The organism is Allobosea minatitlanensis, from assembly GCF_964020775.1.
This window is the reverse complement of sequence record NZ_OZ224509.1, coordinates 516,001-572,149: the sequence shown is the minus strand read 5'-3', so window position 1 is coordinate 572,149 and position 56,149 is coordinate 516,001. Positions and strand designations below refer to the sequence as shown.

Annotated in this window: 48 protein-coding genes, 1 pseudogene and 1 riboswitch (1 of these 50 cut by a window edge); of the genes and pseudogenes, 18 read left to right on the top strand and 31 right to left on the bottom strand. The window is 70.0% G+C overall.

The window, feature by feature from the left end:
• The first annotated feature begins 39 nt into the window (after positions 1-39).
• Both ACWH43_RS02640 and ACWH43_RS02635 read left to right on the top strand, forming a co-directional pair.
• Positions 40-507: a DUF1178 family protein gene (locus tag ACWH43_RS02640; RefSeq protein WP_158445846.1), complete on the top strand. Its 468-nt coding sequence runs from the start codon at positions 40-42 to the stop codon at positions 505-507.
• A gap of 480 nt (positions 508-987) precedes the next feature.
• Complete coding sequence (locus tag ACWH43_RS02635; protein WP_158448367.1) at positions 988-1,839, top strand: cell wall hydrolase; 852 nt, start codon at positions 988-990, stop codon at positions 1,837-1,839.
• 37 nt (positions 1,840-1,876) lie between these two features.
• Here ACWH43_RS02635 and ACWH43_RS02630 read toward each other — a convergent pair whose 3' ends face one another.
• Both ACWH43_RS02630 and ACWH43_RS02625 read right to left on the bottom strand, forming a co-directional pair.
• A complete protein-coding gene (locus tag ACWH43_RS02630; protein WP_158448364.1) occupies positions 1,877-2,731 on the bottom strand; it encodes an urea carboxylase-associated family protein in 855 nt (284 codons plus the stop codon).
• 49 nt (positions 2,732-2,780) lie between these two features.
• Entirely contained in the window at positions 2,781-3,398 is a 618-nt protein-coding gene (locus tag ACWH43_RS02625; RefSeq protein ID WP_158446993.1) for a J domain-containing protein, read from the bottom strand.
• A gap of 94 nt (positions 3,399-3,492) precedes the next feature.
• Here ACWH43_RS02625 and ACWH43_RS02620 point away from each other — a divergent pair, with 94 nt between their 5' ends.
• Positions 3,493-3,765 carry a BolA family protein gene (locus ACWH43_RS02620; RefSeq protein WP_158446992.1) on the top strand — a complete coding sequence of 91 codons (273 nt, stop codon included), beginning with the start codon at positions 3,493-3,495 and terminating at the stop codon, positions 3,763-3,765.
• 37 nt (positions 3,766-3,802) lie between these two features.
• On the opposite strand, the gene ACWH43_RS02615 is transcribed toward ACWH43_RS02620, so the two are convergent.
• The 3 genes from ACWH43_RS02615 to ACWH43_RS02605 all read right to left on the bottom strand — a co-directional run bounded on the left by ACWH43_RS02615 (position 3,803) and on the right by ACWH43_RS02605 (position 7,333).
• The gene (locus ACWH43_RS02615) at positions 3,803-5,011 is read right to left on the bottom strand and encodes an MFS transporter (protein ID WP_158446991.1); all 1,209 of its coding nucleotides are present in this window, start codon (positions 5,009-5,011) and stop codon (positions 3,803-3,805) included.
• A 91-nt stretch (positions 5,012-5,102) separates the two neighbouring features.
• Complete coding sequence (locus ACWH43_RS02610) at positions 5,103-6,272, bottom strand: acetyl-CoA acetyltransferase (RefSeq protein ID WP_158446990.1); 1,170 nt, start codon at positions 6,270-6,272, stop codon at positions 5,103-5,105.
• A gap of 155 nt (positions 6,273-6,427) precedes the next feature.
• The gene (locus ACWH43_RS02605; protein WP_448153398.1) at positions 6,428-7,333 is read right to left on the bottom strand and encodes an EamA family transporter; all 906 of its coding nucleotides are present in this window, start codon (positions 7,331-7,333) and stop codon (positions 6,428-6,430) included.
• Positions 7,334-7,560: 227 nt separating this feature from the next.
• Here ACWH43_RS02605 and ACWH43_RS02600 point away from each other — a divergent pair, with 227 nt between their 5' ends.
• The 3 genes from ACWH43_RS02600 to ACWH43_RS02590 are packed head-to-tail and all read left to right on the top strand — an operon-like array spanning position 7,561 to position 11,150.
• Positions 7,561-9,084, top strand: a complete 1,524-nt coding sequence (locus tag ACWH43_RS02600; RefSeq protein WP_260349367.1) for a serine hydrolase — start codon at positions 7,561-7,563, stop codon at positions 9,082-9,084.
• 19 nt (positions 9,085-9,103) lie between these two features.
• Complete coding sequence (locus ACWH43_RS02595; RefSeq protein ID WP_158447082.1) at positions 9,104-10,000, top strand: DMT family transporter; 897 nt, start codon at positions 9,104-9,106, stop codon at positions 9,998-10,000.
• Positions 10,001-10,016: 16 nt separating this feature from the next.
• Entirely contained in the window at positions 10,017-11,150 is a 1,134-nt protein-coding gene (locus ACWH43_RS02590; protein WP_158448366.1) for a CobW family GTP-binding protein, read from the top strand.
• Between the two features lie 77 nt (positions 11,151-11,227).
• Here the strand turns inward: ACWH43_RS02590 and ACWH43_RS02585 are convergent, their stop codons facing one another.
• From ACWH43_RS02585 to ACWH43_RS02575, 3 genes are all read right to left on the bottom strand, one after another.
• Entirely contained in the window at positions 11,228-12,847 is a 1,620-nt protein-coding gene (locus ACWH43_RS02585) for an AMP-binding protein (protein WP_260349368.1), read from the bottom strand.
• Positions 12,848-12,946: 99 nt separating this feature from the next.
• Positions 12,947-13,996 carry an ABC transporter substrate-binding protein gene (locus ACWH43_RS02580; RefSeq protein WP_158443875.1) on the bottom strand — a complete coding sequence of 350 codons (1,050 nt, stop codon included), beginning with the start codon at positions 13,994-13,996 and terminating at the stop codon, positions 12,947-12,949.
• A gap of 130 nt (positions 13,997-14,126) precedes the next feature.
• Positions 14,127-14,585: an Lrp/AsnC ligand binding domain-containing protein gene (locus tag ACWH43_RS02575; RefSeq protein ID WP_158443878.1), complete on the bottom strand. Its 459-nt coding sequence runs from the start codon at positions 14,583-14,585 to the stop codon at positions 14,127-14,129.
• A 126-nt stretch (positions 14,586-14,711) separates the two neighbouring features.
• Between ACWH43_RS02575 and putA the strand changes: the two genes are divergently transcribed.
• Positions 14,712-17,801, top strand: coding sequence for a bifunctional proline dehydrogenase/L-glutamate gamma-semialdehyde dehydrogenase PutA (gene putA / locus ACWH43_RS02570; RefSeq protein WP_158443874.1), 3,090 nt, complete (start codon positions 14,712-14,714; stop codon positions 17,799-17,801).
• A 27-nt stretch (positions 17,802-17,828) separates the two neighbouring features.
• Here the strand turns inward: putA and ACWH43_RS02565 are convergent, their stop codons facing one another.
• A complete protein-coding gene (locus ACWH43_RS02565) occupies positions 17,829-18,929 on the bottom strand; it encodes an NADH:flavin oxidoreductase/NADH oxidase (protein ID WP_158443873.1) in 1,101 nt (366 codons plus the stop codon).
• 89 nt (positions 18,930-19,018) lie between these two features.
• On the opposite strand from ACWH43_RS02565, the gene ACWH43_RS02560 reads away from it, so the two are divergent.
• Positions 19,019-19,324: an ArsR/SmtB family transcription factor gene (locus tag ACWH43_RS02560; protein WP_158443872.1), complete on the top strand. Its 306-nt coding sequence runs from the start codon at positions 19,019-19,021 to the stop codon at positions 19,322-19,324.
• 70 nt (positions 19,325-19,394) lie between these two features.
• Positions 19,395-19,892 carry an RNA pyrophosphohydrolase gene (locus ACWH43_RS02555; RefSeq protein ID WP_158443877.1) on the top strand — a complete coding sequence of 166 codons (498 nt, stop codon included), beginning with the start codon at positions 19,395-19,397 and terminating at the stop codon, positions 19,890-19,892.
• A gap of 211 nt (positions 19,893-20,103) precedes the next feature.
• Here the strand turns inward: ACWH43_RS02555 and ACWH43_RS02550 are convergent, their stop codons facing one another.
• From ACWH43_RS02550 to ACWH43_RS02525, 6 genes are all read right to left on the bottom strand, one after another.
• Positions 20,104-20,517, bottom strand: coding sequence for a F0F1 ATP synthase subunit epsilon (locus ACWH43_RS02550; protein WP_158443871.1), 414 nt, complete (start codon positions 20,515-20,517; stop codon positions 20,104-20,106).
• A 141-nt stretch (positions 20,518-20,658) separates the two neighbouring features.
• Positions 20,659-22,146 carry a F0F1 ATP synthase subunit beta gene (gene atpD, locus ACWH43_RS02545; RefSeq protein WP_158443870.1) on the bottom strand — a complete coding sequence of 496 codons (1,488 nt, stop codon included), beginning with the start codon at positions 22,144-22,146 and terminating at the stop codon, positions 20,659-20,661.
• Between the two features lie 79 nt (positions 22,147-22,225).
• On the bottom strand, positions 22,226-23,095 hold the full coding sequence (locus ACWH43_RS02540; protein ID WP_158443869.1) for a F0F1 ATP synthase subunit gamma: 870 nt from the start codon (positions 23,093-23,095) through the stop codon (positions 22,226-22,228).
• A gap of 104 nt (positions 23,096-23,199) precedes the next feature.
• A complete protein-coding gene (gene atpA / locus ACWH43_RS02535; protein WP_158443868.1) occupies positions 23,200-24,732 on the bottom strand; it encodes a F0F1 ATP synthase subunit alpha in 1,533 nt (510 codons plus the stop codon).
• Positions 24,732-25,301 (bottom strand): F0F1 ATP synthase subunit delta, encoded by a 570-nt coding sequence (locus ACWH43_RS02530; protein WP_158443867.1) that lies wholly within the window; start codon positions 25,299-25,301, stop codon positions 24,732-24,734. The genes atpA and ACWH43_RS02530 overlap by 1 nt, the downstream gene beginning before the upstream one ends.
• 218 nt (positions 25,302-25,519) lie before the next feature.
• A complete protein-coding gene (locus ACWH43_RS02525) occupies positions 25,520-27,721 on the bottom strand; it encodes a primosomal protein N' (protein ID WP_158443866.1) in 2,202 nt (733 codons plus the stop codon).
• A 175-nt stretch (positions 27,722-27,896) separates the two neighbouring features.
• Between ACWH43_RS02525 and ACWH43_RS02520 the strand changes: the two genes are divergently transcribed.
• Entirely contained in the window at positions 27,897-28,826 is a 930-nt protein-coding gene (locus tag ACWH43_RS02520) for a tyrosine recombinase XerC (protein ID WP_158443865.1), read from the top strand.
• Between the two features lie 105 nt (positions 28,827-28,931).
• Here the strand turns inward: ACWH43_RS02520 and ACWH43_RS02515 are convergent.
• From ACWH43_RS02515 to ACWH43_RS02495, 5 genes and pseudogenes are all read right to left on the bottom strand, one after another.
• Positions 28,932-29,084: pseudogene (locus ACWH43_RS02515) on the bottom strand (SDR family NAD(P)-dependent oxidoreductase); the annotation flags it as partial.
• Between the two features lie 26 nt (positions 29,085-29,110).
• The gene (locus ACWH43_RS02510) at positions 29,111-30,493 is read right to left on the bottom strand and encodes an amidase (RefSeq protein WP_158443863.1); all 1,383 of its coding nucleotides are present in this window, start codon (positions 30,491-30,493) and stop codon (positions 29,111-29,113) included.
• Between the two features lie 170 nt (positions 30,494-30,663).
• Complete coding sequence (locus ACWH43_RS02505) at positions 30,664-31,524, bottom strand: ABC transporter permease (protein WP_158443862.1); 861 nt, start codon at positions 31,522-31,524, stop codon at positions 30,664-30,666.
• Positions 31,521-32,465, bottom strand: coding sequence for an ABC transporter permease (locus ACWH43_RS02500; RefSeq protein ID WP_158443861.1), 945 nt, complete (start codon positions 32,463-32,465; stop codon positions 31,521-31,523). Before ACWH43_RS02500 ends, ACWH43_RS02505 begins: the two co-directional genes overlap by 4 nt.
• 154 nt (positions 32,466-32,619) lie before the next feature.
• Positions 32,620-34,110, bottom strand: coding sequence for an ABC transporter substrate-binding protein (locus ACWH43_RS02495; RefSeq protein ID WP_158443860.1), 1,491 nt, complete (start codon positions 34,108-34,110; stop codon positions 32,620-32,622).
• Between the two features lie 179 nt (positions 34,111-34,289).
• Here ACWH43_RS02495 and uxaC point away from each other — a divergent pair, with 179 nt between their 5' ends.
• From uxaC to ACWH43_RS02480, 3 genes are all read left to right on the top strand, one after another.
• Positions 34,290-35,693: a glucuronate isomerase gene (uxaC, locus tag ACWH43_RS02490; RefSeq protein ID WP_158443859.1), complete on the top strand. Its 1,404-nt coding sequence runs from the start codon at positions 34,290-34,292 to the stop codon at positions 35,691-35,693.
• On the top strand, positions 35,690-37,159 hold the full coding sequence (locus tag ACWH43_RS02485) for a mannitol dehydrogenase family protein (RefSeq protein ID WP_158443858.1): 1,470 nt from the start codon (positions 35,690-35,692) through the stop codon (positions 37,157-37,159). Before uxaC ends, ACWH43_RS02485 begins: the two co-directional genes overlap by 4 nt.
• Positions 37,160-37,251: 92 nt before the next feature.
• Complete coding sequence (locus ACWH43_RS02480) at positions 37,252-38,082, top strand: transporter substrate-binding domain-containing protein (RefSeq protein ID WP_158443857.1); 831 nt, start codon at positions 37,252-37,254, stop codon at positions 38,080-38,082.
• Positions 38,083-38,217: 135 nt separating this feature from the next.
• Here ACWH43_RS02480 and ACWH43_RS02475 read toward each other — a convergent pair whose 3' ends face one another.
• A complete protein-coding gene (locus tag ACWH43_RS02475; protein ID WP_158443856.1) occupies positions 38,218-39,369 on the bottom strand; it encodes an amidohydrolase in 1,152 nt (383 codons plus the stop codon).
• Positions 39,370-39,636: 267 nt separating this feature from the next.
• On the opposite strand from ACWH43_RS02475, the gene ACWH43_RS02470 reads away from it, so the two are divergent.
• The 4 genes from ACWH43_RS02470 (at position 39,637) to ACWH43_RS02455 (ending at position 45,114) form a co-directional block, all read left to right on the top strand.
• Positions 39,637-41,343 carry a lysine--tRNA ligase gene (locus ACWH43_RS02470; RefSeq protein ID WP_158443855.1) on the top strand — a complete coding sequence of 569 codons (1,707 nt, stop codon included), beginning with the start codon at positions 39,637-39,639 and terminating at the stop codon, positions 41,341-41,343.
• 312 nt (positions 41,344-41,655) lie between these two features.
• Positions 41,656-43,212 (top strand): ABC transporter substrate-binding protein, encoded by a 1,557-nt coding sequence (locus ACWH43_RS02465; RefSeq protein ID WP_158443854.1) that lies wholly within the window; start codon positions 41,656-41,658, stop codon positions 43,210-43,212.
• A gap of 112 nt (positions 43,213-43,324) precedes the next feature.
• Positions 43,325-44,266, top strand: a complete 942-nt coding sequence (locus ACWH43_RS02460) for an ABC transporter permease (protein WP_158443853.1) — start codon at positions 43,325-43,327, stop codon at positions 44,264-44,266.
• Positions 44,267-44,268: 2 nt separating this feature from the next.
• Positions 44,269-45,114 carry an ABC transporter permease gene (locus tag ACWH43_RS02455; protein WP_158443852.1) on the top strand — a complete coding sequence of 282 codons (846 nt, stop codon included), beginning with the start codon at positions 44,269-44,271 and terminating at the stop codon, positions 45,112-45,114.
• A 33-nt stretch (positions 45,115-45,147) separates the two neighbouring features.
• On the opposite strand, the gene ACWH43_RS02450 is transcribed toward ACWH43_RS02455, so the two are convergent.
• From ACWH43_RS02450 to ACWH43_RS02425, 6 genes are all read right to left on the bottom strand, one after another.
• Positions 45,148-45,915, bottom strand: coding sequence for an SDR family oxidoreductase (locus ACWH43_RS02450; protein ID WP_158443851.1), 768 nt, complete (start codon positions 45,913-45,915; stop codon positions 45,148-45,150).
• On the bottom strand, positions 45,912-46,901 hold the full coding sequence (locus ACWH43_RS02445; protein WP_158443850.1) for an ABC transporter substrate-binding protein: 990 nt from the start codon (positions 46,899-46,901) through the stop codon (positions 45,912-45,914). Before ACWH43_RS02445 ends, ACWH43_RS02450 begins: the two co-directional genes overlap by 4 nt.
• Before the next feature lie 70 nt (positions 46,902-46,971).
• Complete coding sequence (locus ACWH43_RS02440) at positions 46,972-47,721, bottom strand: ABC transporter permease (RefSeq protein WP_158443849.1); 750 nt, start codon at positions 47,719-47,721, stop codon at positions 46,972-46,974.
• Positions 47,718-48,527: an ABC transporter ATP-binding protein gene (locus ACWH43_RS02435; RefSeq protein WP_158443848.1), complete on the bottom strand. Its 810-nt coding sequence runs from the start codon at positions 48,525-48,527 to the stop codon at positions 47,718-47,720. The genes ACWH43_RS02440 and ACWH43_RS02435 overlap by 4 nt, the downstream gene beginning before the upstream one ends.
• The gene (locus ACWH43_RS02430; protein WP_260349370.1) at positions 48,517-49,965 is read right to left on the bottom strand and encodes an acyl-CoA reductase; all 1,449 of its coding nucleotides are present in this window, start codon (positions 49,963-49,965) and stop codon (positions 48,517-48,519) included. Before ACWH43_RS02430 ends, ACWH43_RS02435 begins: the two co-directional genes overlap by 11 nt.
• 4 nt (positions 49,966-49,969) lie before the next feature.
• On the bottom strand, positions 49,970-51,046 hold the full coding sequence (locus ACWH43_RS02425; RefSeq protein ID WP_158443846.1) for a LuxE/PaaK family acyltransferase: 1,077 nt from the start codon (positions 51,044-51,046) through the stop codon (positions 49,970-49,972).
• Positions 51,047-51,132: 86 nt separating this feature from the next.
• Positions 51,133-51,260, bottom strand: a riboswitch (TPP riboswitch).
• 204 nt (positions 51,261-51,464) lie between these two features.
• Here ACWH43_RS02425 and ACWH43_RS02420 point away from each other — a divergent pair.
• On the top strand, positions 51,465-52,214 hold the full coding sequence (locus ACWH43_RS02420) for an enoyl-CoA hydratase-related protein (protein ID WP_158443845.1): 750 nt from the start codon (positions 51,465-51,467) through the stop codon (positions 52,212-52,214).
• A 14-nt stretch (positions 52,215-52,228) separates the two neighbouring features.
• Here ACWH43_RS02420 and ACWH43_RS02415 read toward each other — a convergent pair whose 3' ends face one another.
• From ACWH43_RS02415 to ACWH43_RS02400, 4 genes are all read right to left on the bottom strand, one after another.
• A complete protein-coding gene (locus tag ACWH43_RS02415) occupies positions 52,229-53,746 on the bottom strand; it encodes a tripartite tricarboxylate transporter permease (RefSeq protein WP_158443844.1) in 1,518 nt (505 codons plus the stop codon).
• 10 nt (positions 53,747-53,756) lie between these two features.
• Entirely contained in the window at positions 53,757-54,227 is a 471-nt protein-coding gene (locus ACWH43_RS02410) for a tripartite tricarboxylate transporter TctB family protein (RefSeq protein WP_260349371.1), read from the bottom strand.
• A gap of 103 nt (positions 54,228-54,330) precedes the next feature.
• On the bottom strand, positions 54,331-55,332 hold the full coding sequence (locus ACWH43_RS02405) for a tripartite tricarboxylate transporter substrate binding protein (RefSeq protein WP_260349372.1): 1,002 nt from the start codon (positions 55,330-55,332) through the stop codon (positions 54,331-54,333).
• Between the two features lie 127 nt (positions 55,333-55,459).
• Positions 55,460-56,149: the end of a serine protease gene (locus ACWH43_RS02400; RefSeq protein WP_260349373.1), read on the bottom strand. Its footprint extends 738 nt past the window's final position; only the last 690 of its 1,428 coding nucleotides appear in the window; its start codon lies beyond the right edge, outside the window — the gene reads right to left on this strand; it ends in the stop codon at positions 55,460-55,462.

The following is a 56,149-nucleotide window of genomic DNA, read 5'->3' as shown; positions in this document are numbered from 1 at the left end:
TTTGCGGCAGGCGGCAGCCCGCCGCCCGACAGAAGCGACATGATCCGTTACGCCCTGATCTGCGACAACGCGCATGAATTCGAAAGCTGGTTCCCGACCTCCGCGGGGTTCGAGGAGCAGGCCCGGCGCGGGCTCGTCTCCTGCCCCGTCTGCGGCAGCGGCAAGGTCGAGCGCGCCATCATGGCGCCGAACGTCGCCCGCACCGATCTCGGCCCGAAGGCGCCGGTTCGCGCGGAAGAGCCTTCCCCGGCGGCGCCGGCCCCCCTCGCCCTGATGGGCGAGAAGGAGAAGGCGCTGCGCGAGATGGTCGCGGCGCTGCACCGGCATGTCCGGGAGAATGCCGAGCATGTCGGCGAGCGCTTCGCCGAGGAGGCGCTGAAGATCCATCATGGCGAGACGCGGGAGCGGGCCATCTACGGCCAGGCGACTCCGGAGGACGCCCGCATGCTGCATGAGGAAGGCGTCGATTTCCTGCCGCTGCCGGGTCTGCCGGATTCGCGGAACTGACGCCCGGGGGCCTGCGCCGGCGTCCCCGCCGAGCGTGAAGCGGCGGATGAGGCGACGGGTCCGGAACGCGCCCGCGGCTGAATCGCAAGCCCGCCATGCCGCTGCGTCAGGCCTCCCGCGCGCCCTCCTTCCGGCGACGGAGGATATTGCCGGGGCGCCCGTTCCGGGCGGGAATCAGCGAAACGCGCGCTTTAAATTTATTGAATTAATTCAACTCCTTATGCAGGGAAAAGGCACCGCCGCGGCGCTCCGGAACCGGTCTTTTGCGCCTGCCCTCTTCCGTCCCGGATTAACTTTCTGTTAAGGAATTCGCGGTTCCTTGCCGGAGATCCCGGTGCGCCTGACCGGCTGCCCACGATCCCGAACTCAGGAGGTTGCCGCATGAAGCGGACCGCGATCGCTGCACATGGTCCTCGTTCCGGCGGCATCCGCCGGCATGGCGGCAAGGCGGTCCCGCTCCTGATTGCGCTGGCGGCGCCGATGCTCGGCGCCTGCAGCCTCTCGCCGGTCGAGACGGCCGCGACCAGCGCGGCGCCCGCTCCCGCCAGCAAGGACCCGGTCCAGGCGCGCAAGCGTGCCGTCGCCCTCGCCAAGGCGGATCCCCGCGAGAAGGACTGCCTCGTCCGGGCGATGTATTTCGAATCGAACCGCTCGAGCGAGGCCGGTCTGCTCGGCGTCGGAACGGTGGTGATGAACCGGGTCGAATCGGCGAAATATCCCGAGACGATCTGCGGCGTGGTCGGCGCGCCCCGCCAGTTCGCCTCCGGCGTGCTGACCCGCCCGATGACCGAAAAGGTCCTGCCGAAGATCGAGGCGATCGCCGAGGACATCCTCAACGGCCGCCGCAACGAGGCCGTCGGCAACGCCAAGCATTTCCACACCGCCGGGCTGCGCTTCTCCTACACCAACATGCACTATGTGACGGTGGCCGGCGGCAACGCCTTCTACGTGAAGGGGGAGCGCCCGCAGCGCCGCCGCATCGAGGAGGAGCCGCGCTACCAGCTCGCCTCGGCCGCGGAGCCCGCCGCCCCGGCACCCCTGGCGACGGCCTCTTCCGCGGCCTCCGTCGCCCCCTCCGCCTTCGCCTCGGCCCCGCTCGCCTTCGCGCCCGAGGCGGCGGCTCCCGCCGCGCCGCAATTCGATTCCGCCGCGGTCAGGCTCGTCCGGAACGCGCCGCTGCCCCCGGGCCGGCCGCTCGATCTCGACACTCCCAAGGGCGCGGCACGCGCCTTCCTCGCCCCGTCCAAGGCCGATCAGCGCCTGGCCGACCAGCGCCTGGCGGCGCTGCTGCCGCCCGCATCGCCGATGCGGGGCACCATCTCCGCGCAATAGGCGTCCCGGCGCCGGGCGGGGCGGCGGAGGCGCCGCCTCAGGCGCCATGCCCCCGGCCATAGGGATTCCGCTGCTGCGGAGCCCAGCCCGCCAGCAGCCCCGCTTCCGTCGCGAAGATCTCGACCTTCAGCGGATGGCACGCCGCCGCGTCGCTCGAATGCGTCGCGCCGCAATCGCCGCCGGGACAGGCCGAGAGCGCCCCGAGCAGGTCGATCTCGGCGAAGAACTCGATGAAGTCGCCGGGCCTGACCGGGCTCGCCTTCATGAAGTACTGATGCGTGTCGCGGGTGAAGCCCGTGCACATGAAGACGTTGAGCACGTCATGGACATGGCTCTCGACTTCGCGCGCCGGCTTGCCGACGGCCGCTCCCAGCGCCCGCGACAGGTTGGAGTGGCAGCAATGATGGTAGTCGCCGCCGCCGAGCAGCCGGTGCGTATAGGGGTCGCAGCGCGTGCCGATGACGTCGTGGATGCCGGCGCCGTCCCGGTCCCAGCCATACCAGCCGAGCGTGTCATGGGTGATCGTCGCCATCGGCCGCAGATGAGGCAGCGTGCTCCACAGCCTGTCGCCGGTCGTGACATGCGTCGCGTGCAGCGCCCGCGTCTTGCCGCTGAAGAAGCGCTCCGAGAGGTCGTCTGCGTTCCAGAGGTTGAGGTCGCCGACCTGCGGCCCCTCGATGCTGACGATCCGGAAGAAATGCCCCCGCTGCACGCGGAAGCTGCCGCCTTCGCGCGGTGGCACGACGATCTCGCCGATCTTCGTCAGCCTCTCCCGCGCCGCGGCCAGCATGGCCATGTCGGGCGGCGGCAAGGTGCCGTTCGGATAGACCACGACGGGCGGCCTCGTCCGCCGCTCGGCCGCGTCCGGCGGCGCCTGCACCTTCTCCGACATGGACCCGCCTCCGCCCCCGATCGATGCCGGGCGAGAGCGGCCCGGCCGCTCAGACCATACCCACGCTCTTGAGCTGCTGATAGGCCTTCAGGATCTCCTGGAGCGTGCCTTCGCGCGAGCGGTCCCCGCCATTGGCATCCGGATGGAAGCGCTTCACCAGCTCCTTGTAGCGCGCCTTGATCGCGGCGGAATCGGCGCTGTCGTCGAGGCCGAGCGTCTCGAGCGCCTTCATCGCCAGCACGCCGACGCGCGGCTCGGCCTTCGCCGCCTGCTGCGCCCGGCGGGCGCCGAACAGGTTGAAGGCGTCGCTGATATCCGGTCCCGCCTCGCCATTGGCGACGCGCCCGCGCTGCGCCATCCGCGCCGCGGAGGCGTTGACGCCGAGCTTCCAGGTCGGGCGGTGGCCGATCTCCTCCTGCTTCTGGTAGGCGGCGAGCGCATCGTCGTCCATGCCGGCGAAGTAATTGTAGGAGGCGTTGTATTCCTTCACATGGTCCATGCAGAAGCGGAAGAACTGCCCCTCCCGGCCACGCCCCTTGGGCGCGCGGAATTCGCCGGCCCGCATGCAGCCGGGACGGTCGCAGCGGGGCGCGTCGCTGTCGACGACCGCTTCCGCATCGGAAGAGCCGATCCTGATGCGGTCGAAAAGGCGCGAGTTGATGTTCATCGTCGAATGGTTATGAGACGCGGAAGACGGGCCGGCAAGTGCAACGCAACATGCACAGGCCGGCCGCAGGGATCATCGCAACGGTGGCACGATCATGACCACGATGGCTGACAGGATCACGCTGAAGCTGAATGCGGCCTTCGCGCCACAGAGGCTGCAGGTGATCGACGAATCGCACCAGCATCACGGCCATGGCGGCTGGCGCGAGGGCGGGGAGACTCACTTCCGGGTCAATATCGTGTCGGAGGCCTTCCGAGGCAAGACTCGCCTCGAGCGCCACCGCCTGGTCAACGCGGCGCTGGCGGACGAGCTGGCGGAGCGGGTCCATGCGCTCGCCATCGCCGCCAGGGCGCCGGAGGAGGGCTGAGCGCCGTTCCGGCGGCAGGCCGGCGCGATCGCAGGAACTATGGTGCCGGGGCGGCGGCGGGCTTCGGCTCCGGCGAGGAGGCGGCGTAGACGGCCAGCGTCGCGGCGAGCGCCAGGCCCATGAAGACGAACAGCCAGCCATAGGTCGCCGGCGCGTCGAATCCCTGCCGGTCGAGGGCGTTCACCAAGCGCCCCGACAGCCATTGCATCACCCCCGCCCCGCCCATGAAGACGAAATTCATGAAGGTCACGCCCCGGCCGATCTCGCGCGGCGACATGAAGGCGCGCGCATGCGCCATCACGACCGCATAGGTGACGCCGAACAGGCCGATGACCAGGAACAGGCCGATGGCGAGGCGGGACGATGCCGCTCCCCACAGGGCCAGCGCGAAGAAGGCCGCGGCGACCGCCACCGCGAAGGCGACGACGGTCGGCTTCGCGCCGAGCCGCCCATGCAGCGGCAGCACCAGCAGCGCACCCAGCGCCATGGCGCTGCCCATGGCCATCGCGGCATAGCTCGTCGCGGCGAGGCCGAAGCCGTGCACCGTCTGGAGATAGGGGGCGATCCACAGGCCGCGCATCGAGATCGCGACGCCGTAGCTCACGAAGGTGAAGGGGAAGATCAACCAGAGCGGCCGCTTCGTCACCATCTGCCAGATCCCACCCAGCAGGGAGGTCGGCCGCTGCGGCGCTCCGGGCAGCGGCGGCGGGTCCTTCAGCAGCAGCACCACCAGCAGGGCGGTCAGCGCCACGATCCCGGCGAGCCCGAAGACGGTAGCGCGCCAGCCATAGGCGGCGAGGAAATAGGCCAGCGGCGCGCCGCTCAGCGGATCGCCGATCGAGCCGAATCCGATCAGGAAGGACGACATCGTCGCGAAATGCCGGGGCGAATAGAGCCGCGCGGCGAGATAGAAGCCCGCCATCAGGATCGGCGCGCAGCCGACCCCGATCAGCGCCAGGGCCGCCAGCGCGGCGGCATAGTTGCGCGACAGGCCGAAGACGACCGTCCCCGTGACGGCCACGAGCAGGAAGCCGGCCAGCGTCCGCCGCGGCCCGATCCGGTCGAGCGCGTAGCCGACCGGGAATTGCGAGAGAGCGAAGGCGACCAGCCAGGCGGCCTGGAGGCTGCCGAGCTGCCCCTGATCGAGCCCGAGATCCCGCGTGAGATCGCCCGAGATCACGGCGAGGAAAGCCCGGAAGAACTGGCTCAGCGTATAGGCGAGCAGGAGGATGGCGAAGCTCGTCACGGCCGGGCGCCCCCGCCTGGCGGCCGGCCTTCCGGCGAAGTCCCGCTCGGCAGGCGCGCTTCCCGCGCGCCGCCGGCCGGGGAGACGCGCCTCACTTGATGCGTTCGAGCACGGAGACGTAGTTCGCGACCGCCGCCCCGCCCATGTTGAAGATGCCGCCGAGCCGCGGCTCCGCGAGCTGCATGCCCTCCGGCGCCTCGCCGGTGAGCTGCATGGCGGAGAGCACATGCATCGAGACGCCGGTGGCGCCGATCGGATGGCCCTTGGCCTTGAGGCCGCCCGAGACGTTGACCGGCAGCTTGCCGTCCTTCTGCGTCCAGCCCTCCTTGATGGCGCGGGCGCCCTCGCCTTCCTTGGTCAGCCCCATCGCCTCGTATTCGATCAGCTCGGCGATGGTGAAGCAGTCATGCGTCTCGACGAAGGAGAGGTCGTCGAGCGTCACGCCGGCCTCCGCCAGCGCCTTCTGCCAGGCCAGCGCGCCGCCCTCGAACTTCAGGATGTCGCGCTTCGACATCGGCAGGAAGTCCTGGACATGGGCCATGCCGCGGAAACCGACGGCGCGGCGCATCTCCAGCGCCGTCGCCTCGTCGGCCAGCACGATGGCGGCGGCGCCGTCGGAGACCAGCGAGCAGTCGGTGCGCTTCAGCGGTCCGGCGACATAGGGGTTCTTCTCGCTCTCCTCGCGGCAGAAGGCGTAGCCGAGATCCTTGCGCATCTGGGCATAGGGGTTCTCGACGCCGTTCTTGTGGTTCTTCGCCGCGATCATCGCGAGCGCGTCGGACTGGTCGCCATGGCGCTGGAAATAGGCCGCCGCGATCTTGCCGAAGACGCCGGCGAAGCCGCCCTGGGTCTCGCCGTCCTCCGGCAGATAGGAAGCCTTCAGCAGATATTTGCCGATCTCCGGCCCCGGCGTCTTGGTCATCTGCTCGACGCCGACCACGAGCACGATCTTTGCGCCGCCGGCCTTGATCGCCTTGACGCCCTGATGCACCGCGGCCGAGCCGGTGGCGCAGGCGTTCTCGACGCGGGTTGTCGGCTTGAAGCGCAGCGCCGGGTCCGCCTGCAGCACCAGCGAGGCGGTGAAGTCCTGCGCCGAGAAGCCGGCATTGTAGTGGCCGAGCACGATCTCGTCGACCTGGTCGGCGGTGATCCCGGCATCGACCAGCGCGTCGGTCGCGACGCGGACGATGAGGCTCTCGACGGTTTCGGCGTCCTGCTTGCCGAACGGCGTGTGGGCCCAGCCGACGATGGCAGCGCTCATGGCGAATTCTCCCTTACTGTGCAGCTACACGTCATCTTGGCAGCGCTGCGCGATCCCGCAAGCCGGTATCCGTGCATGCTCGGCGTGCGCGGATCGGCTGACGGTCTCCTCTTCCCAGCACTAACCGTCCGCAGGCCGGCCCGCAACGCGCCCGCTCACGCCAGCGAGATCGAGAGCAGCAGGCCGACGCCGCCGACGATCATCGCCATGCCGAAGAGCTCGCGCCGGCTGGTGCCCTCGGCGAACAGCTTGCGCGAGGCGATCTGCGCCAGCGGCACCTCGATCAGGCCGAGCGTGCGGACATTGGCGGCGCTGGTGAGTGAGAAGCCGATGAACCAGAACTGCGAGGCCGCCGCCCCGAGGAAGCCGGCCGAGAGCGAGCGGCGCCAGCTCTTCAGGCTGAGGACCAGCGCCGGCCGGTCGGCGATGAGCATGTACGCCACCAGCAGCACCGTCTGGAGCCCGAGGCCGAGCACCAGGATGGTCGAGGCGCGGATCAGGAAGCCGCCTTCCGGCAGCGCCTGGATGCCACCGCGGAAACCGATTGCGGACAGGGCGAAGAAGGCGCCCGAGACGATGCCGAGCACCGCCGGGCGCAGGCCGGCGCGGGTCAGCTTCTCCCCCGGCTTCCAGGAGACGACGATGACGCCGGCGGTGGCGATCGCGATCGCGACGAATTTCCATGGCGTCAGCGCGTCGCCGAGCAGCGCCGCGCCGAACAGCGCCACCTGCACCGGCTCGGTCTTGGTATAGGCGGTGGTGACGGCGAAGGAGCGCTCGCGCATCGTCGCCAGCATCAGCGCCGTCGCGGCGATCTGCGCCAGCGCGCCCCAAGCCGTGTAGCCGAGCGAGGCCGGGCCGATCGCCGGCGGCAGCCGCTGCAGGCCGAGGCAGGCGGCGGCGAGGAAGAGGATCGCGAAGGGCAGCCCGAACAGGAAGCGCACCTGCGTCGCCCCGACGACGCCGATGACGTTGGTCAGCGAGCGCTGCGCCAGGTTGCGCGCCGTCTGCAGCAGCGAGGCGAGGATCGTCGCCGGTATCCAGAGAAAGCCGATAGCCACGCCGGTGAGCCCCGAAAGAGGAATGCGTCACCGCTTCTGGACCGACACGGGCGGCTAGGCAAATCGCTGCGCTGGGGGTAGGTATGCATGCAGGTATCCATTGCAGCTATGAGTTCTTGGGCGGGATTTGCGCCCGTCGTCTCGAAAATGCCGCATGCGTCGCGTTGAACCCAGCGCCGCCGCCCTGCCAAGCTCCGTTCAAGACCAGACAGGTTCAAGACCCGCCGATGATCGCATCCCGCCTCGCCGCCACCCTCGCCCTCGGCCTCGCCTTCACGGCGCCGGCTTTCGCGGGAGCGAGCCTCGTCGTCGACGCCTCCAGCGGCGAGGTGCTGTCCGCCGAGAACGCCACCCAGGCCTGGCGGCCGGCCTCCACCGCCAAGATGATGACGATCTACCTGGCGCTGAAGGCGGTGCGCGAGGGCCGCATCGGCCTCGAGACCGCCATCCCCGCCTCGAAGCTCGCCGCCAGCCAGCCGCGCGTGAAGGTCTATATCAAGCCCGGCCAGGAGATCACGCTCGACAACGCGCTGCGCATCATGATGGTCAAGTCGGCCAACGACATCGCCTATGTCGTGGCCGAGGGCGTCGGCGGCGACGTGCCGAGCTTCGTCGGCATGATGAATGCCGAAGCCCAGCGGCTCGGCATGCGCGACACCCGCTTCATGAACCCGAATGGCTGGGACAATCCCGACCAGCAGGTCTCGGCCCGCGACCTCGCCGTGCTCGCCATGGCGCTGATGCACGACTTCCCGGAATATTCCGATTACTGGAACACCTCGGCCGTGCAACTCGGCAAGCAGGTCATCCACAACACCAACGGCCTCGTCGGTCGCTATTCCGGCATCGGCGGCATGAAGACCGGCTTCACCTGCGCCTCCGGCTTCAACGTCGTGGCGACGGCCACCCGCGGCGGGCGCACGCTGATCGCCGTCGTTCTCGGCTCGCTCTCGGGCACGGAACGCACGGTCAAGGCGGCGCAGCTTCTCGACGAAGGCTTCAGCCGCTGGGGCGGCATGGGCACCAACCTGGCCTCGCTGCCGGCGAGCGGCACCCGCGCCCCGAATATCTGCGACGACGTCCGCCATCGCGGCGGCGGCGTGGCGCTGGCCGACGACGCCGATTCCAACGGCCCGATCTCCGGCAATCTCGCCGCCAGCGCCAACGACTCCGACGGCGGCCGCTTCGCCACCTTCGCGACCCAGTCGGCCGGCCCCGTCGCCACGCGCTCGCCACGCGGCCGGGTCGTGCTCGGCCCGCGCGCCCAGACGGTCCCCGTCCCGGTCGCCTTCGGCCGCACCGCCGGCTCGGCCACCGCCCCGCTCGCCGCCAACGTCACGGCGCAGCCCGCCTCCCGGGTCGCCCGCGGAACCCCTCCGGCGATCGAGCCGGGAGCGCCCGTCGCCGCCGGGCTCGGCGGCGGCGCGGTGCCGCGCACGGCTTCTGCGAATGGGGCGATTCCGCGCGGAACCAATGCCTTCGCCCCGGCCAATGCGCCGGTTCAGCCATCGAGTGACGCCTTCGAATCCGGGCCGCTGCGCCTGCAGGGCGCGGTCCAGGCCGGCAGCAAGGCGACGGCGGCGAGCCTCCGCCCCGGCTCGGCCGCCGGGATCAGGCCGCAAAGGCCCGCCGCGAAGGCCCAGCCGGCGAAGGCGATCAAGATGCCGCCGGCGCGGCCGAAGCCCGCCGAGGCGGGCGTGAAGCCCCGGCCGGCGGCGAAAGCCAAGGCCAGGCTCGGCGGCGACGCCTGAAGACGGTCGGGGGGCCGGATTGAGCGGGGGAGCATCGAAGGAAGGCCAGGGCCTGCTTCTCGCCTTCGCCTCGGCCGCGGCCCTCGGCACCAACATCGTCAGCGCGCAGATCGCCGGCGCGGCCGGCCTCGGCGGCGCCCTGCTGGTGTTCTACCGCGTCTTGATCATGCTCGTGCTCGTCGGCGCGGCGGCGCTGGCCGCGGCGGCGCCTCTCGGCCTGTTGAGGAGCGAGCGCCGGCCGGTCGCGCTCTTCGGCCTCGCCACGGCCCTGGTCGGCACGGCCTATCTCTCCTCGGTCTCCTTCGTGCCGGTCTCGGTCGCGGCGGTGATCTTCTACACCTATCCCGTCCTCATCGTCCTGGCGGAGCCGCTGCTGACGCCCGCCCCGTTCCGCGCCGACAGGCTCGCCGTCGCGCTCGTCGCCTTCCTCGGGATCGCGCTGGTGGTGGGGCCGGACCTGCACGGGCTCGACCCGCGCGGGCTATGCCTCGCCGCCCTTGCCAGCCTCGCCGCGACGGCCCAGTTCTTCGCCGCAGCCGCCTGCGCCCCGATCGCGACCATGCCGAAGCTGTTCTGGTCGCATGTCGTGATCCTGCCGGTGGCGCTCGCCATCGTGGCGCTGACCGGCGGCTTCCTGCCGCCCCAGGCCTTCCTGCTGGCGCCGATCGCGGTCGCCGTCACCTATGGCGGCTACCTGGTCGGCTTCGTTCTGCAGATCCTGGCGCTGGCGCGGATCGCGCCCGGCCCGGCCGGCCTCGCCTTCTGCGCCGAGCCGATCGTCGCCGTCGCGATCGCGGCCGTCCTCCTCGGCGAGCGGCTGGGCGCGCTGCAATATGCCGGCGGCGCCCTTGTCATCGCGGCGCTGGTCGCTAATGTAATACTAGAACAAACGAGGCGGCGTCCCGTGCCGGCCTGAAGCCTGGTGAAACGCGATGACCGGCGATCCCGCCCGCCCCGCCCCCGTTCCGCTGACCCTGCTCACCGGCTTTCTCGGCGCCGGCAAGACGACGCTGCTCAACCGCCTGCTGAAGGACCCTGCGCTCGCCGACACGGTGGTTCTGGTCAACGAGTTCGGCGAGGTCGGGCTCGACCATCTGATGGTCGAGGGCGTCGAGGAGAACATGATCCTCCTCGAATCCGGCTGCCTCTGCTGCACCATCCGCGACGACCTCATCGTCACGCTCGAAGACCTGCTGCGCCGGCGCGACAATGGCCGCATCGGCGCCTTCTCCCGCCTCGTCATCGAGACCACCGGCCTCGCCGATCCGGCGCCGATCCTCAACGTCCTGATCAACCACCCCTATCTCGCCCTGCGCTTCCGGCTCGACGGCGTCGTCACCCTGGTCGACGCGGTCAACGGCATGGCGACGCTGGATGCCCATGAGGAGGCGCGCCGGCAGGTCGTCGCCGCCGACCGGCTCGTCCTGACCAAGACCGACATCGCGGCGCCGGTCGAGGTCGCCGCACTGCGCGCGCGCCTGCAGACCCTGAATCCCGGCATCGCCCTGCTCCCGGCCGACGCGCCCGCCGCGGCCCTGCTCGGCGCCGGCCTCTACGATCTGGCCAAGCGGCCGGAGGCCTTGCGGCACTGGCTGGCCGAGGACGCCCTTCCCGACCGTCATCATCATGGCCACGACCATCACCATGGCCATCATCACGGCCACGGGCACGACCACGGGCATCGTCACGACCAGGATCCGCACGACGTCAACCGCCACGACGCCTCGATCCGCGCCTTCGTCCTAACGGCCGAGCAGCCGGTGGGGCAGCAGACCTTCGACCTGTTCTGGACGCTGCTGCGCTCGATCCACGGCCCGCGCCTGCTGCGGCTCAAGGGGCTGGTCCGGCTCGCCGACCAGCCGGAGCGGCCGCTCCTGGTCCATGCCGTGCAGCAGATCCTGCATCCGCCGATCCGGCTCGAGGCCTGGCCGAGCGACGATCGGCGCTCGCGCCTCGTGCTGATCGTCAAGGACGTCGCCGAGGAGACGGTGCAGCGCCTCTGGGCGGCCTTCCTCGGCCAGCAGGATGGCGAAGGCGCAGGCGAGAAGCGCCACGCCCGGGCCTGAGCCCGCGAGCCGGCCTGGATCTTTGATCTTGCATCGGCTTTGTCCGAAAACGGCGCGCCGCTTTCCGGGCCGAGGCTCTAGGCCTGCGCGCGCAGCAGCCGGCGGACGACCTTGCCGGTGGTGGTCATCGGCAGCTCCGCGCAGAAGGCGATCTCACGTGGATATTCATGCGCCGAGAGGCGCGCGCGGACATAGCTCTGCAGCTCCGAGGCCAGCGCCGGCGAGCCGGCATGGCCGGGCTTCAGCACGACGAAGGCCTTGACGATCTCGGTGCGCAGCCTGTCGGGCTTGCCGACCGCCGCCGCCAGCGCCACCGCCGGGTGCCCGAGCAGGCAGTCCTCGATCTCGCCCGGCCCGATACGGTAGCCGGAGGAGGTGATGACGTCGTCGTCGCGGCCGACGAAGCGGACATAGCCGTCCTCGTCCTGCACGCCCTCGTCGCCGGTGGTCATCCAGTCGCCGACGAACTTCGCCGCGGTGGCGGCGGGATTGTTCCAGTAGCCGAGAAACATCACCGGGTCGGGGCGGCGCACCGCGATCTGACCCTGCTCACCGCACGCGCAGACCGAGCCGTCGGGCCGGATGATCGCGACATCGTGGCCCGGCACCGCCTTGCCGATCGTGCCCGGCCGGACGACGCCGAGCGCCGCGCTCGACGCCAGCACCAGGTTGCACTCGGTCTGGCCATAGGCCTCGTTGATGGTGAGGCCGAGCGCCTCGCGCCCCCATTCCAGCGTCTCGGCGCCGAGCGTCTCGCCGGCGGCCGCCACGGTCCGGATGTTCAGCCGGAACCGCCCTTGCGGGCTGCCGGCGCCGCGCAGCATCCTGAGCGCCGTCGGCGGCACGAAGGCGTTGCGGATCGAGAGGTCCTGCATCAGCCTGTAGGCCTCGTCCGGCACGAAGCGGGTCGCCGGCCGCGCCACCACCGCCACGCCGAAATGCAGCGCCGGCAGCAGCATGTTGAGCAGGCCGCCGGCCCAGGCCCAGTCGGCCGGCGTCCAGGCGCGGTCGCCCGGCTGCGGCATGAATTCATGCGGCATCTGCACGCCCGGCAGATGGCCGGGCAGCACGCGGTGGCCGTGCAGCGCCCCCTTCGGATTGCCGGTGGTGCCGGAGGTATAGATCATCAGCGCCGGATCGTCGGGCGCGGTATCGACCGGCGTGAAATCCGGGCCGGCCCCGGCGAGGAGATCGTCCCAGCCTTCCGCGCCGTCCTCCGGCCCGTCGGTGGAGATCCGCAGAACGAGATCCGGCAGATCCTGCGCGATCTGGCGCAGCTTGGCGAGGCCGGCCGCGTCGGTCACCACGGCCCTGGCGCCCGAATCCGCCAGCCGGTAGGCCAGCGCGTCGACGCCGAACAGCGCCGCCAGCGGCACCGCGACCGCGCCGAGCTTGTAGGCGGCGAGATGGGCGGTGAGCACCGCCCGGCCCTGCGGCAGCAGGATGGCGAGCCGGTCGCCGCGCTGGAGGCCCCGCGCCCGCAAGGCGTTGGCGAGCCGGTTGGAATGCTCCCTCAGCCAGCCGAAGCTGACCGGCGAGACCTGCCAGCCCGGCGACACCTCGATGATCGCCGGCCGCTCCGGGTCGATCGCGGCCCAGCGGTCGCAGACATCGACGGCGATGTTGTAGCGTTCGGGCAGCCGCCACCGGAAGGCATCGCGGAGGCGGGCATAGTCTGGCAGGTCAGGCAGATGCAACGAACCGGAATCCGGTGAAAAGGCGCCGCACGATAGGCAGCCGGCCTCCTCCTGTCATCACCGGAAGGGAAAGGCCGGCCTGCGCCGGGCGCACCCCCCTCAGAACAGCCTGTCCGCCCGCGCCGGCAGATAGGCGTCGCTGAAGCTGTCCGCGGCGCGGCCCCGGTCCTTGAAGGGCTGCGCCAGGGCGATCTGGTCGAGCGCCTGCGCCCAGCGCGCCGGATCGACACCGCCGAGGCCATGCTGCCGGACATAGGGCGTCAGCATGTTCTGCTCCAGCGTCAGCGCCAAGCGCTCGCGCTCGACCTCCGGCTGGACGTTCTCGGCGCGCTGCGCCACGAGCTGCGTGCCGAAACCGGGATTGGCGGCGACGTCGCGGATGCCGCGCAGGATCGCCCGCAGCAGCCCGCGCACCGCGCCCGGCTCCTGCGCCGCGAGCCTGGCCGAGGCGATCACGGCGTTGCCGTAGAGCAGGAGGCCGTGCTCGGCCATGGTCATCACCACGATGTCGTCCGCCGGCACGCCGCGCGCCTTCAGGCTCGGGAGCGAGGACGGACCGAAGCCGAAGAAGGCGTCGACCTCGCCCGAGGCCAGCATAGGCTCCCGCACCGGAAAGCCGATATTCTCCAGCTTCACCTTGCCGGTATCGATCTGGTTGATCCTGCTGAAGACCGGCCATTGCGCGAAGGCGGCGTCGGCGGCCGGCGCGCCGAGCTTGCGGCCCTCGAGCCCGGCCGGCTCGGGCGTGATCCCGCGGCTGCGGCGGCCGATCACCGCGAAGGCGGGCCGGTCGTGGAGCATCATCACCGCCTGCGCGTCCTGCCCCGGATTGGCGTCCCGGAACCGGATCAGCGCATTGACGTCGGCGAGGGCCGCGTCGAAATCGCCCGAGGCCAACTGGACGACGGCCTGGCGCGGCCCGCCCACGACATCGAAGACGACATCCAGCCCCTCATCGCGGAAATAGCCCCTCTCCTGGGCGGCGAGCAGCGGCGCCGTCGGCCCCTCGATGCGCCAGTCCAGCAGGAAGCGGATCGGCATCGCGGCCGCCGCCGGGCGCGTCGCGGCCGCGGAAACCGCCAGAGCCCCTCCCAGCATGAAGCTGCGGCGCGAAAACGACAGGGGCGCGCGACGCGAAAGGACCCTCATCTGAACCTCGGAAACTCCCGACCGGCGCCGGCCTCAGCCCCGCCTTCCCCGCCTTTAGTGTCGACCCAAACAGATGACACCACAACACGTTGAAATCACGTCAACATCATCGCATTTTTCTGCCGCGCCGTCAGAGCGGGAGCGCCCCGTCGGTCTTGACCTCCTCCATCACCGCATAGGTGCGGGTCTCGCGCACCGCCGGCAGGGCGAGCAGCACCTCGCCGAGGAAGCGGCGATAGGCGTTCATATCGGCGACGCGCGTCTTGACCAGATAGTCGAAGCCGCCTGCCACCATGTGACATTCGAGCACTTCCGGCGCGCGTTTCACCGCCGCGGCGAAGCGCTCGAAGGCGTCCGGCGTCGTCTTGTCGAGATAGACCTCGACGAAGACGAGCAGATGGAGCCCGAGCCTCACCGGGTCGAGCGTGGCGCGATAGCCGGTGATGTAGCCGTCCCGCGAAAGCCGCTTCAGCCGCTCGCCCGTGGCCGTCGGGGACAGCCCGACCTTCTCGGCGAGCTCGACCCCCGCGATCCGGCCGTCGGCCTGAAGCAGCGAGAGGATGCGGCGGTCGGTACGGTCCAGCATGATCAATCTCTGCCGATTGGGATTTATTTAGAGATTGATACGGTCAATCACCGTTAAATGCCAATTGATATGCGGTCAGATGGACCTCATCCTTCAGATGTTCCCGCCCGTTCCGCCCGGAGTCGTTTCATGGCCCCCTCCGCCCTCCCGCCCTTCCGCGCGCCCTATGCCGAGGATGACGGCGCCATCGCCGGGCGCCTGCTCACCGGCGCCCGGCGCGACCCGGCGGCCAAGGCCCGGATCGACGCCCGCGCCACCGGGCTGATCGAGGCGATCCGCACCCGCAAGGTGGGGCTGGGCGGCATCGAGGAACTGCTGCGCGAATATTCGCTCTCGACCAAGGAGGGCCTGGCGCTGATGGTGCTGGCCGAGGCGCTGCTGCGCGTGCCCGACGCCGTCACCGCCGACCGGCTGATCGAGGACAAGCTCGGCCAGGGCGACTTCGCCAACCATGAATCGAAATCGGACGCCTTCCTGGTCTCGGCCTCGGCCTGGGCGCTCGGCATCACCGCCCGGGTGATCCAGCCGGGCGAGACGCCGACGGGCATCGTCGGCAGCCTCGCCAAGCGCCTCGGCGTGCCGACCGTGCGCACCGCGACGCGCCAGGCGATGCGGGTCATGGGCAATCATTTCGTCCTCGGCCAGACCATCGAGGAGGCGCTGAAGCGCGCCCGTACCGGCAGCGGCAAGCTCTACCGCTATTCCTTCGACATGCTCGGCGAAGGCGCCCGGACGCAAGGAGACGCCGAGCGCTATTTCGCCTCCTACACCGGCGCGATCGACGCGATCGGCCGCTCGGCCGGCAACGACCGGCTGCCCAACCGCCCGGGTATCTCGGTCAAGCTCTCGGCGCTGCATCCGCGCTACGAGGCGACGAGCCACGCGCGCGTCATGGCCGAGCTGGTGCCGAAGGTGATCGCGCTCGCCCGCCAGGCCAAGGGCTACGACCTCAACTTCACCATCGACGCCGAGGAGGCCGACCGGCTCGAGCTCTCGCTCGACGTGATCGACGCCGTCTTCGCCGACCCCTCGCTCGCCGGCTGGGACGGTTTCGGCCTCGCCATCCAGGCCTATCAGAAGCGGGCCTCGGCGGTGATCGAGCATATCGGCCGGCTGGCGGAGCTGCATGACCGCCGCATGATGGTGCGGCTGGTCAAGGGCGCCTATTGGGACACCGAGCTGAAGCGCGCCCAGGAGCGCGGCCTGCCCGACTATCCGGTCTTCACCCGCAAGGCGATGACCGACCTCAACTACGAGGCCTGCGCCGCCCAGCTCCTGAAGCTGCGCCCCCGCATCATCCCGCAATTCGCGACCCACAACGCGCTCACCGTCGCGACCGTGGCCGAGATGGCCGGCAACGCCGAGGGGTTCGAGTTCCAGCGCCTGCACGGCATGGGCGAGGCGCTCTACGAGAAGCTGCTGCGCGAGAACGAGGGCTATGCCTGCCGGACCTATGCCCCGGTCGGCGGCCATCAGGACCTGCTCGCCTATCTGGTGCGCCGGCTGCTCGAGAACGGCGCCAATTCCTCCTTCGTCAGCGCCTCGGGCGACCCCGAGGTGCCGGTCTCGCAGCTTCTGCTGCCTCCCGCCGACATCATCGGCTCGGCCAGCGCCGCGCGCCATCGCCGCATCCCGCTGCCGGCCGACCTCTACGGCCCCTCGCGCAAGAACTCGGCCGGCACCGAGCTCGGCCATGAGGAAAGCCTCGACGCGCTGCTGCGCGAGATCGCGGCCGCCGGCGCCTTCCCCGACGCTGCGCCGCTGATCGACGGCAAGCCGCAGCCGGGCAGCGCCCGCGAGGTCCGTTCCCCCATCGACGGCAAGCCGCTCGGCACGGTGATCGAGGCCGATGCGGCGACGGCCGGGCGGGCCATGGCCGCCGCGGCGAAGGGTTTCCGCGCCTGGAGCGAGACGCCCGCCCGCATCCGGGCCGCCGCCCTGCGCAAGGCCGCCGACCTCATGGAGGCGCGCCGCGGCCTGCTGATCGCGCTGCTGCAGGCCGAGGCCGGCAAGACCATCGACGACGCCATCTCCGAGGTGCGCGAGGCGGTCGATTTCTGCCGCTACTACGCGGCGCAGGCCGAGGCGCATTTCGCCGCGCCGCTCAGCCTTCCCGGCCCGACCGGCGAGGAGAACCGGCTGGTGCTGCGCGGCCGGGGCGCCTTCGTCTGCATCGCGCCCTGGAACTTCCCGCTCGCGATCTTCGCCGGGCAGGTCGTCGCCGCGCTCGTCGCCGGCAACAGCGTCGTCGCCAAGCCGGCGCCGCAGACGCCGCTGATCGCCGCCCTGGCCATCCGGATCCTGCACGAGGCCGGCGTGCCGGTCACGGCCCTGCATCTGGTGCCGGGCGGAACCGAGCCCGGCGCCGCGCTGGTCGCGCATCCCGACGTGGCCGGCGTCGCCTTCACCGGCTCGACCGCGACCGCCCGCGGCATCAACCGCGCGCTCGCCGCCAAGGACGGGCCGATCGTGCCGCTGATCGCCGAGACCGGCGGTCTCAACGCCATGATCGTCGACGCCACCGCCCTGCCCGAGCAGGTCAGCGACGACGTCGTGATGTCGGCCTTCCGCTCGGCCGGGCAGCGCTGCTCGGCCCTGCGCCTGCTGGCGGTGCAGGACGACGTCGCCGACAAGATGATCGAGATGATCGAGGGGGCCACCAGGGAATTGAAGCTCGGCGATCCGCGCCTTCTCGACACCCATATCGGCCCGGTGATCGACGCAGCCGCCCGGCAGCGCCTCGACGCCCATATCGCCGCGATGCAGGCGCAGGGCCGCGTCGCCTGGGCCGGGCAGACGCCCGATCTCGGCGGCACCTATGTCGCGCCGCACATCGTCCGGCTCGACAAGGTGGGGGACCTCGCGGCGGAGCATTTCGGCCCGATCCTGCATGTCGTGCGCTGGAAGGCGGGCGAGCTCGACAAGGTGATCGACGCGATCGACGCCACCGGCTACGGGCTGACGCTCGGCGTGCATTCCCGCATCGAGGCCACGGTCGAGCGCGTCGTCGAACGGCTCTCGACCGGGAATGTCTATGTCAACCGCAACATCATCGGCGCCGTGGTCGGCGTGCAGCCCTTCGGCGGTCATGGGCTCTCGGGCACCGGCCCGAAGGCCGGCGGCCCGCACTACCTGGCGCGCTTCGCCACCGAGCAGACGGTGACGGTCAACACCGCCGCCGCTGGCGGCAACGCCAGCCTGATCGCGATGGGCGAGTAAGGACGAAGGGCCTCGCGGCCCTCCGCCTCAGGCCGCGCGATAGCGCGCCAGCCAATGGGCGTAGGGCGCCGGCAGGGTCTTCCAGGCCGGGTTCTCGACGCCGAGGGCCTGCGCGGCGGCATAGGGCCAGTGCGGGTCGGCCAGCAGCGGCCGGCCGAGCGAGACGAGGTCGAGCTTGCCCTCGCGCAGCAGCGCGTCGGCCTGCTCGGGCCGGCTGATGTACCAGCTCGTGGTGGTCGGCAGCCCGCTTTCGCGCCGCACCCGCTCCGCCACCGGCGCCAGGAAAGCCGGGCCCCACGGGATCTTCGCCTCGTTGGTCGAGAAGCCGAGGCTGACATCGATCAGGTCCAGCCCCTCGGCCTTGAAGCGCTTCACCAGCGCGATCGCCTCGGCCAGCGTCTCCTCGTCATGGCCGTCATACTCGATGACACCGAGACGAGCCGAAAGCGGGCGATCCTCCGGCCAGACCTCGCGCACGGCCGCCAGCGTCTCGATCAGGAAGCGGCTGCGGTTCTCGAAGCTGCCGCCATAGGCATCCTCGCGCCGGTTGGCGTGGCGCGACAGGAAGCTCTGCGCCAGATAGCCATGGGCGAAATGCAGCTTCAGCCACTCGATGCCGATCTCGCGGGCGCGCTCGGCCGCCGCGACGAAATCGGCGCGGACGCGGTCGATATCGGCCTGCGTCATCGCCCGCGGCAGCCGCGGCAGGTTGCCGCCCTGGGCGATCGCTGAGGGCGCGATCGGCTCCCAACCGCGCGGATCGCCGGCCGGGATATGATCGTCGCCCTCCCAGGGCCGGTTGGCGCTGGCCTTGCGCCCGGCATGGCCGATCTGGATGCCGGCGACCGCCCCGGCCTTGCGCATCCCGGCGACCATCGGCGCCAGCGCCTCGGCCTGCGCATCGTTCCAGAGGCCGAGGCAGCCGGGCGTGATCCGCCCTTCCGGCGAGACCGCGGTGGCCTCGATGACAACGAGGCCGGAGCCGCCGCGCGCCAGCCCGGCCAGATGCGCGCCGTGCCAGGCGTTGGCGAGCCCCTCCTCGGCGGAATACTGGCACATTGGCGAGACGACGATGCGGTTGCGCAAGGTGACGTTCTTCAGGCTGAAAGGGTCGAACAGGCCGGGCATACGGGGCTCCATTGCCGGAATTTGATGTTTCGATAGTTCGATATTTATCGAAGTTTGGCAATATCAAAACCGCGTGATAGTTTAGCCTTATGCGACCTGCCCGCCTGCCCGCTCTGGACGACATCGCGCTCGAGGACGTCTTTCACGCTCTGAGCGACCCGTTCCGCCTGGCTGTCGTCCGCCGGCTCGCGGCCGAGGGAGAAGCGAGCTGCCAGGCGCTCGAAGGCGACCGCCCGAAATCCAGCGTCTCGCATCATTTCCGCGTGCTGCGACAGGCCGGGCTGATCCGCACGCGCAACGAGGGCGCGACGCATATGAACGCCCTGCGCCGCGAGGAGATCGAGGACCGCTTTCCCGGCCTGCTCGCCTGCGTGTTGTCGAAGCAGGACGGTTGAGCCAGCCATGGTCGCGACGGGCGCCGACGAAGCGGTTCCGCGGCGCGGGAACACGCCCTATGCTGCGCGGATGAGCCTCCCCTACCGCCCCAATGTCGGCATCGCCCTGTTCAACGCCGCGGGGCTGGTCTTCGCCGGCCGCTCGCACAGCGCCGGGCCGGAGATCGTCCTGCCCGGCTTCGAATGGCAGATGCCGCAGGGCGGCATCGATCCGGACGAGGACGTCGTCGCGGCCGCACGGCGCGAGCTGGAGGAGGAGACCGGCGTCACGCAGGCCGATCTCCTCGCCGTGACCGATGAATGGTGGAGCTATGATTTCCCGCCCTATCACGGCCCCTGGCACAAGCTCGCCGCCTTCCGCGGCCAGCGCCAGCGCTGGGTCGCCTTCCGCTTCACCGGCAGCGAGGAGGCGATGGATATCGGCAGGCCCAATGGCGACGAACCGCCCGAGTTCAGCGAATGGCGCTGGCACCCGCTGGCCGGGATGCCCGGGCTGGTCGTGCCGTTCAAGCGCCCGGTCTACGAGAAGGTGGCGCAGGCCTTCGCGGCTTTCGCGGCGCCTCGCTGAACGCAGCTCCCGGACCGGCCATAAGCCGGGCGCGCCGTCATCGCGAGGAGCGAAGCCGGCGAAGCAATCCGGTGGGACCGGGCTGAACGCGCCTGCCCTGCCGCCTGGGATTGCTTCGCCGCGCTCGCAATGACGCTCGATCGCCCCGGTCCCGGCCAACGAAAAAGGGCCGCTCGCGCGGCCCCTTCGCATTCCGAAGCGGGATGGCGGCTCAGGCCGCCTTGCGCTGTTCGAAGACGTGCTTGAACTCGCGCAACTGCACCAGGCTCTCCTGCAGGCGCTTCTTCTCCTCGTCGTTATGCGCGCCCGCGACGCGGGTCTCGACCGTGAGAATCTCGGCGTCGAGCACGGCGGTGTCGACGTCCTCGAGGAAGCGGCCCTGCTCGGCGAGGATCGTCGTCGAAGCCTGGTTGACCTCGACGAGGCCGCCATTGACGAAGAATTCCTTGCCGTTGCTCTCCGTCGTCTGGACGAAGACGATGCCGGTCTTGAGCGTCGCGACCAGCGGCGCATGGCCGGCGAGCACCGTCATCTCGCCTTCGACCGAGGGGACGATGACGCTGATGACGTCGCCCGAGAACAGGATGCGCTCCGGCGAGACGAGTTCGAACTTGAAGGTGGCCATCGCCTTAACTCTCCTCCGACGTCATCCCGGCCGCAGCGAAGCGGAGCGGCGGGATCCATGCCAGAACCTCTAACGTTCCATGCTCAGGCATGGATCCCGGGCCGGCCTGCGGCCGCCCGGGACGACTGCTGACGCAGTTGCTTACGCGGCCTCGGCGGCCAGGCGCTGCGCCTTCTCGACGGCTTCCTCGATCGAGCCGACCATGTAGAAGGCCGCCTCCGGCAGGTGGTCGTACTTGCCCTCGACCAGGCCCTTGAAGCCCTTGATCGTGTCCTCGAGCGAGACGAGCTTGCCGGGCGAGCCGGTGAAGACCTCCGCGACGTGGAAGGGCTGCGACAGGAAGCGCTCGATCTTGCGGGCGCGGGCGACCGTCATCTTGTCGTCTTCCGAGAGCTCGTCCATGCCCAGGATCGCGATGATGTCCTGCAGCGCCTTGTAGCGCTGGAGCACCTGCTGGACCTGGCGGGCGACCGAGTAATGCTCCTCGCCGACGATGTCGGCCGAGAGCATGCGCGAGGTCGAGTCGAGCGGGTCGACCGCCGGATAGATGCCCTTTTCCGCGATCGAGCGCGAGAGCACGGTGGTGGCGTCCAGGTGGGCGAAGGAGGTCGCCGGGGCCGGATCGGTCAGGTCGTCGGCCGGCACGTAGATCGCCTGCACCGAGGTGATCGAGCCCTTGGTCGTGGTGGTGATGCGCTCCTGCAGATTGCCCATGTCGGTGGCGAGCGTCGGCTGATAGCCCACCGCCGAGGGGATGCGGCCGAGCAGCGCCGACACTTCCGAGCCCGCCTGCGTGAAGCGGAAGATGTTGTCGACGAAGAACAGGACGTCCTGGCCCTGGTCGCGGAAATGCTCGGCGACGGTCAGGCCCGAGAGGGCGACGCGCATGCGGGCGCCCGGCGGCTCGTTCATCTGGCCGTAGACGAGGGCGCATTTGGAGCCCGCGGTCGAGCCGTTGTTCTCCTTCGGGTCCTTGTTAACGTTGGACTCGATCATCTCGTGATAGAGGTCGTTACCCTCGCGGGTGCGCTCGCCGACGCCGGCGAACACCGAGTAGCCGCCATGGGCCTTCGCGACGTTGTTGATCAGCTCCATGATCAGCACGGTCTTGCCGACGCCGGCGCCGCCGAACAGGCCGATCTTGCCGCCCTTGGCGTAGGGCGCCAGCAGGTCGACGACCTTGATGCCGGTGACCAGGATCTGCGCCTCGGTCGACTGCTCCGAATAGGCCGGGGCCGGCTGGTGGATGCCGCGGGTCGCGGTGGTCAGGATCGGGCCGGCCTCGTCGACCGGCTCGCCGATGACGTTCATGATCCGGCCGAGGCACTCGTCGCCGACCGGCACCGCGATCGGGGCGCCGGTGTCGGTCACGGACTGGCCGCGGACCAGGCCTTCGGTGGAGTCCATCGCGATGGTGCGGACCGTGTTCTCGCCGAGATGCTGGGCGACCTCGAGGACGAGGCGGTTGCCGAGGTTCTCGGTCTCCAGCGCGTTCAGGATCTCCGGCAGGGCGCCGTCGAACTGCACGTCGACGACCGCGCCGATGACCTGGGCAACGCGGCCGGTGCCGGTGTTGGCGGGCTTCTCGTCGGCGGTCTTCTTGGTGGTCTTGGTAGCGGCTTTGGCCATGGTGGAACCTCGGGACTAGCGCATTCGGATGTTTCGGCAGCCGGCGGAGAGCGGCCCGCCGGCCGTATAGAAGAGGCGGTTAGAGCGCTTCCGCCCCGGAGATGATCTCGATCAGTTCCTTCGTGATCATCGCCTGGCGCGAGCGGTTGTAGAGCGTGGTCTGCTTCTTGATCATCTCGCCGGCGTTGCGCGTGGCGGAATCCATCGCCGACATCCGCGCGCCCTGCTCGGAAGCGGCGTTCTCCAGGAGGCCGCGCAGGATCTGGACGGTCAGGTTGCGCGGCAGCAGCGTCTCGAGGATCTCGCCCTCGTCCGGCTCGTAGTCGTAGACCGCATCGGTCTGCTCCGTGCCTTCCGGGATCTCGGCCGGGATGATGCGCTGCGCCGTCGGGATCTGGGCGATGACCGACTTGAACTTCGAGAAGAACAGCGTCGCGACGTCGAATTCGCCATTGTCGAAACGGGTCAGCACGTTCTGGGCGATCGCCTCGGCATTGACGAAGCCGACCTGCTTGAACTCGCGCAGGTCGATGAACTCGATGATCTCGCTGGCGAACTGCCGGCGCAGGATGTCGTAGCCCTTCTTGCCGACGCAGATGATCTTGACCGTCTTGCCCTCGGCCTTCAGCGCCAGCGCCTTGTCGCGGGCCAGCCGCGCGATCGAGGAGTTGAAGGCGCCGCACAGGCCGCGCTCGGCGGTCAGCACCAGCAGCAGATGCACCTTGTCGGCGCCCGTGCCGGCGATCAGCCGCGGCGCGCTCGACCCGCTGACGCCGGAGGCGAGATTCGCCAGCACCGTCTCCATGCGTTCGGCATAGGGACGCGCGGCCTCGGCGGCCGACTGCGCGCGGCGTAGCTTGGCGGCCGCGACCATCTGCATGGCCTTGGTGATCTTCTGCGTCGCCTTCACCGAGGCGATGCGGTTGCGTAGGTCCTTGAGGGACGGCATCCGATCTTGATCCCCTACCCGTCAGCCGCGTTCGCCGCGGCTGCGAAGCAATCCAGAGAAGCGGCGCGGCGGAGCCTCGTGCCCGGCCGCGCCTGCAATGACGATCAGGCGAAGGACTTCGCGAAGCCCTCGACGATCTCCTTCAGCTTCGCCGCATTGGCGTCCGAGAGATCCTTCGACGAGCCGATCTCGTTCAGAAGGTCGGCATGCTTCGAGCGAACGAGCGAGAGCAGCCCGTCCTCGAAGGCGCGCACCTTGTTGACCGGCAGCGGGTCGAGATAGCCGTTGACGCCGGCATAGATCACCACGACCTGCTCTTCCATCTTCAGCGGCGAGAACTGCGGCTGCTTCAAGAGCTCGGTCAGGCGGGCGCCGCGGTTGAGCAGGCGCTGCGTCACCGCGTCGAGGTCCGAGCCGAACTGGGCGAAGGCGGCCATCTCGCGATACTGGGCGAGCTCACCCTTGATCTTGCCGGCGACCTTCTTCGTCGCCTTGGTCTGCGCCGAGGAGCCGACGCGCGACACCGAGAGGCCGACGTTCACGGCCGGGCGGATGCCCTGGTAGAACAGGTCCGTCTCCAGGAAGATCTGGCCGTCGGTGATCGAGATCACGTTGGTCGGAATGTAGGCGGAGACGTCGTTCGCCTGCGTCTCGATGACCGGCAGCGCCGTCAGCGAGCCGAGGCCGGCGGCCTCGCCCATCTTCGCCGCGCGCTCCAGCAGGCGAGAGTGGAGATAGAACACGTCGCCCGGATAGGCCTCGCGGCCCGGCGGGCGGCGCAGCAGCAGCGACATCTGGCGGTAGGCGACGGCCTGCTTGGAGAGGTCGTCGTAGATGATCACGGCGTGCATGCCGTTGTCGCGGAAGAACTCGCCCATCGAACAGCCGGCGAAGGGCGCCAGGAACTGCATCGGGGCCGGGTCCGAAGCGGTCGCGGCCACGACGATGGAATACTCCATCGCGCCGCGCTCTTCGAGCACCTTCACGAGCTGGGCGACGGTCGAGCGCTTCTGGCCGACGGCGACGTAGACGCAGTAGAGCTTCTGGCTCTCCGGAGCGCCTTCGACGTTCAGCGGGCGCTGGTTCAGGATCGTGTCGAGCGCGATCGCGGTCTTGCCGGTCTGGCGGTCGCCGATGATCAGCTCGCGCTGGCCGCGGCCGATCGGGATCAGGGCGTCGACCGCCTTGAGGCCGGTCGCCATCGGCTCGTGCACCGACTTGCGCGGAATGATGCCGGGTGCCTTGACGTCGACGCGGCGACGCTCCTTGGCCTTGATCGGGCCCTTGCCGTCGATCGGGTTGCCGAGCGCGTCGACGACGCGGCCGAGCAGCTCCTTGCCGACCGGAACGTCGACGATGGCGCCGGTGCGCTTGACGGTCTGGCCTTCCTTGATGTCGCGGTCGGAGCCGAAGATCACGACGCCGACATTGTCGCTTTCGAGGTTGAGCGCCATGCCGCGTACGCCGGACTCGAACTCGACCATCTCGCCGGCCTGGACCTTGTCGAGACCGTAGACGCGAGCGATGCCGTCACCGACGGAGAGAACCTGGCCGACTTCGGTGACCGAAGCTTCCGACCCGAAATTCGAGATCTGGGCCTTCAGGATGGCGGAGATTTCAGCGGGGCGGATGTCCATCAGCCGACCTCTTTCATGGCAAGACGAATTGAATTGAGCTTGGTTTTCAGCGAGGCGTCGACCATGCGGGAGCCCATCTTGACGACGAGCCCCCCGATCAGCGCCGGATCGACCTTGATCGAAACATCGACATCCTTGCCGGCGACACCCTTCAGCGCCGCGCGGATCTCGTCGACGCGCTTGGCCGTGGGCTGCTCGGCGACCGTCACCTCGGCGGAGACGATGCCCTTGGCCTCGGCGACCAGGCGCTTATAGGCCGTGATCATGCCCGGCAGCGCGAAGAGGCGGCGCTTGCTGGCGACGAGGCCGATGAAATTGGCGGCGATGCCGGTGATGCCGGCCTTCTCGAGCACGGCCCTGACCGCGGCGACCTGCTCCTCGGCCGTGAAGGCCGGGCTCGCGATCAGGCGGGTCAGGTCGGCGCTCTCGGCGAGCAGGCCGTTGAAGGAGTCCAGAGCGGCGGCGACGGTGTCGATCGCACCGTTCTCCTCAGCCAGCTCGAACAGAGCGGTGGCGTAGCGCTGAGCCACGCCCGACACCAATGTCCCCTGCGATCCGCCTTCAGCCACGCTTCCCGTCTCTCGTTTCAAGGAACCGCACCGGCGACCTTCAGGACGAAGGTGGAGTGCAGGGTTCCGACGCTGCGAGTATCATAGGCGCAAAGCCGACAAGACGACTTCGCGACCGAAATGTGGCGGTGCACTAGCATGCGGCCGGAGGCCACGCAATCGCTGATTGGCCTTGGTAAGCGGCCATTTTGCCACGGCTTTCCGCAATCCGAAGGAATCTAGAGAAAGCTCTGCGGATCGACGTCCACCGCGACGCGCACGGAGCCCTTGGCCCTGGGCCCGCGCTTCAGCCAGCCGCGCAGGTAATCCTGCAGGTTGACCTCCCGCGCCGTCCTGACGATCAGGCGCATGCGATGGCGCCCGCGCAGCACCGCCAGCGGCGCTTCCGCCGGCCCCAGCACGACGATTCCCTCGCCGGCCTCGGCGCAGCGCGCCAGCGCCCGGGCATGGTTCTCGGCCTCGGCCTGGCTGTTCGCCGAGACGATCAGCGCCGCCAGACGCCCGAAGGGCGGCAATCCCGCGGCCTCGCGCGAGGCCTCCTCTGCGGCATAAAACCGCTCCGGATCGCCCGAGACCAGCGCCTTCAGCACCGGATGCTCCGGGTCATGCGTCTGAAGCAGGGCGCGGCCCGGTTTCTCGCCCCGTCCCGCGCGGCCGGTCACCTGCCGGAGCGCCTGGAAGGTCCGCTCGGCCGCGCGCGGATCGCCGGAGGTCAGGCCGAGATCGGCATCGACGACGCCGACCAGCGTCATTCCGGGGAAATTATGGCCCTTGGCGACGAGCTGCGTGCCGATGACGATGTCGAACTCGCCCTGCGCCACCGCCATCAATTCCTGCTTCAGCCGCTCGGTCCCGCCGGGAAAGTCGCTGGAGAGCACGATCGAGCGCGCCTGTGGAAAAAGCGTCGCGACCTCCTCGGCCAGCCGCTCGACGCCCGGCCCGCAGGCGACGAGGCTTTCGGGCTTGTGGCAGGCCGGGCATTCATGCGGCCGGCGCTCGACATGGCCGCAATGATGGCAGACCAGCGCCCGCCGGAAGCGGTGGTCGACCAGCCAGGCCGTACAGTTCGGGCACTGGAAGCGGTGGCCGCAATCGCGGCAGAGCGTCAGCGGCGCATAGCCGCGCCGGTTGAGGAAGAGCAGCGACTGCTCACCAGCCTCCAGATTGGTCTCGATCGCCTTGATCAGCGCGCCCGAGAGCCAGCGCCCGCGCTCCGGCTTGTCGCGGCGCAGATCGACCAGCCCGAGCTTCGGCAGTTCGCGCCCGCCGAAACGCTCGGGTAATTTGAGATGAGCGTAGCGGCCCCGCTCGGCATTGACGCGGGTTTCGAGCGAGGGTGTGGCGGAAGCCAAGACAACCGGCGCGTTCTCGATCCGGCCCCGCACCACGGCCATGTCGCGGGCGTGGTAGGCGACGCCGTCCTCCTGCTTGTAGGCGGGCTCGTGCTCCTCGTCGACGACGATCAGGCCGAGGTCCCTGTAGGGCAGGAACAGCGCCGAGCGGGCGCCCGCCACCACCTTGGCCTCGCCGCTGGCGATGGCCGCCTGCAAACGCTCTCGCTTTCTGCCGGTCACGGCCGAATGCCAGAGCCCCGGACGCACCCCGAAACGGGCCTCGAAACGGTCGATGAACTGCGCCGTCAGCGCGATCTCCGGCATCAGGATCAGGCTCTGGCGGCCGAGCCGGACCGCCTCCGCCACGGCCTCGAAATAGACCTCCGTCTTGCCCGAGCCGGTGACGCCTTCGAGCAGCGAGACGCCATAGGTCTTCGCCTGCACGGAGGCGACCAGCGCCTGCGCCACCTCCGCCTGCCCGTCCGACAGCTCCGGCACCGCATGGGCGGGGTCGGGCAAGGCCGCGACGGCCTCGCGCGGCAGCGGCTCGACGACGAAGGTCCCGGCGTCGACGAGGGAATCGATCACCGCCGCGCTGACCGAGGCCGCCTCGGCCAAAGCCGATTTCGCGATCAGCAGCCCGCCTTCCGCCGCGGCGATGGCTCTTGCGCGGGCCGGCGTCATCCGGGCCGGCGGCGGGCCGGCAAGCCTGACGCCGAGCCTGGGCCGCTCGGGCGTGTCGTCCGGCTGGCGCCGCAGGGCCAGCGCCAGCACCGAGCCTTTCGCGGCGAGCGTGTACCAGGCGACCCAGTCGACGAGCTTGCGCAGCGCCGGATCGAGCGGCGGCATGTCGTATTTGCCGGTGACCTTCTTGAGATTGCCGCCCCGCCCGGAGCCGACGGACCAGACCACCCCGACCGTCTCGCGCGGCCCGAGCGGCACCTGCACGACATCGCCCGGCGCCAGCGCGAGCCCCGGCGGCACGGCATAGCTATAGGCCTGGTCGAGCCCGAGCGGAATCAGCACGTCGACCGTGCCGCCTTGCCCCGTCTCTTCCCTGTCGTCGATCAGATCGAGCTGCGCCATCGCCACACATACTGCCCCGTCATCCCGGGCGACCGGGATCCACGCCGGAACGGCCCAGGCATGGATCCCGGATCGGCGCCGCCTGCGCGGCTTGTCCGGGATGACGGCGTGTTTCCTGCGCCCGTGTCTAGCACCGATTCGGCTGCTGTTAAGGCAGGAGCGTCATCCTACCGCCATGACCGATTTCGACTCCTTCCGGCGCGACTGGCTCGGCCATCTCTCGGCCGAACGGCGGCTGTCGCCCAAGACGCTGGAAGCCTATGCCCGCGATCTCGGCCAGTTCGCCGCCTTCCTGACCGAGCATCTCGGCGGCGCCCCCACCCTCGCCGACATCGCCGGCCTGAAGCCCGTCGACCTGCGCGCCTTCCTCGGCCGGCGCCGGCGCGACGGCGTCGGCAACCGCACGCTGATGCGCCAGCTCGCGGCCTTGCGCTCTTTCGCCCGTTTCGGCGAGCGCAACGGCAAGCTCGGCGCCGCCGCCTTCGCAGCGACGCGCGGGCCGCGCCTCGGCAAATCCCTGCCGCGCCCGCTCGAGCCCGCCTCGGCCCGCGCCGTCACCCAGGCCGGCACCCGAGCCGGCGAGGAGCGCGAACCGTGGATCCTCGCCCGCGACGCCGCCGTCCTCGGCCTGCTCTATGGCAGCGGGCTGCGCATCTCGGAAGCGCTCTCGCTCGCCCGCGCCCAGGCACCGCGAAGCGCCGGAGAGACGCTGACGGTGATCGGCAAGGGTAGCAAGACGCGCATGGTGCCGGTGCTGCCCGTCGTGGTCGAGGCCATCGCCGAATATCTCAGGCTCTGCCCCTGGCGGCTGCCGCCCGAAGGCCCGCTCTTCGTCGGCGCCAAGGGCGGGCCGCTCTCAGCCCGCATCATCCAGCTCGCGGTGGAAGGCCTGCGCGGCGCTCTCGGCCTGCCCTCATCGGCGACGCCGCACAGCCTGCGCCATTCCTTCGCCACGCATCTGCTCGGCCGCGGCGGCGACCTGCGCGCCATCCAGGAACTGCTCGGCCACGCCTCGCTCTCGACGACGCAGATCTACACCCGCATCGACTCGGCAAGGCTGATGGCGACCTATGACGCCGCCCATCCGCGGGCACGCGGCGCCTGACGGCCCGGCTCAGTAATGGATCGCCCCGCGCGCGCCGCCGCCGCAGGCGATGGCGTCGCCATTGATCGCGACGCTGCGCGGCGAGGCGAGGAAGGCGACGATATCCGCGACCTCGGCCGCCTCCGCCAGCTCGTCCCGGCTGCGGGCCGCGATGACGACATCGGCGCCTTCCAGCGCCAATTGCCGCGCGATGGCGCGGCCGATGCCCTTGCTGCCGCCGGTCACCAGCGCGCGCTTGCCTTCGAGCTGCAGATCCACGGCATGTCTCCTGTTCGGTCAATGCATCAGGGAAGGCGCGGCCAGACGACCGGGCCGCGCATCCGTTCCCAGAAACGCGCCATCCCCAGCACGCCGAGATCGTCGAAGCGCCGGCCGGTGATCTGGAGCCCGATCGGCAGCCCCGCCGCGGTCAGCCCGGCATGGACCGAGATCGCCGGCTGGTCCGACATGTTCGCCGCTACCGTGAAGCAGATATGCTCGAACGGCCTCGCCGGATCGTCGACCGGGGAAGCCCATTCGGCCGGATAGCTCGGCACCGGCGAGACCGGCGAGAGGATGAAGTCGTAGGGCCCGATCGCCTTCAGCGCCGCATCGCGCATCGCCATCATCTGGCTCATGCCGCGATAGACCCGCTCGCCCGGCAGGTTCCTCCCGCCCTCCGCCCATTGGAAGATGTAAGGCAGCACCCTGGCCTGCTTCTCCGCCGGCAAGGCGCCGATATCGACCCAGGCGCGCTGGCGCCAGAAATCGTCGAGCCCGTCCAGCATGGCGCGGGTGATATGCGGCGCCACCGGCTCGACGATGGCGCCGGCATCGGCGAAGGCCTTTGCCGCCGCCTCGATCGCGGCCTTCGTCTCCGGCTCGACCGTAAGCCCGATGCCGGCGTCGAGTTGCAAGCCGATGCGCAGCCCCTTCGGGTCGAGATCGAGCGCGAGCCAGTCGATCCGCTGCGGCGGCAGGCTCATGCCGTCGCGCGGGTCGGGCTTCGACAATTCCCGCATCATCAGCGCGGCGTCCTCGACCGTGCGGGTCATCGGCCCGGCGACGCGGCCGTAATAGGTCGGGTCGATCGGCACGCGCCCGAAGCTCGGCTTCAAACCGACGAGCCCGCACCAGCCGGCCGGCAGGCGGATCGAGCCGCCGATATCGGTGCCGACATGCAAGGGGCCGTAGCCGGCCGCCCCCGCCGCTCCGGCGCCGGCCGAGGAGCCGCCGGGGTTCCTGCTCAGGTCCCAGGGGTTGCGCGCCAGCTTGTGAAAGCTCGACAGGCCGGAGGAGAGCATGCCGTAATCCGGCATGGTGGTCTTGGCGAGGATGACGAGACCCGCCTCGCGCAGCCTGGCCGCCGGCGGCGCATCGTCGGCGGCGGGAACGAGCTCGGTCGCGGCGGTGCCGAGCGGCACGGCGACGCCCTTGGTGCGGATGTTCTCCTTGATCGTGCCGGGTACGCCGTCGAGCGGCAGCGCCTCGCCCTTCCGCCAGCGCATCTCGGAGGCTTTCGCCTGCGCCAGCGCGGCCTCGGGATCGTAGGCCCAAAGTGCGTCGAGTTGCGGCTCCCAGGCGGCGATGCGGGCGATGACGGCCTCCGTCACCTCCACCGGCGAGAGCGAGCGGCCGCGATAGGCGGCGAGCAGTTCGGCCGCGCTCAGATCGGCAAGGTCGGTCATCGGAAAACCCTCGTTCCCATATTCACCCTCTCCACCCGATGGCCGTCATCCCGGACAAGCCGCCTTGGCGGCGCCGATCCGGGATCCATGCCTGAACCTTATCCTGACGCGCTCCGGCATGGATCCCGGGTCTGCGCTTCGCTCCGCCCGGGATGAGCGTGCCTCGTTCGTCACCGGCTCCGGCGCAGGCGCGGATCGATGGCGTCGCGCAAGCCGTCGCCGAGCAGGTTGAACCCCAGCACGGTCAGCGCGATCGCGGCACCCGGAAAGATCGCAAGCCAGGGCTGCGCCGCCATGAAGGTCTGCGCCTCGTTGAGCATCCGCCCCCAGGACGGGTTCGGCGGCTGCGTGCCCAGCCCGAGATAGGACAGCCCCGCCTCGGCCAGCACCGCGAGCGCGAACTGGATCGTCGCCTGCACCACCAAGATACCGGCGATGTTGGGCAGGACATGATGCAGCGTGATCTGCCGGCTGGTCAGCCCCGCCGCCCGCGCCGCCTGGATGAAATCCTGCGTCCAGACCTGCAGGGCCGCGCCGCGCGCAAGCCTTGCGAAATAGGGCAGGTTCAGCACGCCGATGGCGACGACGGCGTTGAGCATGCCCGGTCCCGCGATGGCGGTCATCATGATCGCCGTCAGCACGGCCGGGAAGGCATGGGTGAAATCGGCGGTCCGCATGATGACATGGTCGAGGAGGCCGTCGCGCCTCACCGCCGCGATCAAGCCGAGCACGGTCCCCTGCAGCATGCCGATGCCGACGGCGCCGAGCCCCACCGCCAGCGAATTGCGCGCGCCGACCATGATCATCGAGAAGACGTCGCGCCCGAACTGGTCGGTGCCGAACCAGTTCGCCGCCGAGGGGCCTTGCAGCCGCTTCAGGATCGCCATCTGCGTCGGCGAATGCGGCGTCCAGAGATAGGAGACGAGCGCCATCGCCACGACGGCGAGGCTCAACACCGCTCCGATCGCGAAGGAGGGCGAGAGCCACCGGCGCTTCCGGCCGCCGGGCGCCTTGTCCACTGCGACGCTCATGCCTGCCTCAGCCGCGGGTCGATCAGGCCGTAAAGCAGCTCGACGGCGAAATTGACGATGATCGCGAGCCCGGCGAAAAGCATGACGAGGTCCTTGACCACGATCAGATCGTGCTGGGCGATGGCCTGGAAGACGAGCCGCCCCAGCCCCGGCAGGGCGAAGACGTTCTCGATGATGATCGCGCCGGCGATCAGCACCGAGAATTGCAGCCCCAGGATCGTCACGACCGGGATCAGCGCGTTGCGCAGCGCGTGCCGGCGCAGCGTCACGCCCTCGCTCAGCCCCTTGGCGCGGGCGGTGCGGACGAAATCCTCTTGCAGCGTGTCGAGCATGGCCGAGCGCGTCACCCGGGCGATGATCGCCGCCTGCGGCAGGGCGAGCGCCAGCGCCGGCATGGCCAGCGACTTCAGCGCCGTGCCGAACCCCGCCTGCCAGCCGGGGAAGCCGTTCGCCGGCAGCCAGCCGAGCCCGACCGCGAAGACCAGCACCAGCAGGAGCCCGAACCAGAAATTCGGGATGGCGAGCCCGGCCTGCGCGAAGGCCATCACCCCGGCATCCGCGATCCTGCCGCGCCGCGAGGCGGCGAGCACGCCGAGCGGCATGCCGATCAGGACGGCGAGCAGCATGGCGAGCACGGCAAGCGGCAGCGTCACCGCCATGCGCTCGGCGATGAGCTGCGCCACCGGGACGCGATAGGTGTAGCTCAGGCCGAGATCGCCGCTGGCGAGCCCGCCGAGCCAGGTGAGGAAGCGCAGCCAGCCCGGCTTGTCGAGCCCCATCTCGGCATGGAGCGCGGCGAGCGCCTCGGGCGAGGCGTTGAGGCCGAGCGTCACCGCGGCGGGGTCGCCCGGCAGCACCTCCAGCACGAGGAAGATCACCAGCGCCGCCGCCAGCAGCGTCAGCACCAGCGCGACCAGGCGGCGCAGGGCGTAGCCGATCACCGCCTGCCCCCCTCCGCGCCGTCATCCCGGACAAGCCGCGCGGCGGCGCCGATCCGGGATCCATGCCGGAACGTTCCCGATAGAGGTTCAGGCATGGATCCCGGGCCTCCCTCCGGTCGCCCGGGATGACCCGGCTGGATCCGCGGCGATGCGCTCAACGCCAGCGCAGCTCCGCCAGCGGCGTCACCGGCAGCGGCCAGTCGGTCCACATGCCTTCCAGACCGGCCTTGGCCACGGTGATCTTCGGCAGGATGAACAGGAAGCCGTTGACCGCGTCCTGAGCCAGCATGCGCTGCGCCTGCTGGTAGAGCTCGTTGCGCTCGCCCTCGTCCAGCGTGCCCGAGATCCTGGCGATCAGCGCCTTGAACGCCGGGTTCTTGTACTGGAAATAGTAGTCGTCGCGGGCATAGATATCGATATCCAGCGGCTCGGTATGGGCGATGATGCTGAGGTCGTAATCCTTGTTGCGGAAGACGCGCTCCAGCCATTGCGGGAATTCCAGCGGCTCGATCGCGGCCTTGATCCCGACCTGCGCCAGAAGCTCCGCGACGATCTCGCCGGCCCGCCGCGCATAGGACGGCGGCGGCAGCTTCAGCGTGCAGGTGAAGCCGTTCGGGAAGCCCGCCTCCTTGAGCAGCGCCTTGGCCTTCTCGGGATCGTAGGGATAGGTGCCGGTCAGGTCGACATAGGCCGGGTGCAGCGGCGAGAAATGGCTGCCGATCAACTGCACGTCGAAACCGTAGACGCCGAGCGCGATGGTCTTGCGGTCGAGCGCATGCGCGATCGCCTGCCGCACCTTGAGATTGTCGAAGGGCGGCTTGGCATTGTTGGTGGCGAGCACCGTCTCGCCCTCGGTGCGGCCGATCGTGACGGTGAGTTTTGGATCGGCCTTGAGCTGCGCCACCGCCTCCGGCGCCGAGAGATTGGTGTTGGCGTCGATATCGCCGGCCTGCAGGGCCGCGACCTGCGCCTGCGGGTCGGACATGAAGCGGAAGGTCGCCCTGGCCAGCGCCGGCTTCGGGCCCCAATAACCGTCGAAGCGGGCGAGCTCGAGCCGGTCGCCCCGGTTCCAGCGCGCGAATTTATAGGGGCCGGTCCCCACCGGATTGGTCTTGTTGCCGGCGGCGCTCGCCGGCGCGACGATCACCGCATCGCCCCATGTCAGGCCGTAGAGGAAGCTCGCCGTCGGCTGCTTGAGCTTGATGACGACGGTCGCCGGATCGGGCGTCGAAATCTCGGCGATCGGCGTGAAGAGCTGGCGCTGGGCATTGGTCGAATCCGGCGCCACCGCCCGCTCGAAGGAGAACTTCACCTGTTCCGAGGTGAAGGGCGTGCCGTCATGGAAAGTCGCGCCGCTCCTGAGCTTGAAGCGATAGGTGACATTGTCGGGCGCGATCTCCCAGCTTTCCGCGAGGCAGGGCTGGATCCTGCCGGTCCGGTCCATCCTGACCAGCCCCTCGAAGATGTTCTGCAGCGTCACCTCGCGGATCGCCTGCGCCGCGCCGGAGGTCGGGTCGAGCGTCGGCGGCTCCAGCGTCATGCCGATTGTGACGGCGTCCTTCGCCTGGGCGAAGGCGATCGCCGGCATCTGGGTCGCGACGGCGGCGAGACCCGCCCCCGCCAGAAGTTCACGCCGCGTCGTCATCGTCCTCGCTCCGAACCGGTTGCGGCCGGCAGGATGGCGCGGCGGCGAAGCCGCTTGCAAGCCCGCTTCGCCCACGACCATGGGCTTACGAACAGCGCAGCGCTGGCGCACTAGTATACCAGGCGATTGACCCTCGCCCTGCACGGTTCTAGAGATCGGCCAGCATTCGGGAGATAACCATGCTGCTGCACGATGATCGCCTCTTTCCCGCCGATCCGGTAACGCGCGGCATCGCGCGCCGGCTCTTCGCCACGGTCCGCGACCTGCCGATCATCTCCCCGCACGGCCATACCGATCCGCGCTGGTATGCCGAGAACAACGCCTTCCCCGATCCGGCGACCCTCTTCGTCAAGCCGGACCACTACATCTTCCGCATGCTCTACTCGCAGGGCGTCCGGCTGGAGCAGCTCGGCATCCCGCGCAAGGACGGCGCCGAGGTCGAAACCGATCCGCGCAAGATCTGGAAGACCTTCGCCAGCCACTGGCATCTCTTCCGCGGCACGCCGACGCGGCTCTGGTTCGAGCATGCCGCCTCGACCATCTTCGGCGTCAACGAGCGGCTGAACCCTGAGAACGCCGACCGGATCTATGACAAAATCGCCGCCAGGCTGGACGAGCCGGAGCTGCGCCCGCGCGCCCTGTTCGAGCGCTTCAACATCGAGGCGATCAGCACCACCGAAGGCGCGCTCGACGATCTGAAATGGCACGACATGGTCCGCGAATCCGGCTGGGGCGGCAAGGTCGTCACCGCCTACCGGCCCGACAGCGTCGTCGACCCGGAATTCGAGGGCTTCGCCGGCAATCTCGAGAAGCTCGGCGAGCTCACCGGCGAGGATATCGGCACCTGGACCGGCTATCTCGAAGCCCACCGCAAGCGCCGGGCCTATTTCAAGCAGCGCGGCGCCACCTCCTCCGACCATGGCCATGCCACGGCGCGCACCGCCAATCTCTCCGCGGCGGAGGCCGAGAAGCTCTACGCCAAGGTTCTCAAGGGCAAGGTTTCGGCCAAGGACGCCGACCTGTTCCGCGGCCAGATGCTGACCGAGATGGCCAAGATGAGCCTCGACGACGGGCTCGTCCTGCAGATCCATCCCGGCTCCTGGCGCAATCACAATCCCTATCTCTTCGAGCATTTCGGCCGCGACATGGGAGCCGACATCCCGACCGCGACCAATTATGTCGAGGCGTTGAAGCCGCTGCTCGACGCGGTCGGCAACGAGCCGAACCTCACCGTCATCGCCTTCACCCTCGACGAGACGGTCTATTCGCGCGAGCTCGCCCCGCTCGCCGGCCATTACCCGGCGCTGCGGCTCGGGCCGGGCTGGTGGTTCCTCGACGCGCCCGAGGCGATGCTGCGCTTCCGCGAGCTGACCACCGAGACGGCCGGCTTCTACAACACCGTCGGCTTCAACGACGACACCCGCGCCTATCTCTCGATCCCCGCCCGGCACGACCTCGCGCGGCGCGTCGACTGCGCCTATCTCGCCAAGCTCGTCGCCGAGCACCGGCTCGACGAGGACGAGGCGGCCGAGGTCGCGCCCGACCTCGCCTATCGCCTCGCCAAGGAGGCCTACAAACTGTGACCCGCCTCTGCGCCGCCACCCTCGCAAGCCTGCCGGCCACCGTTCGCCGCCCGGCCTATGACCGCGCCTCCCTCCGGCCCGGCATCGTTCATCTCGGCCTCGGCGCCTTCGCCCGCGGCCACCTCGCCGAATACACCGAGGATGCGCTGGAGAAGCGCTTCGGCGCCTGGGGGATCGTGGGCGCCAGCCTCCAGCGCCCCGACCAGCGCGACCGGCTGAAGCCGCAGGACGGGCTCTACACCCTGCTCAAGCTCGCCCCCGCGGGACCGGAACTGCGCGTCATCGGCTCGGTGCTGGATGTCCTGGTGGCGCCGGAAGGCCCCTCCGCCCTCGTCGCCCGCATCGCTTCGCCCGATACCCGGATCGTCTCGCTCACCGTGACCGAGAAGGGCTATTGCCACGATCCCGCGACCGGCAGGCTCAGGGCCGACCATCCCGACATCCTGCACGATCTCGAAAATCCCGAGGCGCCGCGCTCGGCCGTCGGCATCCTCGTCGCCGGGCTGCGCCTGCGCCGCGCCGAGGGGCGCGGCCCCTTCACCGTGCTGTGCTGCGACAACCTCCCCTCGAACGGCCATGTGCTGCGCGGCCTCGTGCGCGATTTCGCGGCGCTCATGGATGACAAACTCGCGGCCTGGATCGAGGCCGAGGGCGCCTTCCCCGCCACCATGGTCGACCGCATCGTCCCCGCGACCACGGAAGCGGATATTGCCGAGGTCGCGAAGCTGACCGGTCTGGACGACGCCGCGCCGGTCATCGGCGAGCCCTTCCGGCAATGGGCGATCGAGGACACCTTCGTGGAAGGCAGACCCGATTGGCATGACGTCGGCGCGCAGATGGTCTCCGAGGTCGCGCCCTTCGAGTTCATGAAGCTCAGGATGCTGAACGGCGCGCATTCCTCGCTCGCCTATCTCGGCTATCTCGCCGGTCACGAGACCGTGTCCGAGGCGAGCGGCGATCCGGTCTTCGCCCGCTTCCTCGCCGGGCTCTGGGACGAGATCATCCCGACCGTGCCGGCGCCGCAGGGCGTCGTGCTGGCGGATTACGCCAGGGATCTGCTCGTCCGCTTCCAGAATCCTGCCATCCGCCACCGCACCTGGCAGATCGCCATGGACGGCTCGCAGAAGCTGCCGCAGCGCCTGCTCGGCACCATCCGCGAGCGGCTGAGGGCCGGCGGCGGCATCGACCATCTCGCGCTCGGCGTCGCGGCCTGGATGCGCTACGTCACCGGCATCGACGAGAAGGGCGGCGCCATCGAGGTGCGCGATCCGCTGGCGGCGGAGCTGAAGCGCCGCGCCGAGGCGGCCGGGCGCGATGCCGCGGCCTTGAGCGCGAGCCTGCTTGGCATCGGGGCGATCTTCGGCACCGACCTGCCGGGCGAGGAGCGCTTCACGAAGCCGGTCGCCGCCCATCTCGCCGCGCTCTTCGACAAGGGCGCGAAAGCGACGGCGGCGAGCCTGGGCTGACCCGGACCTCCCTTCCCTCCGCGGGGAGACGGGAAAAGCCGCGGCTTCCCTCCCCCTTGATCCCGTCCGCCATCCGGCGCCAGATGCGCGCGATGCTTCGCGCGCTCACCGCCTTCGCCTTCGCGCTCCTCGTCGCCGGCACCGCCGCCGCGCAGGAAGCCGCGCGCGTCGCCATCCCGAATTTCTGGGACCCGCGCATCCGGCTCGACCGGCCCGAGCCCGGCCCGCCGCGCGTCGTGCGCTTCCTCGCCGACGACGACTATCCGCCCTTCCATTTCGCCGGGCCGGACGGGGCGCTGACCGGCTTCTCGGTCGAGCTCGCCCGCGCCGTCTGTGAAAAACTCGGCTGGACCTGCACCATTCAGCCGCGCCGCTTCGACACCTTGCTGGATTCGCTCGGCGAGGGACGCGGCGACGTGCTGGCCGCGGCGATGAACCTGACGCCGGCGATCCGCGAGCGCTTCGCCGCGAGCCATCTCTATTTCCGGGCGCCTGCCCGCTTCGTCACGACGCGCGGCAATGCCCGCGCCGCGCTCGACAGCGTGAGCCTCCAGGGCCGGCGCGTCGCGGTCGTCGGCGGCACGGCGCACCAGGCCTTTCTCGAGCGGCTGATGCCCTTCGTGCAGCGGCGCGAGGCCGCGAGCCTCAACGCCGCCGTCGCGGCCTTGCGCAGCGGCGATGCCGAATATGTCTTCGGCGACGGCACGGCGCTCGCCCTGCTCATCGCCGCCGGCGGCGGCGAGTTCGCCTTTTCGGGCGGCCCCTATCTCGAAAGCCGCTATTTCGGCGAGGGCGTCGCCTTCCTGCTGCGCAAGGACGATCCCGCCCTGAAGCGCGCCATCGACTACGCGCTGCAGAGCCTCTGGGACGACGGCAGCTACAGCCGCCTCTATCTGCGCTTCTTCCCGGTCAGCCCCTATTAAGCTTCAGGCGCTGTTGACGCTTGATCACGGTGGTCTCGAATCACACGCCTGTCATTCCGGATTCTTCGCTGCGCGAAGCCCGGAATGACAGCGGTGGTGCCGATCATACATGATCCGGCAATTGTCCACGCCGCCTCAGGGCGCGTTGCTGCTCAGCGCCTGCTTCGCCACCGCCGCGAGCCAGCCCGATGCCGCGGGCAGGATCGCGTCGTTGAAGTCGTAGCGGTCATTGTGCAGCTCACCGCCATCCACCGCCGGGCCGTTGCCGATCCAGATGTAGCAGCCGGGACGGCGCGCCAGGAAATAGGCGAAATCCTCGCCGGTGGTGCTGGCCTTGAGGTCGCGCCGCACGGTCAGCCCCGCGGCCGCTCCGGCGGCGGCGGCCATATCCTCCTCCGGCGCGGTGTTGATCGTGGCGAGGCCGTGCGAGGTCTCCACCGCCGCTGTCATCTCGAAGGTCGCGGCAACGTTCTCGGCGATCGCGTTGAGGCGCTGCAGCAGCCGCTCGCGCACCGCCGGCACGAAGGTGCGGAAGGTGCCCTCGATCCAGACCCGGGTCGGGATCTGGTTGGAGGCGAGGCCGCCATGCACCTGGCCGATCGAGACCACCGCCGATTCCATCGGGTCGACATTGCGCGAGACGATGGTCTGCAAGGCGACGATGAGATGGCCCATCGCGACGATCGGATCATGCGTCTGCTCGGGCAGGGCGGCGTGCCCCGCGGTGCCGGTCAGCGTGATCTTGAAGCGCCCGGGCTCGGACATCACCGGCCCGCGATGCACCGCGACGGTGCCGGCCTCGAGCCCCGGCCAGTTATGCAGGGCGAAGACCCGCTCCATCGGGAAGCGCTCGAGCACGCCGTCGGCCAGCATCGCCTGGGCGCCGCCGCCGCCCTCCTCCGCCGGCTGGAAGACGAGCTGCACCGTGCCGCTCCAGCCCTCGTCGCCCTTGAGCAGCGCCGCCGCGCCGAGCAGCGCGGTGGTGTGCCCGTCATGGCCGCAGGCATGCATCACATTGGGCGTGCCGGATTTGTAGGGCAGGTCGTTGACCTCCTGGATCGGCAGCGCGTCCATGTCGGCGCGCAGGCCCACCGTGCGCTCCGACGAGCCGCGCCGCAGCGTCGCCACCACGCCATGGCCGCCGATGCCCGCGGTGAAGGGGATGCCCAGCTCGGTCAGCTTCTCCTGCACGAAGGCGCTCGTCATCTTCTCCTGGCGGCCGAGTTCGGGATGGGCGTGGAGATGGCGTCGCCAGGCGGTCAGCTTGTCGAGCAGTTCGCGGTCCAAGGCGGCATCCTTTCAAAGGAGTGGGCAGATGAGAAAGCGGCCAGACTAGCCCGCGGCGCCGGCGCGGCAACCGCCGAAAAGAGAAGGCCGTCATTCGCGGCAAGCCACGTCGGCGCCGCCATGCCCTTCGGGGGTTGAGGGTTTCCGTTTCGCTCAGGCCCGGCATGGCGGCAGAGTTTCATTGACTGTGTCCTTCGCAATCTGCGAAAGGCCCGTCTTCGCACGAGCGAGCCCCCTTGTTCCGTTCAGGAGAGGATACCGACCCCCATGCCCGCCTTCGACGCAGCCCTTGTTGACGCCGCCCAGCGTTCGGCCGCCTGGCCGTTCGAGGAGGCGCGCAAACTGGTGGCCCGCATCGAGAAATCGGGCAAGAAAACGGTGATCTTCGAGACCGGCTACGGCCCCTCGGGCCTGCCGCATATCGGCACCTTCGGCGAGGTCGCCCGCACCTCGATGGTGCGCCACGCCTTCCGCGTGCTGACCGGCAACACGATCCCCACGCGGCTGATCGCGTTCTCCGACGACATGGACGGCCTGCGCAAGGTGCCGGACAACGTGCCGAACAAGGACGTGCTCGCGGCCAATCTCGGCAAGCCCCTGACCGAGGTGCCGGACCCGTTCGGCACGCACGATAGCTTCGGCCGCCACAACAACGCCCGCCTGCGCGCCTTCCTCGACGGCTTTGGCTTCGACTACGAGTTCAGATCCTCGACCGACGCCTATCGCGCCGGGGAGTTCGACGCGACGCTGCTCAGGATGCTCGCCCGCTACGACGCGGTGATGAAGATCATGCTGCCGACCTTGCGCGAGGAGCGGGCGGCAACCTATTCGCCTTTCCTGCCGATCCACCCGCAGACGCGCGTCGTCATGCAGGTGCCGATCGACGAGGTCGATGTCGAGGCCGGCACCATCGCCTGGACCGACCCCGAGACGAAGGAGCGCTTCGTCACGCCCGTCACCGGCGGCAACGTCAAGCTGCAATGGAAGCCGGACTGGGCGATGCGCTGGGTCGCGCTCGGCGTCGACTACGAGATGGCCGGCAAGGATCTGATCGACTCGGTCAAGGTCTCCTCGCAGATCGCCCGCGCGCTCGACGGCACCCCGCCGGAAGGCTTCAACTACGAGCTCTTCCTCGACGAGCAGGGCCAGAAGATCTCGAAGTCGAAGGGCAACGGCCTGACCATCGAGGAATGGCTGACCTATGGCCCGCCGGAAAGCCTGGCGCTCTACATGTTCCAGCGCCCGCGCGAGGCCAAGAAGCTCCACTTCGACGTGATCCCGCGCGCCATCGACGAATATCTCCAGTTCCTCGCCGGCTATGAGCGGCAGGACTGGAAGAACCGGCTCGGCAATCCGGTCTGGCACATCCATGCCGGCAACCCGCCGGCGCCGGAGGTCATCGCCGCGGGCGAGGGCGAGAACGCAGTGAGGACGCAGGTCACCTTCGGCCTGCTGATGAACCTCGTCGCCGTCGCCAATTCCGAGGACAAGGCCGTGCTCTGGGGCTTCCTCCAGCGCTACGCGCCGGGCATGACGCCCGAGACCCATCCCCGCCTCGACGCGCTGGCCGGCTACGCGATCGCCTATTTCCGCGACTTCGTGAAACCGGCGAAGCGCTATCGCCCGGCCGACGAGGTCGAGCGCGACGCCTTCGCCAGGCTCGACGCGGCCCTTGCAGCCCTCCCGGCCGAGGCCACGCCCGAGATGGTGCAGGACACGGCGCTGGACGTCGCCCGCACCATCCCGCGCTACCAGAACCTCGCCGCCAAGAACGCGACGCCGGAGCGTCCCGGCGTGTCGGGCGACTGGTGGAAGGCGATCTATCAGGTGCTGTTCGGCGAGGACCAGGGGCCGCGCTTCGGCTCCTTCGCGGCGATCTACGGCCTGCCCAACACGCGCGCCCTGATCGCCAAGGCGCTGGCCGGCGACCTCGTGCGCGAGCACGCGGCCTTCCTCGCCGCGCGCAAGGGCTGACAGGCACCGGCCGACGGACGGGGAACAGACGCCCCGGCGGCAGTGCCGCCTGGGCGCTGCCATGCGTCCTCCGCCTTGCCTCGCTGCACGGGGCTCATCGCCTTTTCCAGCGCGACGGAAAGCCCGAATCGGCGCCGGCCGAGGTAAATCCGCCGCTTTGCGTGCGGGTTTCGGCAATTTCGACCAAAACAGCGATGAATTTGTTCAATAAGGCGTGGAACGCCGCCGAATTGACAGGCTAAAACGAAGCTCAATAGTCTCCCGGCAAAGCGGCGCGACTGAATTCACAGGCGCCGATGCCCAGGGGGAAACATGTCCGATCATCCGAAGATGCCGAGTCGCCGGCAGTTCCAGCTCGGCCTCGGCGCCGCGGCGGCCGCCGTATCGCTCGCCCCCGGCCTCGCCCGGGCGCAGAGCGCCCGCAGCGCCAACCTCGCCATGATCGGCGAGCCCCAATCGCTCGACCCGATGGCCTCGACCGCCGACCTCGTCAGCATCATCGTCCAGCACATCTACGAGTCGCTCTACACCTTCGACGCCGGTTGGAACGTCAAGCCGATGCTGGCGGCGGACATGCCCGCCATCAGCGCGGACGGCAAGCTCTACACCATCCCGCTGCGCAAGGGCGTGAAGCTGCATAACGGCCGCGAGATGGATTCCGAGGACGTCGTCGCCTCGCTGAAGCGCTGGCTCGCCATGACCGCGCGCGGCAAGGCCCTCTCGGCCGACATCGCCTCGCTCGCCGCCAAGGATGCGAGCACCGTCGAGATCGCGCTGAAGAGCGTTCAGCCCGCCCTGCTCGCCCATCTCGGCCTGCCCTCCGGCTTCGCCGGGATCATGGCCAAGGAGAGCATCGCCGACACCCTGACCCAGTTCATCGGCACCGGCCCCTACAAATTCGTCGAGCGCAAGCCGGACCAGTACGTCGTCCTGACCCGGTTCGACGACTACGCCGCCCGCAGCGAGGCGCCGAGCGGCTATGCCGGCAAGCGCGAGGCCAAGATCGCGGAGCTGCGCTTCATCCCGGTGCCGAACGCCAATACCCGGGTCGAGGGCGTGATCGCCGGGCAGTACCATTTCGCCGATCAGCTCCCGGTCGAGTCGAGCAAGAAGGTCACCGGCGCCGCGAATGCGCGGGCGGTCCTGACCATGCCCTATGGCTTCCCCTATTTCCCGACCAACACCAAGCAGGGCCCCTTCGCCGATCTAAAGGTGCGCCAGGCCTTCCAGATGTGCCTCAACGACGAGGAGATCATGCTGGCCGGCTTCGGCGACCCGAAATTCTTCGCGCTCGCCGCCGAGCATTTCCCCAAGGGCTCGCCCTTCTATTCGGAGGCCGGCAAGGACTGCTACAACAAGGCCGATGCGGCCGGCGCGAAGAAGCTGCTCGCCCAGACCAAATACGACGGCACGCCGATCCGCATCCTCAACTCGAAGCAGTACGACTTCCACAACCGCATGGCCCTGGTGATGGCCGAGCAGATGAAGGAAGCCGGCTTCAAGGTGCAGCTCGACGTGGTCGACTGGGCGACGCTGATCCAGCGCCGCGGCGACCCGGCGCTCTGGGACATCTACGTCACCCATTCCGCCTTCCTGCCGGAGCCGATGCTGACCCCGCCGCAGATGGGCGACGGCGCGCCGGGCTGGTGGAAGACCCCGGCCAAGGACGCCGCGCTCGCCGCCTTCAACGGCGAGACCGACCCGGCCAAGCGCGGCGCGCTCTGGGGCGCGGTGCAGCAGGTGATCTATGACGAGGTGCCCTATGTGCGCCCCGGCAATTTCGCCGCGCTGCTCGGGACCTCGGCCCGGATGAAGGATTTCACGCCGATGCCCTGGCCGAGCTTCTGGAATGTCGACCTGACCGCGTAAGGCGGCGATAGCGCCGCGCGCCGCCCCTGCCCGCATGGGAAGGGGCGGCGCTTGAGTTTTGCAGGGGCGGCGGCGCTGGCCGTATGCGCGCCCCGGATCCGGTGAAGAGACGATGTGGTTCAGCCTCGCGCGGCGCCTCGGCAGCCTGCTGATCGTGATGTTCCTGGTCGCGACCATGGTGTTCTTCCTGACCCGGCTGGCGCCGGGCGACCCCGCCGCCATCATGCTCGGCGACCAGGCGACGCCGGCCGATGTCGAGCGGCTGCGCGCCGTCTACGGGCTCGATAAGCCGGTCCTCGTCCAGTACGTGCTGTGGCTGAAGGAGGTCGTGCAGGGCAATCTCGGCCAGTCGATCTTCCTGCAGCGCCCGGTGACGACGGCTTTGGCCGAGCGCGTCGAGCCGACCTTCTTCCTCACCCTGTTTTCGATCGTCATCGCCACGCTGATCGGCGTGCCGGCCGGCATCGCCTCGGCGGTCTGGCGCGGGCGCGCGGTCGACCAGGTGGTGAGCGCCCTCGCCATGCTGGCGGCGAACATCCCGAGCTTCTGGCTCGGCCTGATCTTCATCCAGTTCTTCGCCGTGCGGCTCGGCCTGTTCCCGGTCGCCGGCTATGGCGACCCCGGCGCCTCGCTGGCCGAGCGGCTGGCGCATCTCGTCCTGCCCGCCGCCGTGCTCGGCATCGTCAACTCGGCGCTGATCACCCGCTTCACCCGCGCCAGCATGCTCGACGTGCTCGGCGACGACTATGTCCGCACCGCCCGCTCGAAGGGCGTGCCGGAGACGGGCATCGTCCTGCGCCACGCCTTCCGCAACGCGCTGGTGCCGATCGTCACCGTGATCGGCCTGACCATCGCCCTGCTGGTCGGCGGCGCCATCGTCACCGAGACGGTGTTCGGCCTGCCCGGCATCGGCAATCTCGTCGTCTCGGCCGTGCTGCGCCGCGACTATCCGGTGATCCAGGGCGCGCTCATCGCGGTCGCGGCGCTCTATGTGCTGATCAACCTCGCGGTCGACCTGATCTACACCCTCGTCGACCCGCGCGTGAGGGCGTGACGATGGCCTCCCCGACCGTCGCCTTCCTGAACCGGCTGTTCCGGCGCAAGCTCGTCCTCGCCGCCGCCTGCGTGCTGCTCGCCTTCGTCCTCGCGGCGCTGTTCGCACCCTGGGTCGCGCCCTACGATCCCGGCGCGCTGCGCGTCATCCGCCGGCTGAAGCCGCCGAGCGAGCTGAACTGGCTTGGCACCGACGAGTTCGGCCGGGACGTGCTCTCGCGCATCATCTACGGCGCGCGCGCCTCGCTCGGCATCGGCGCGGCGGTGGTCGCGATCTCGATCGCCGCCGGCTCCGCCATCGGCCTCACCGCCGGCTATTTCCGGCGCCTCGACCCGCCGATCATGCGCATGGTCGACGCCGTCATGGCGCTGCCCGACATCCTGCTCGCGATCTTCCTGGTCGCTATCCTGGGGTCGTCGATCTTCAACGTCGTCTTCGCGCTCGCCATCGTCTACACGCCGCGCGTCGTGCGGGTGGTGCGCGCCTCGGCGCTGGTGGTGCGCGAGCAGCAATTCGTCGAGGCGGCCCGCGCCATCGGCGCCTCGACGCCGCGCATCCTGTTCCGGCACATCCTGATGAACGTCACCTCGCCGGTGCTGGTGCAGGCGACCTTCATCTTCGCCTATGCGGTGCTGGCCGAGGCGGGCCTGTCCTTCCTCGGCGCCGGCGTGCCGCCGGAGGTGCCGACCTGGGGCGAGATGATCGCCTCGGCCCAGCAATATGCCGACCAGGCCTTCTGGGTCGTGCTCTTCCCGGGTCTGGCGATCGTGCTCGCGGCGCTGTCGCTCCAGGTGGTCGGCGACGGCCTGCGCGACCAGCTCGACCCCAGGCTGCGCAAGGCGCTGTAGCCTCCGGTTCCGGGCGAGGCGGCGCCGGGCGGCTCAGGCCATCACCAGCCCGCCATCGACATGCAGCACCTGCCCGGTGACGAAGCCGCTCCCTTCGCCGGCGAGGAAGAGCACCGGGCCGGCGACGTCGGCCGGCGTCGCGATGCGGCGCAGCGGCGTCTGCGCGATCAGCGTCTCGCGCACCTCCTCGGGCGTCGCGGCGCTCGCATCGGTCGGATAGACCAGCCCCGGCGCGACGCAGTTCACCCGGATGCCGAGCGGGCCGAGTTCGGCCGCGAGGTTGCGGCTGAACCCGATCAGCGCCGCCTTGGCCGTGGCGTAGTCGTGATAGGCGATGCTCGGGCGCGCGACGAGGTCGCTGGCGAGATTGACGATGCTGGCGCCGCTGCGGCGCCGAAGCAGCGGCAGCATCGCCTGGCAGACCGTGTAGGTGGCCTTCACCGCGCCGTCGAACTGCCGGCCATAGGCCTCCCAGGGCGTCTCCCAGAAGCGGGCGCGCCTGTCCGGGTCGAAGCGGTAGGGCGCGAAGGCGTTGTTGACGACGGCGTCGAGCCGGCCGGCCTCCTCCGCGATGCGCTGCGCCATCGCCGCGACCGCCTCGGCCGAGGTGACGTCGGCCGCCACCGTCAGCGCCTCGCCGCCGAGCGTCCGGCATTCGGCGGCGACGGCCTCGGCGGCCGCCTCGTTCGTCCGGTAGTTGACGACGACGATCCCGCCCTCGGCGGCGAAGGCCCTGGCGATCGCCGCGCCGATGCCGCGGCTGGCGCCGGTGACGAGGATGACGCGGCCCTGGAATCTCATGGCGCGCCGTCCCTGGCCGGGACGAGGTCGCTCCTGACCACCGCCTTCATCGCGAGCGGGCGCGCGATCAGGCCGAGGCTGCGGAAGGTGTCGGCGCCCTTCTGCATCGCCTCGATGTCGAAATGGCCGAGGCCCTCGCGCTCCGTGACCGGCGAGACGCTGGACAGGTTGCGCAGCTTGATGATCTCGAGATTGACGGCCTCGTCGCGCCCGTTGATGGCGCGGGAAACGGCGATCCGGGCCGCCTCCTCGGGCCTGGCGATCATCCAGGCGGCGGAATCGCGATAGCCGGCGAGGAAGCGTTGCAGCAGCGGCCGGTTCCGCTCGTAATAGCTTTCCTTCACCACGAAGATGTCGCTCGACAGGTTGAGCTGGTCGCGGACCTCGATGACGTTGGCCTCGCCCAGACCCTTGGCGCGGGCGACGAGCAGGCCGGTATCGGTCGCGGCGGTGGCGTCGACCTGGCCCTGCATCAGCGGCGCGAAGTTGAGCAGCCCCGTCGGCTGGATGGTGACGTCCTTCTCGCTCAGACCGACCTGGTGCAGCAGCACGAGCAGGTTCTGATAGGTGCCGCTCGACAGGCTGTAGACGCCGATGCGCTTGCCCCTGAGATCGGCGGCGGTGCGGATGCCGCTGCCTTTGAGCGCGACGACGTTGAAGACGTTCTGCGGATAGATGTCGTAGATCGCGACCAGCTTCTCGCCCTTGTCGAGCGCGAGATAGAACGAGGCCGGGTCGGTGAAGGCGACATCGGCCTGGCCGGCGAGCAGCGTCTGGATCGCCGCGCCGCCGCCGGTGCCGGGCACGTAGTCGAGCGCGATGCCCCTCGCCTTGAAGAAGCCCTTGTCGGGTTCGGCCAGGAGGTTGGTGATCTCGCTGATCGGCTGGCTCCAGCCCGCGACCGTGACCTTGTCGAGCGGCTGGGCCCGGACCGAAATCCAGCCGGAAAGCAGCAGGGCGACGCATGCCGTCAGGCTCGCCGTCATCCCGGACACGGCGAAGCGCAGACCCGGAAGGAGGAGCCTCGGAAGGCGAGCGAGGAAAGATGACATGGGGTCAGCCTTTCGAGAAGCGGTGCAGGACGCGGCGCTCGACGAGGCGAACGGCCTCGTAGAGCAGCATGCCGAGCGCGGTGATGACGATGAAGAGCGCGAAGATCAGGCTCGAATCCATCACGCTCTGGGCGGCGATGATCGAGGCGCCGAGCCCGCTGCGCCCGCCGATGAACTCGCCGACCACCGCGCCGACCAGCGCGAGCACGACCGCGACGCGCAGGCCCGCCATGATGACGGGCAGCGCCGCCGGCAGCTTCAGGCGCAGCAGGGTCTGGAGCCGGCTCGCGCCGAGCATGCGGAAGAGGTCGCGCCGGGCGGCGTCGACCTCGCCGAGCCCCGTCAGCGTGGTCTCCATCAGCGGGAAGAAGCAGATCAGCGCGGTGATGACGATCGTCGGCGTCATGCCGAAGCCGAACCAGATGATGAAGAGCGGGCCCAGCGCGAGCTTGGGCACGAGCTGGCTCGCCAGCACATAGGGTCGCAGCAGCCGGCTGAGCGCCGGCACCTCCGCCAGCAGGATGCCGGTGCCGAGCCCGACCAGCGCGCCGATGCCGAGGCCGAGCCCCATCTCCGCCGCGGTGACCGCGAGATGCGGCCAGAGCCTCCCGCTGGCGATCTCGCCGCCCAGCGTGGCGAGCACGGCGGAAGGCGGCGGCAGGACCAGCGGCGACAGGCCGCCGAAGCGGCACCAGCCCTCCCAGCCGGCGAGCAGGATCAGGAGCAGCAGCAGCGAGGGCAGGCGCGCCGTCATGCCGCCGGCCTCCGGCTGGCGGGGCCGGCCTCGCCGTCCATCGCCTCGCGCAGAGCGCGGCAGGCGGCCGCGAAGACCGGCGTGTAGCGGAGCGCTGGAGGGCGCGGGCGCGGCAAGGCGATCCGGCGGGCCTGGGTCAGCCGGCCTCCGGCCATCACCGCGACGCGGTCGCCGAGATAGACCGCCTCGCCGATATCGTGGGTGACGAAGAGGGCGGTGGTGCCGTGCAAAGCGCAGAGCCGCAGAAGATCGTCCTGCAGCTCCTCGCGCGTCAGGGCGTCGAGCGCGGCGAAGGGCTCGTCGAGCAGGAGCAGGTCCGGCGCGCCGATCAGCGCGCGCGCCACGGCGACGCGGCTGCGCTGGCCGCCGGACAGCTCGCGGGGCCGGCGCTCCGCAAGATCCGCGAGGCCGACGCGGGCGAGAAGGTCGCGCGCCGCCGCCCGCTCGGCCGCGGTCGGGCGCCGCTTCAGCGAGACCGGCAGCAGCACGTTGTCGAGCGCGCTCAGCCAGTCGAGCAGCGTCGGCGCCTGGAAGACGAAGCCGGCGCGGGGGCTGGGGCCGCGCAGCGCCTCGCCGGCGATGCGGATCGCGCCCTCGCTCGGCAGCAGCAGGCCGGCGGCGAGCTTGAGCAGCGTGGTCTTGCCGCAGCCGCTGCGGCCGAGCAGGCAGTGGATCTCGCCGCGCGGGATCGCCCAGTCGACGCCGTCGACGACGGCCGGGCCGCCCGCCTCGTAGCGGTAGCCCGCCCGCTCGATCGCGACGAAGCCGGGCGCGGACGGGTCGGTCGGCGGCGGATCAGTCGGCATAGGAAGCGAACCCTTCCGCGGCGGCTTCCGCGCCCGGCTCGATCTCGGTCAGGGTGACGAGGTCGAGCAGGCTGAAGCGCCCGTCATGGTGCCAGCCGGGCTCCGGCGCGGTCATGCGGCCGAGCGGGGCGATGCGGCTGACGCCGACCGCGGCGAGCCGTTCCGCCAGCCGCAGCAGCCTCTCCGGGGCGGCGGCGACGCCGGCCGTCTGCAGGAAGGCGCGATAGGGGCCGACCAGGGCCGGCACCGCGGCGAGATCGTCGACCGCGACCAGCTTGAGCGTGCGGTTCAGGCCGGTCGGGCTCAGGGCCTCGGCGGCCTCGACATGGACGACGCTCCAGGGATCGGCCGGCTCGCCGAACAGCTCCGCGGCGCCTTCCAGCCCGCGCAGCTCCTGCGCGCCGCGCCAGCCCGCGACGGCCGCCGCCTCGCCCGGCGAGAGCGCGCGGCGCGGATGGCGATGGGCGAGCGCCGCGAGCTCCCGCGCCAGATAGCCGGCGAACTCCGCCGGCGCGACCCGCCCGCCGCGCTCGACGAAGAGCATCTGCGGCGAATAGCAGCCCTGCTGCTCGTAGCGCGCCACGTCATGAGCGGCGAGCCGGGCCAGCGCCGGGGCCTTGCGACTGTCGAGCGCCTCGCGCGCGACGACGCCGAAGCCGATCCTGTGGCCATGCGGCAGGAAGCGCGTCGTCACCGGCAGCTTCGCGCGCAGCGCCGCGAGCGTCTCGTTGCCGCCATAGGCCATCACCGTGTCGGCCGCCTGCAGGAAGGGCGCCTCGGCCGCGGCATTCCCGCCCTTCCACCAGACGACCGCGAGGCATTCGCCGATCTCGGGGTCGATCCCGGCGAGGAGCCCGGCGAACCAGCCGGCCGTCAGCGGCTCGGCCGAGGCGAGCTTGCCGATGCTGCCCGCCTTGACCAGCAGCCCGCAGATCAGGCTCCAGAGCGACAGCGCCGGCACGTTGCCGGCCCAGATGTGCAGCAGTAGATTCGGCCCCTGCGCGCGCAGCAGGCCGCCCTTGGCCGCCGGCTGGAAGCCGTCGAGCATGGCGGGATTGGCGAAGTCCTCGGCGAGGAAGCGCAGGAGCTGCGGCCGGCGGAAAGTCCTGAGATAGCCGGTCAGGCCGAGCCGGACGCTCTCGCGGTCATAGCCGGTGACGATCGGCAGGAGGTGCTCGGCCTTGCGGCGCAGCGGATGATCCCGGTCGAGCAGCCGCGCGACCGCGGCGTCGACCGCATCGACGATCCGGGCGACCGGCATTTGCTTCAGCCGCCCGCGGGCATTTTCGCGGACCTGCTCGCACAGCGCGGCGGCCTGCGCCGCGTCGAGTTCCGGCAGCGCCAGCACGACGCGCTCGCCCCAGGCGCCATGCGCGACCTCGCGCCAGCGCACCGCCTCGCGGCTCAAACCCGGCAGATGGCCCGCATGCGCGATCACGGCCTCAGCTCCGCGCCGCCGCCAGGAACTCCGCCACGGCGACGGAGCAGCCCTTCGAGGCCTCGCCGTCGACGCGGCCGAGCAGCAGGAAGCCGCCGGGCACGATCTCGCCGGCATCCTCGGTCAGGATCGCCGAGACGCAGTTGAAATGGGCGAGATCGTGATGGACGAGCACGCCGCGCTCGCCGTCGCGCAGATCGGCGCCGGTCAGCGGATCGACGACACGGCTGCGCACCCAGTGCGGGCCGGACTTGACCGAGGGGCAGACGGCGTTGCCGTCGTCGTAGAACTGGCTGCTCAGCTCGGTCATGCCGTACATGTTGATGCAGGAGGCGCGCGGCACGCCGAAGGCTGCCGAGAGGGCGTCGTAGAAGGCGTCCGGCGCCAGCTCGCGCGACTGGCCCTTGAAGCCGCCGGTGTCGAGGATCAGGCTGCCCTCGGGCAGGGCGAAGCGGCGGCCCTGCGCCGCCAGCGCGTCGAGCACCGGCACAAAGGAGTAGCTGGCGCCGAGCAGGGCATAGGGCTCGCCACCGGCCTCGGCCTGAGCGAGCGCCGCCAGCAGGCCGTCGAGATCGAGGCCGTCCGCGCCGATGAAGCCCTGCGAATCCGGCGTGCCGCATGCGCGCCGGGCGAGCGACAGGTAATGCGCGAGCGAAGAATTGGGCAGCTCCCTGTCGTCGGGGAAGAGGATGCCCATGCGGATGCGCGCGCGGCCGCGCATGAAGCGCGCCCGGAAATTGTCGAGCATCGAGCGCTGCCAGACGGCGAGCGTCGGGTGGTAGCTGCGGCCGCGCACGCCCTGGGTGGTGCCGCTCGTCATGAAGACGTGGCTCGCCGCCTCCGGCGGGCAGCAGCTCAGCGTCAGGCCCTTGAAGGCGGTGATCGGCACGGCCGGAATGTCGCGCCAGCGCCTCACCGCGAGCGGGGTGCGGCCGCGCTGCAGGGCGAAGCGCCTGTAGGGCTCGTTGTTGCGGAACTGATAGGCGAAGACCTGGAGCGCCATCGCCTCGAACTCGGCTTCCGACGCGTCGGGACGTGCGATGAACGCCAGCAGCGCCTCGATGATCTCGGCTTGCGTCACTGTGGCCCACTCCGTTCGGACGCTCCCTCGGCCTGCCGAAGGGCGTCGGTCGCGACTGGACCATATGCGCAGATGGAATCGGGGCTTGAGCGCCGCCTGTCCCGCATCCCTACGCCGGTATGATCCGGATCAGGTTCGGAGGGTCACCGCGTTGCCGGAAAAAGCCCGGCCGGCGGAATCTCAGCCTCCTAGCGAGGCCCCCCTGGGAACGCGGCTAGATGACGAGCGGCAGGGTGGGCTGTCAAGCGGCAAGCCGGCGAAGGCGGGCCCGCGGCTGCGCCTGCGGCGAAGGGCCGCCGCGCCCGCCGCGGGCATGCAGACGCGCGAGGCGGCGACGAAAGGCGCATCCCGCCTCGCTTGACCCCTGTCGAAGCCCCGTGCCATCCGGGCCGGACAGCTTTCCGAAAGGCGGACCGAGATGAGCGAAAGCGTAGTGAGCGAGACCGTCGCCGCGGGCGTCGTCCAGATCACCATGAACCGGCCGGACCGGAGGAACGCGCTCGACCGCGCGAGCTATGCCGGGCTGATCCAGGCCATCGCCGCGGCGGAAGCGGACGATGCCGCCCGCGCCGTCCTGCTGACCGGCGCCGGCGGCTGCTTCACCAGCGGCAACGACATCAAGGACTTCGCCGCGGCCGCCGCCGCGGGCGAAGGGCCGCGCGCCGCGATCGACTTCCTCGGCGCGATCTCGACCGCGAAGAAACCCATCGTCGCCGCCGTCGAGGGCTTCGCCGTCGGCATCGGCACGACGATGCTACTGCATTGCGACCTCGCCTTCGCGGGCGCCACGGCGAGCTTCCGCCTGCCCTTCGTCACGCTCGGCCTCTCGCCCGAGGGCGGCTCCAGCTATCTGCTGCCCCTCGTCGCCGGCAGCAAGAAGGCGGCCGAGCTGCTGATGCTGGGCGAGGTCTTCGACGCCGCGACGGCGGCGGAAGCCGGGCTGGTCAACGCCGTGGTGCCGGAAGGCACGGCGCTGGAGCACGGGCTCGCCAGGGCGAAGGCGCTGGCGGCCCTGCCGTCGCAATCCGTCGCCCTGACCAAGATGCTGCTGAAGCGCGGTAGCGCCGCGGCGGTGGCCGAGACCATCGCCGTGGAGGCCGACCATTTCGGCCGCCGCCTGCGCTCGCCCGAGGCCATGGCCGCCTTTGCGGCCTTCCTCAGGAAATAGGCTGCCGCGCCGCCTCAGGGCGGCGCGGTTTCTCCTGCCGGAACCGGCTGGCCGTGCCGGCCGAAGGGCAGCATGCGCCACAGCATCAGGCCCCAGACGATCAGCGTGCAGACCCCGAGCACCCCCGCGATCGGCCGCTCGAAGAAGAACAGGAAAGAGCCGTCCGACTTGATCATCGAGGTCATGAAGTTCTGCTCCAGCATCTCGCCGAGGACGAGGCCGAGGATCAGCGGCGCGATCGGGATGCCATGCTCCTCGAGCACCCAGCCGAACACGCCCATCACCACCATCAGCACGACGCCGTAGATCGAGTTGGTCATGGCGAAGGAGCCGACCATGCAGAAGATCAGGATGACCGGCAGCAGGATGTTGCGCGGCACCCGCAGGATCTGCTTGGCGGATTTGATCGCCGCCCAGCCGAGCGGGAACATCACGATATTGGCGAGGATGAAGATGATGAAGACGGCGTAGATCAGCTCCGGCGTCTGCAGGAACACGCTCGGCCCCGGATTCATGCCCTTCATGTAGAGCACGCCGATGACGATCGCCGTGATCGAATCGCCGGGGATGCCAAAGACCAGCGCCGGAATCCAGGCGCCGCCGAGCGCCGAATTATTGGCCGATGTCGAGTCGACGATGCCTTCGAGATGGCCGGTCCCGAACTTCTCCGGCTCCTTGGAGAGCTTCTTCGAGACGGCATAGGAAACCCAGGCCGCGATATCGGCGCCGGCTCCGGGCAGAGCCCCGATGACCGTGCCGAGGATCGAGCCGCGGAAGAAGTTCTTCCAGTACTTCCGCCAGACCGCGCCGATGCCGGTCATCAGCTTGCCGACCTGCTGCTGCACCATGGTCGAGCCCTGGTCGAGCGAGACCGAGCCGCGCAGCAGTTCGGAGACCGCGAACATGCCGATCAGCGTCGGGATGAAGTTGATCCCCGAGAGCAGGTCGACATTGCCGAAGGTGAAGCGCGGCTGCCCCGCCGCCGGGTCGATGCCGACGCAGCCGATGGCGAGGCCGATGAACAGCGAGAGCAACCCCTTGACCGGATCGCCCGTGCCGATGAACACGGCGCAGGTCAGGCCGAGGCAGGCGAGCCAGAAATACTCGAAGGACGAGAAGTTGATCGCCACCTCGGCCAGCATCGGCGCGGCCAGGATGAGGACGGCGACGCCGAAGATGCCGCCCAGAACCGAGAAGACCAGGTTGACGCCCATGCACAGGTCGAGCTGGCCCTTCTTGGTCATCTCGTAGCTCTCGTCGGCATAGGCCGCCGAGGCGGGCGTTCCGGGCATGCGCAGCATCGCCGCCGGAATGTCGCCGGCGAAGATCGCCATGGCCGTGGCGGTGACGATGGCGCCGAGCGCCGGCACGGGCGGCATGAAGAAGGTGACGGGCACCAGCAGCGCCGTCGCCATGGTCGCGGTCAGCCCGGGCATCGCGCCGACGAACATGCCGAACACGGCGGAAGCCAGGATCACCCCGATGACCTGGAGGTCGAAGACGAGCCCGAAGGCGGTTGCGATGGCTTGCATGGCCGCCTCCTCAGAGCACGCTGTCGAGAATGCCGCGCGGCAGGGGCACGAGCATCATGCTGCCGAAGAACCAGTGGACGAGCAGCGTCATGCCCACCGCGACGACGAGGGCCGTCAGCGGTCTCACCCCGAACCAGAGCAGCAGCACGATCTGGACCAGGAAGGCGCTGGGGATGAAGCCGAGCCGGTCGGAAGCCAGCACGTAGAACAGCATCGCCGCGAGGGTCAGGACGAAGGACAGGACCTTGCGCGGCTCGCGCGCCCAGTCCGCCAGCACGAGCCAGGGCGCCGCGACGGCGGCCCGCCGCTCGCGCAGGATCAGCACCAGCGCGCAGAAGATTATCCCGCCGCCCAGGATGCGGGGAAACAGGCTCGGCCCATAGGCCTGTCCCGGGAACGACGGAAAGGAGAATGTCATGGCGATCATGGTCGCGGCCAGCGCAATGAACGCGAGCCCGACGACGGTATCGTTGAAACGCATCGATTCGACCTTGTCAGGAGTGACGGGCCCCGCCATCGCGCGGCCCTCGCCGAAAGGCGGCGCGCCCTGCCCGGAGCCGGCGCGCGCCGCCGTCCCTGTCGCGTCAGCTCGCCTTCTTGGCGAGCCCCGCCGCCGTCATCGCCGTCCCCATGGCCTTGTCGCCATCGGCCATGAAGGCCGCGTAGCCAGCCTGATCGGCGAAGGTCATGCCGAAGCCGCGGGCGTTCATGAAGTCCTTGTACTCCTGCGAGTCGTAGGCCTTCTTCAGTTCGGCCGCGAGAATCTTCTGGACGTTCTCGGGCAAGCCCTTCGGGCCGCCGATGCCGCGCCACGCCCCGACCGAGTAGTTGATGCCGAGCGTCTCGTTGAGGGTCGGCACATCCTTGAACTGCGGGTTGCGCCCCTTGGCCATGATCGCCAGCGAGCGCGCCTTGCCGGCGTCGAGCATGGCGCGGGCCTCGGGGACCGAGCAGGTGACGATGTCGATGCCGCCGGCGGCGAGGTCCTGCATCGCCGGCGCGGCACCGTTCGAGGGCGCCCAGGCGACGTGGTCGGGCTTCAGGCCCATCGCCAGCAGCCAGCCGACCAGGGCGAGGTGCCAGATGCCGCCCTGCCCGGTGCCGGACGCCTTGAGCTTGCCGTGCGGCGCGGCCTTGATCGCCTCCGCCAGCGCCTTGATGTCCTTGTAGGGGCTCGAGGCGCTGACCTGCACGCCCGGCGGGTCCTCGTTCATCAGGGCGAGCGCGGTATAGTCGGACGGGGTGAGCTGGGTGAGGCCCATATGGTGCATCATGCTGATCTCGACCGTCAGCATGCCGATCGTGTAGCCGTCCGGCGCGGCCGTCGCGATGGCAGAATGGCCGACGACCCCGGAACCGCCGGTGCGGTTCACCACATTGACCGGCTGCCCGAGGCTCTTCTCCAGCAGCGCGGCGACGATGCGCGCGGTGGCGTCCGTGCCGCCGCCGGCCCCCCAGGGGCAGATCATGGTGATCGGGCGGGCCGGCCATTTCGGCTGGGCGATCGCCGGCGCGGCGATGATCCCGGCAGCCCCCGCCGCGACCGCGCCCTTGAGGACGCCACGCCTGTCAATCGTCTTGCTCATTTTCTCGCTTCCTCCGCTAAATCGTTTTAGTCAACGAGCGCTCCTCACCGGCGGCGGGGCGCTCTTCGGTAACCCGGTCATCACAACCGATCGCGCGAGCCGTGACAACCGCTGATTTCGACGGGCCCTACATTCCACAAAAGAGCGGCTGCACCGCGCCCGAGACCGCCTCGACCACCGCGCCCGTGCTCAGCGCCGCGCCGGCCGCGGCGCCCGCCGGCAGCGACAGCCCGGCCTGGCCGAGAGCCGCCTGGATCGCCGCCCCGTCCGCCAAAGCATAGGCGCGCTGCGGCGCGATGCCGGCGACGAGCTGCCTGTCGGAGGGGTTGGCGGTGACGATGCCGACGAGCCGGCCCTGCCGGTCGAAAGCCGGGCTGCCCGCCTGCCCCGGCTGCAGCGGCGCCATCACCGTGGCGCCGGAAGCGGTACGTGCGAGCTGCCCCGGCAGGGCGACGGCGGCGCGCTTGCCGGCCTCGTCGCCGAAGGCGACCAGCACCAGCCCCTCCCCCGCCTCCGGCGCTTGTCCCGCCAGCGCGGGAGGCTTGGCCGCGCCGGTTCCGTCGAGATCGAGCAGCACGAGCCCGCTGGCATCCTTCGCCCGCGGCCTGGCGGCGCGGTTGCCGACGCGCAGGCTGCGGCAGCCCTCGGCCGCGGCGGCCGCGCCGAGCGCGACCTTGTCCGAGAGCAGCACCGCGACGCCGTAGCGCTCGTTGCCGCGTGCCGCCGGCTGCGTCAGCGCCGGGGCGGAAACCGCCCCGGCAGCGCCCGCCACGGGCGTTCCGGCCGCCGGGGTCGGCCCTGTCGGGAAGGGCTCGAA

Excerpts from the sequence above, each read along its gene's own strand:
- ACWH43_RS02640 (WP_158445846.1), top strand. The coding sequence starts at position 40 with ATGATCCGTTACGCCCTGATCTGCGACAACGCGCATGAATTCGAAAGC.
- ACWH43_RS02635 (WP_158448367.1), top strand. The coding sequence starts at position 988 with ATGCTCGGCGCCTGCAGCCTCTCGCCGGTCGAGACGGCCGCGACCAGC.
- ACWH43_RS02630 (WP_158448364.1), bottom strand. The coding sequence starts at position 2,731 with ATGTCGGAGAAGGTGCAGGCGCCGCCGGACGCGGCCGAGCGGCGGACG.
- ACWH43_RS02625 (WP_158446993.1), bottom strand. The coding sequence starts at position 3,398 with ATGAACATCAACTCGCGCCTTTTCGACCGCATCAGGATCGGCTCTTCC.
- ACWH43_RS02620 (WP_158446992.1), top strand. The coding sequence starts at position 3,493 with ATGACCACGATGGCTGACAGGATCACGCTGAAGCTGAATGCGGCCTTC.
- ACWH43_RS02610 (WP_158446990.1), bottom strand. The coding sequence starts at position 6,272 with ATGAGCGCTGCCATCGTCGGCTGGGCCCACACGCCGTTCGGCAAGCAG.
- ACWH43_RS02600 (WP_260349367.1), top strand. The coding sequence starts at position 7,561 with ATGATCGCATCCCGCCTCGCCGCCACCCTCGCCCTCGGCCTCGCCTTC.
- ACWH43_RS02590 (WP_158448366.1), top strand. The coding sequence starts at position 10,017 with ATGACCGGCGATCCCGCCCGCCCCGCCCCCGTTCCGCTGACCCTGCTC.
- ACWH43_RS02580 (WP_158443875.1), bottom strand. The coding sequence starts at position 13,996 with ATGAGGGTCCTTTCGCGTCGCGCGCCCCTGTCGTTTTCGCGCCGCAGC.
- putA (WP_158443874.1), top strand. The coding sequence starts at position 14,712 with ATGGCCCCCTCCGCCCTCCCGCCCTTCCGCGCGCCCTATGCCGAGGAT.
- ACWH43_RS02565 (WP_158443873.1), bottom strand. The coding sequence starts at position 18,929 with ATGCCCGGCCTGTTCGACCCTTTCAGCCTGAAGAACGTCACCTTGCGC.
- ACWH43_RS02560 (WP_158443872.1), top strand. The coding sequence starts at position 19,019 with ATGCGACCTGCCCGCCTGCCCGCTCTGGACGACATCGCGCTCGAGGAC.
- ACWH43_RS02555 (WP_158443877.1), top strand. The coding sequence starts at position 19,395 with ATGAGCCTCCCCTACCGCCCCAATGTCGGCATCGCCCTGTTCAACGCC.
- ACWH43_RS02550 (WP_158443871.1), bottom strand. The coding sequence starts at position 20,517 with ATGGCCACCTTCAAGTTCGAACTCGTCTCGCCGGAGCGCATCCTGTTC.
- atpD (WP_158443870.1), bottom strand. The coding sequence starts at position 22,146 with ATGGCCAAAGCCGCTACCAAGACCACCAAGAAGACCGCCGACGAGAAG.
- ACWH43_RS02540 (WP_158443869.1), bottom strand. The coding sequence starts at position 23,095 with ATGCCGTCCCTCAAGGACCTACGCAACCGCATCGCCTCGGTGAAGGCG.
- atpA (WP_158443868.1), bottom strand. The coding sequence starts at position 24,732 with ATGGACATCCGCCCCGCTGAAATCTCCGCCATCCTGAAGGCCCAGATC.
- ACWH43_RS02525 (WP_158443866.1), bottom strand. The coding sequence starts at position 27,721 with ATGGCGCAGCTCGATCTGATCGACGACAGGGAAGAGACGGGGCAAGGC.
- ACWH43_RS02520 (WP_158443865.1), top strand. The coding sequence starts at position 27,897 with ATGACCGATTTCGACTCCTTCCGGCGCGACTGGCTCGGCCATCTCTCG.
- ACWH43_RS02510 (WP_158443863.1), bottom strand. The coding sequence starts at position 30,493 with ATGACCGACCTTGCCGATCTGAGCGCGGCCGAACTGCTCGCCGCCTAT.
- ACWH43_RS02505 (WP_158443862.1), bottom strand. The coding sequence starts at position 31,524 with ATGAGCGTCGCAGTGGACAAGGCGCCCGGCGGCCGGAAGCGCCGGTGG.
- ACWH43_RS02495 (WP_158443860.1), bottom strand. The coding sequence starts at position 34,110 with ATGACGACGCGGCGTGAACTTCTGGCGGGGGCGGGTCTCGCCGCCGTC.
- uxaC (WP_158443859.1), top strand. The coding sequence starts at position 34,290 with ATGCTGCTGCACGATGATCGCCTCTTTCCCGCCGATCCGGTAACGCGC.
- ACWH43_RS02480 (WP_158443857.1), top strand. The coding sequence starts at position 37,252 with ATGCTTCGCGCGCTCACCGCCTTCGCCTTCGCGCTCCTCGTCGCCGGC.
- ACWH43_RS02470 (WP_158443855.1), top strand. The coding sequence starts at position 39,637 with ATGCCCGCCTTCGACGCAGCCCTTGTTGACGCCGCCCAGCGTTCGGCC.
- ACWH43_RS02465 (WP_158443854.1), top strand. The coding sequence starts at position 41,656 with ATGTCCGATCATCCGAAGATGCCGAGTCGCCGGCAGTTCCAGCTCGGC.
- ACWH43_RS02460 (WP_158443853.1), top strand. The coding sequence starts at position 43,325 with ATGTGGTTCAGCCTCGCGCGGCGCCTCGGCAGCCTGCTGATCGTGATG.
- ACWH43_RS02455 (WP_158443852.1), top strand. The coding sequence starts at position 44,269 with ATGGCCTCCCCGACCGTCGCCTTCCTGAACCGGCTGTTCCGGCGCAAG.
- ACWH43_RS02450 (WP_158443851.1), bottom strand. The coding sequence starts at position 45,915 with ATGAGATTCCAGGGCCGCGTCATCCTCGTCACCGGCGCCAGCCGCGGC.
- ACWH43_RS02445 (WP_158443850.1), bottom strand. The coding sequence starts at position 46,901 with ATGACGGCGAGCCTGACGGCATGCGTCGCCCTGCTGCTTTCCGGCTGG.
- ACWH43_RS02440 (WP_158443849.1), bottom strand. The coding sequence starts at position 47,721 with ATGACGGCGCGCCTGCCCTCGCTGCTGCTGCTCCTGATCCTGCTCGCC.
- ACWH43_RS02435 (WP_158443848.1), bottom strand. The coding sequence starts at position 48,527 with ATGCCGACTGATCCGCCGCCGACCGACCCGTCCGCGCCCGGCTTCGTC.
- ACWH43_RS02420 (WP_158443845.1), top strand. The coding sequence starts at position 51,465 with ATGAGCGAAAGCGTAGTGAGCGAGACCGTCGCCGCGGGCGTCGTCCAG.
- ACWH43_RS02415 (WP_158443844.1), bottom strand. The coding sequence starts at position 53,746 with ATGCAAGCCATCGCAACCGCCTTCGGGCTCGTCTTCGACCTCCAGGTC.
- ACWH43_RS02410 (WP_260349371.1), bottom strand. The coding sequence starts at position 54,227 with ATGCGTTTCAACGATACCGTCGTCGGGCTCGCGTTCATTGCGCTGGCC.
- ACWH43_RS02405 (WP_260349372.1), bottom strand. The coding sequence starts at position 55,332 with ATGAGCAAGACGATTGACAGGCGTGGCGTCCTCAAGGGCGCGGTCGCG.